Genomic DNA, 55242 nt, shown 5'->3' with positions numbered 1-55242 from the left:
TGTAGACGCGGCCGGTCTTCGGGTGGACCATCAGCGCCTCGGCGTTGCGGGGGCCGTCGGCGTACTTCACGACGTACTGCCGCGCCCGGACCGTCTGGTCCTTCAGCGTCTTCGGCTCGGGGAAGCGGTAGATCCAGACGTGGTCCCAGGAACCGTCGAGGTTGTCGCCGACGTCGCCGACGTAGAGGTCGCCGTCCGGGCCCACCGAGACGGCCTCCATGTCCCGGGGGGTGCCGACGCCGGACAGGGTGAGGGTGGCGACCGTCTTGCCCGTGCGGGAGTCGACCCCGAAGATCCGGGGCTCGTCCTGGTCGTTGTGCGTCCAGTAGATACCCGGGTGCGCGCGGCTGGCCGCGAGACCGCTGGACTCGGTGATCCGGGAGTCCTCGAACGTGAAGTCCCGGTCGGGCCCCTGTCCTTCGGCACGGGCATGACCGGCCGGCAGCAGCGCCAGGGCGGCGGCCGCGCCGAGGGCGCACAGAGCAGATCGCATGGGACCAAGCGTGCCACGGCCCGGCGGCAACCCGCTTGACCTGCACCGGAGCGCCTGTCATGGTCGCGTCCATGCCTACCTTCCCCGCTCCCGACGGCACCCTCCTCGCGTACCACGCGTCCGGTTCCGGCGACCCGCTGATCTGCCTGCCCGGCGGCCCCATGCAGGACTCCGGCTACCTCGGCGACCTGGGCGGGCTCACCGCGCACCGCACCCTGATCCGGCTCGACCCGCGCGGCACCGGCGCGTCCCGCACGCCCGAGGACCCCGCCTCCTACCGCTGCGACCGGCTCGTCGGGGACGTGGAGGCGCTGCGCCTGCACCTCGGCCTGGAGACGGTCGACCTCCTCGGCCACTCGGCGGGCGCGAACCTGGCGGCGCTCTATCTCACCCGCCACCCGCACCGGGTGGCCCGCCTGGTCCTGGTGACGCCGGGCACGGCGGCGGCCGGGATCGACACGGCGCCGGAGGAGCGGCTCGCGGCGGCGCGGCTGCGGGAGGGCGAGCCGTGGTTCCCGGAGGCGTACGCGGCGCTGGAGGAGCTGGCGGCGGGACGCGGCTCGGCCGCGGCCTTCCAGGCGGTCGCCCCCTTCTTCCACGGCACCTGGGACGCGGCGGCCCGGGAGCGGCACGCGGCCTCGGACGCCCGGCGGAACGACGAGGCGGCCGGCGTCCACGGCGGCGAGGGCGCCTACGACCCGGAGGCCACCCGCGCGGCCTTCGCCGCGTTCACCCGGCCCGTCCTGGTCGTCGCCGGCGAGGGCGACGCCAACACCCCGCCGCCGACCGCCGCCGCCTACGCGGCGCTGTTCCCCTCGGCGGAGCGGGCGGTCCTGGAGGGCGGCGGACACTTCCCCTGGCACGACGACGCGGAGTGGTTCGCTGCGGCGGTGGCGGGCTTCCTGAAGTCCTGAGCCCCTCCGGGGAGCCCCGGGCCCCTCCGGGAGGCCCCGCGCCCCGTGGCCCGCATCACGTCGCAGGTCAGGGGCGGGATCCGGAATGATGTGACCATGCGTTTTCTGTTCGTCGGCGACAGCATGACCATCGGACGCCCCGGCGACTGGACCTGGCGGTACCGCATGTGGCGGCACCTGGAGTCGGTGCTGCCCGGCGCGTACGAGATCGTCGGGCCGCGCGACGGGCTGTACGCGCCCGAGGACCCCGAGGGCGGCGCGGAGACCGGCGGCGGCCCGCACGCCTACGCCGACCCGGCCTTCCCGGCCGCCGCGCGGCGCCACCTCGCCGGATGGGGCGAGGGGTGGCTGCACATGGCCCCGGTGATCGGGGAGACCGTCGCCGCGACCCGCGCCGACGTGCTCCTGGTCTCGCTCGGCCTGATCGACCTCGGCTTCTACACCGACAGCGGCCGGACCGAGGAGAACGTCCGCGCCTTCCTGGCCGCCGCCCGCGCCGCCCGTCCGACCGTCCGCGCCGTGCTGCTGCCCGTGATCCCCAACGTCCGCGCCGGCCACGACGCCGCCTTCGCCGCCGAGTGCGCCCGCTTCAACGAGCTGCTCGCGAAGGCGGTCGCCGACCTCGACACCGCGGCCTCGCCGCTGCTGCTCGCGGCCGTCCCGGAGTCGTACGACCTCCGGGACGACACCTACGACGGCACGCACCCGGGTCCGAGCGGCGAGCACAAGCTGGCCGCCGCCTTCGCCGGCGCGATGCACCAGGCGTGGGGGCTCGGCGGGCCCTACCGGGAGCGGTAGCGGCCGCCGAGCCAGACCGCGAGGAAGACCAGCGCCGGACCGATGAGGATCCACTCCGGGCCCAGCAGGACGTTGCCCGTCAGGAGGAGGACGACGAAGAGGACGGTGAGGACGAGCACCGAGGCCGTCGCCCAACCCAGCGCCCTCATCAGGCCGCCCTCGCGGGCGTCCCGCCGGCCGATCGCCTCCGCCGCCCGGGCGTCCTCGGTCCAGTCGGCGCCGCGCAGCTCCTCCCAGGCGGCGCGCAGGGCGGCGACCTCGCGCTCGACCCGGACGTGGTTGTCGTCCACGTAGAAGAGCTGGATGCGGCCGCCGTCGCGCCCGTACGCGTACGAGATGACGCCCGGCGCCCCCTGGGCCATGCCCGCGGCGGGGTTGGGCACCGCGCGGATGTCCTGGATGTCCTCCCAGGCGATCCGGCGGTCCCGCACGAAGCCGCGGACGCGGATGCCCTTGAGGTCGGCCGAGGTCGAGAGCTTCCTCGCCGCGCGGGCGATCCAGCCGACGAAGGCGAGGACGAGGAGGGTGACGAGCCACTTCACCCAGCCGGGTGCGTCCTCCTCGGTGAGCAGCGGGACCAGGGAGAGCGGCAGGCCGACGCCGGCGGCGGCGAGCATCGCCTTCATGCGGCCGGGCTTGATCCCGTAGGTGCGGGGCAGAGCGGAACTCGCGGTCATGGCTTCCCCGTTGCATTGTTGAACGATCCGACGAGATTCAGCGTAGAACCGAACTCGCGCACGGGGGAAGGGACTTGCAGGGGACTCGCGCCGGAACCGCGCCCGGGAAAGACGAAGGCGCGGCGCGCGCCGACGGATCCGCCGACACGCGCCGCGCCTTCGCGCACCGCTCGGGGGCCTACCAGGCGAAGGCCTCCGGGGTCGGGCCGGGGCCCGGGAAGATCTCGTCCAGCTCGGCCAGCAGCTCGTCCGACAGCTCCAGCTCCAGCGCCCGCAGGGCGCCCGCCAGCTGCTCCGGGGTGCGCGGGCCGACGATCGGGCCGGTCACGCCCGGACGGGTGAGCAGCCAGGCGAGACCCACCTCGCCGGGGGCGAGGCCGTGCTTCTCCAGCAGGTCCTCGTAGGCCTGGAACTGCGCGCGCTTCGCCGGGTCCGCGAGCGTCTGCGCCGCGCGGCCCTCGGTGCGGCGCCGGCCCTCGGTCTCCTTCTTCAGGACGCCGCCGAGCAGGCCGCCGTGCAGCGGCGACCAGGGGATGACCCCGAGGCCGTACTCCTGCGCGGCCGGGACGACCTCCATCTCGGCGCGGCGCTCGTAGAGGTTGTAGAGGCACTGCTCGCTGACGAGCCCGACCATGCCGCGCCGGGCGGCGGCCTCGTTCGCCTGGGCGATCTTGTAGCCGGGGAAGTTGGACGAGCCGGCGTAGAGGATCTTGCCCTGTCCGATCAGGACGTCGATCGCCTGCCAGACCTCGTCGAAGGGGGTGGCCCGGTCGACGTGGTGGAACTGGTAGACGTCGATGTAGTCGGTGCCGAGGCGCTTGAGGCTGGCCTCGACGGCACGGCGGATGTTGAGGGCGGAGATCTTGTCGTGGTTCGGCCAGGCCGCGCCGTCGGGCCCCATGTTCCCGTACACCTTGGTGGCGATCACGGTCCGGTCGCGGCGGCCGCCGCCCTGGGCGAACCAGGAGCCGATGATCTCCTCGGTGCGGCCCTTGTCGTCTCCCCAGCCGTAGACGTTGGCCGTACCGAACAATCCACTTTGACGCCACACTCTCAGGACCCTAGCGTCGATCCCCAAGCACCACAGGGGATGGGGAGAGCAAGTGGCACGAGTCCTGGGAGTGGTCCGCCTGTCGAAGGTGTCGGACGAGACCACGTCGCCGGAGCGCCAGCGCCGATCGATTTAACGATGGGCCGACCAGGAAGGACACGTCGTCGTCGGGTGGGTCGAAGACATCGACGTGTCGGGCGGTGTCGAGCCGTGGAAGCGCCCGGAGTTCGGCAAGTGGCTGCCTTCTACGATCGGCAAGGAGGTCAGCTCGATCGAGCACCGGATCGCGCTGGAGGAGTCCCGAGCCGACGAGTACGACATCATCTGCGCGCTGAAGCTCGACCGCCTCTCACGGCGCGTGCTCCACGTGCACACGCTCGTGGAGTGGTGTGAGAAGCACGGCAAGGAGGTCGCCACCGTCGAGGACGGGATCAACCTGAACACGCAGATGGGCAAGCTGCTGTTCAGCCTGATCGCCTCCTTCGCGGAAGGGGAGCTCGAAGCCATCAAGGCCAGGGCGAAGTCCTCGTACAACCACCTGGTGAAGGAGGGCCGCTGGCGTGGCGGCCGTATCCCGTACGGCTACCGGGCGGAGAAGCAGGACACCGGTGACGGCTGGCGGCTGATCCCGGACGACTACGGAACGGACACCGCCGGGACACTGCGCGAGATCGTCCGTCGGCTCATCGAGGGCGAGTCGGCGAACAGCATCGCCCAGTGGCTCAACAAGGACCCGGCCAAGACGCCGACATCGCTCGACGCTCAACTGATCAGGAACGGCAAGCCCTCGAAGGGCGGCCGGTGGACCGCCGCGAACACAGCCAAGGTGGTGCGCTCCCTGAGCATTCTCGGCCAGATGGAGGTGACGGAGGAAGTCGTCATCGACGGCAAGAAGACGAAGCGAACCCGCATCGTCCGTGACGCGGAAGGGCGTCCTCTCCAGCGGGCGGAGCCACTGATCACCCAGGAGGAGTGGGAGCTGGCGAACAAGAAGCTGGACGAGAACACCAGCAAACGCAACGGCAACAGGAAGGGCGGCTCTCCTCTTCTCAGGGTCGCGTTCTGCACCTGCGGTGAGCCCGCGTACCTCGGCCCGGGGCGGAACTGGCCGTACTACCGGTGCGCCTCGCGAACCACGCACAAGCCGTGCCCCACAGGCAGCAAGGGCATCGCAGCGCACGTCCTGGAGGGAGTGGTCGAGGAGGTCTTCCTGCGCGCGGCCGGCGATGTCGAGATCGTGCGGAAGGTCTTCCGCCCGGGTGTGGACTTCACACGGGACATCGAAGAGGTGAACCGCGCTCTGGCAGAACTCCGGGAGGACCGCGAAGCCGGTCTCTACTCCAGCGAGCTGGGCAAACAGGAGTACCGGGAGACGTACAAGCGGCTGGACGCGAGGCGGGAGCAACTCATGGCCCAGCCCACCCGCCCCGACACATGGGAAGAGATCCCGACGGGCGAAACCTACCGGGAACGCTGGGCGAAGCTGTCGACCCAGCACGAGAAGGGCAGGGAACTCCGGGCAGCCGGCATCAAGGCGGTCATCCACGCCGAGAAGATCCCGCCCATGACTGCCGTGCAGGCCATGTCTCCGGAGGGACATGACGGCATGTGGCAGGAGGGGAAGGGCCGCGTGCAGATCCTCATCCCGATGGACTTCAAGCGCCGCGTGCGCGACCTGGCGGCGGTACACAGCGAAAGCTGACCGCCTCGCCGCCTTACGACAGGAGGGCCCCGCCCCGGGCCCTCCTTCGCTCTGTAGGATTTCTGGCAGGTCGCCGCCGTCGCTCCCGACTGCACGAGACCGAGTCCAGGCGCGAAGCCTTGGGCGCCCTGTGAAGGGACTGGCCAGCCGCGGCCGGTCCACCCCCGCGAAGAAAGGGAGGCACATGTCCCGCCGTCCGGCGGGGGTCACTGGCGCACCTGCGTGTGCTTCACAGGAGCGCATATGGGTAGAGGACGCTTCGAGCGACTTCAGCTCGGCCTGTCTCGTACCGAGCCCTTTGCGCCGAAGCTCTCGGACGTTCCGCCACTCGGTGTTCGCCATCCTGGCGAGGGCGGAGACCTCGGCGACCAGTTCCGGCGGAGCGTCCAGCGCTCGCAAGATCTGTTCGACGTCGACCAGGGATGGCCGTGTCCGGCCGTTCTCGATGCGAGACACCTTCGACTGGGACATGTTGCAGCGCGCTGCGAGCCGGTCCCCTGAGAGGCCGGCTCGCTTGCGCAAGTCCCGAAGCAGTGAGGCGAGTTCGATACCGGCCTCGCCGAGCTGCTCAGCTTCGAACGTCACTCCGTCCCGCGCTCCGCGTACTCCAGGAAGGGAACCGACTCGGCAACGGCAATGCGCTGCCACTCGATGAACGGCGCAAGGTCACCCTCGTACAGCTCCCGGCTGATCTGCGTGCCGTCGCCCGCGTAGTGCATCAGGACGACGGTCGAGCGGTCGAACATCCAGAAGTCCTCGACGTCCGGCAACGGGTTGTCTCGCTCGGTCACGTCAAGGATGCGGATGTCCTCCCCGGCGAGCACGTGCGGGGCGTAGTACCGCGAGAACTCGAAGCGCAGGTACTCCGAGAGCGGTCGTGTCAGGACGTGCACTCGCCCCTTGCTCTTGCCCTCCCCTCGCAGCCGCTTCAGGTCTTCCGTGTACGCGGACGAGTAGGCGTGCGGGTCGACGCGCTTGCCCGCCCGGAAGGCTTCGAGCTCTTCCGCCTCCTGCGGTACGAGGTACTGAGGCAGGGTCTCCAGTCGCCACGCTTCCGACCGGAAGCCCCGGAGCATCGCCCGCCACTCGTCACCATCCAAGAGCACGAACGGCCTCCCGGAGAACGCTCTCGGGGATCTCCACGAGCCCTTCCCCCTGCGGGGGAGTAAAGGCGTCGGACACGTCGCCCTGAACCACGATGGAGCCGGAAGCGGTGCGGTAGACGTTCGGGCAGTCGTCCTCTCCACACGTGCCGTTGCCGTTGCCGGTGAGCCGAGTCAGTTCTACGCGTGCCATGCGGAACTCCCTTGACCTGTAGGCCCGGTCGGGCCGCCCGAGACGACCGTACGGGGGCCGCTCGCAGCCGTCCATGCAGGGACGTGACTCATGCGCGTTGTCGCATAAATGGGCGGCTGAGTGGTCGGCCCTTGCTTGGAGTGGGCTCGAAGCAGTTGGCTTGTGCCTCATGAAGTACACGCAGCTCGGACGCACCGGACTCAAGGTCAGTCGACTCGTCCTCGGGACGATGAACTTCGGCCCGCAGACAGACGAACCGACAAGCCACGGCATCCTGGATGCCGCGCTCGACGCAGGTCTGAACTTCGTAGACACCGCCAACGTGTATGGGTGGGGTGAGAACAAGGGCCGCACCGAGGAGATCATCGGGACGTGGTTCGCCCAGGGCGGTGGCCGGCGGGAAAAGACGGTCCTCGCCACGAAGGTCTACGGCTCCATGTCACGTGAGGGCGAGACCTGGCCCAACGAGGACCGGCTGTCGGCCTTGAACATCCGGCGGGCTGTCGACGCCAGCCTCAAGCGGCTCGGTACCGACTACATCGATCTGTACCAGTTCCACCACGTCGACCGTGCCACTCCCTTCGAGGAGATCTGGCAGGCCGTCGACGTGCTGATCCAGCAGGGGAAGATCCTGTACGCGGGCTCCTCGAACTTCCCCGGGTACAAGATCGCCCAGGCCAACGAGACCGCCGCCCGGCGCGGCATGGTCGGCCTGGTCAGTGAGCAGTGCCTGTACAACCTCTACGAGCGGCGCGCGGAGATGGAGGTGATCCCGGCCGCGCAGGACTACGGCCTCGGGGTCATCCCCTGGTCCCCGCTGCACGGCGGCCTGCTCGGCGGCGTCCTGAAGAAGGAGGCCGGGGGTAAGCGGCGTACGGAGGGCCGCGCGGCAGAAACGCTCGCCGACCCGACCGTGCGGGCGAAGTTCCAGACGTACGAGGACCTGCTCGACAAGCACGGCCTGGAGCCCGGCGAAGTCGGGCTGGCATGGCTGCTGACCCGGCCCGGCGTCACCGGCCCGATCGTCGGCCCGCGCACGGTGGAGCAGCTGGAGAGCGCATTGCGCGCCCTGGAGCTGGAGCTGAGTGACGAACTTCTGACTGGTCTGGACGAGATCTTTCCCGGCCCGGGGCCGTCGCCGGAAGCCTTTGCCTGGTGATCGAGTAGCGGCTGGAAGCACGGCCGTCGCCCGCTCCGATGGGGCGGCGGCCACAGTGCCACACAGGCGTCAAAATGCCTGCTTCGCGGTCTCGAAGAAGTTCAGGCCGGCGTCGAGCGCCGTGTCCATGATGCCGTGGCTGGTGGCCTCGTCGGTCTGCGGGCCGAAGTTCATCGTGCCGAGGACGAGGCGGCTGACCTTGAGTCCGGTGCGTCCGAGCTGCGTGTACTCCATGGGTCACCAGCCAACGCCTTGGAGCGCGCTCGAAGCAAGGGGATACCTCGGCGGCGCTACTGGCCGGCCACCGACGCCACCGCGATCATCACGAACATCAGTACGAGCACACCGGCCATGATCCGGTTACGAGTCTTCGGGTCCACCCCCCGAGGTTAACCCGAGCCCTCCGCTCCCCCGCCGCCCCCCTCCAGCCGCCAGGACCCGACCGTCGCGTACCGGGGCTGCTCCCCCGGCACCCCGCTCACCGGCAGGTTCGAGCGGACCAGGGCCAGCTCGCCGACCCGCCAGCGGGTGCCCTCGAAACCGTCGAGGGCGGCGAGGAAGGGAGCGAGCGGCTCGCCCTCGCCGCGGGCGCGGGCGAGCGTGAGGTGGGCCCGGTAGCGGCGGTGCTCCTCCATCGCGACGCCCGCCCGGCGGGCCGCCGCGTCGGCGCGCTCGGCGAGCAGCCGGAGCGCGTCCAGGTCCCCGGCGGCCCCGGTCCACAGCGCGCGCCCGCCGAAGTGACCGCCGCCGTGCAGCCGGAGCGCGAAGGGCGGGGTGCGGCGGGCCGCGCGGGCCAGGCGGGCGCGGAGGTCCGGCAGCAGGGCGTCGTCCACCTCGCCCATGAACGCGAGCGTGAAGTGCCATCCGGGCCGGGAGGTCCAGCGCAGCTCCCCGGCCCCGGGGAGGGCGTGCAGCGCGTCGACGACGGCGCCCAGCTCGGCGACGGCCCCGGCGGGCGGCAGGACGGCGGCGAAAAGCCTCATGGACGCCAGTCTGGCAGCCGATAGCCTCGGCCGGATGGAGACCCACGCGATCACGATCAGGCGGGGCGGGGCGGCGGACGTGCCGGCCGTCCTCGCGATACTCGACAGCGCCGTCGTCTGGCTCAACGGCAGGGGCATCACCGCCCAGTGGGGCACCGAGCCCTTCACCGGCCGCCCGAAGACGGTGGAGCACGTCGGCCAGGTGATGGGCGAGGGGAGCCCGTGGATCGCGGAGGTGGACGGCGTCCCGGCCGGCACCCTCACGCTGACCCCGCACCCCGGCTCGTACGTGCCGCCGGCCGCCGAGCCGGAGCGGTACGTGCGCTACCTCGCCACCGACGGGCGCTTCCACGGCCTCGGGGTGGGCGCCGCGCTCCTCGCCCACGCGGCGGAGGAGACCCGCCGCGCGGGCGTCTCGCTGCTGCGCGTCGACTGCTTCGCCGGCAGCGAGGGCCGCCTGGTGGCCTACTACGAGCGCCAGGGCTTCACCCGCACCGACCCCTTCGCCGTCGGCGACTGGCCGGGCCAGGTCCTGGAGATGCGGGTGTAGCCCCGGGCGCGGTGCGGTCTCAGCCGTGGAAGGTGATGAAGCCGTTGCCGTCGCGGTCGTTCGCGCTCTTGGTGTAGGCGTGCGTGTCCGCGGCGGCGCCGGTGGGCTTGATCAGCCTGACCGTGTCCCGGTCGTTGTTCCAGAGGAAGTTGCAGTTGTTGCGGTAGGCGACGTTGCCGCCGTCGGAGTCGGTGCCCCGGCCGCCGCGCAGCTTCACGTGGTCGCCGGGCTCCAGGTAGTGGTTGTAGGGGAAGACGAAGGTGTTGCCTGCGGCGTCCTTGACCACGTACCCCTTGAGGTTCACGGTGCCGGTGCGGGCGAAGTTCTTGATCGTGACGAACTCGGCCTTGGTGTTGCCGGTGGTGCAGCTGTTGTTGTCGCGGCCCGGGGCGTCGTACTGGACGCCGGCGATCTTCAGGGACGAGGCGTACTCGGCGGCGTGGGCCGGGGTGGCGACGAGGGCGCCGGTCAGCGCGCCGGCGGCGAGGGCCGCGGCTATGACGGGACGGGTGGAGCGCATGCGCAAGGGAACCCCCCTGTGGTACCGGTGATTGACGGCTCAACATACACAGAATCCCCACACCCCGTACCCCGAACGTTCTCTTCCGGCCAGGGAACGCCCGAGGGCGGGCGGGAGCCTCCCGGCTGCCGCCCGCCCTCGCGCGGGGTGGTCCGGGTCAGGCCGCCGCGGCCAGCCGGCGGGGCGCGGCGCGGGGGACGAAGCGCAGGCTGGGGTGGCCGCGGCGCCAGGCCATCGCCACCCTGAGGTTGCCGATCCGGGCCAGGACGAGGCCGATGGCGGCCGCCGCGGCGAGCGAGACCAGACCGCCCGCGGCGAAGCCGGCGCGGGCGCCGTAGGTGTCGGTGACCCAGCCCATGAGCGGGGCGCCGATCGGCGTGCCGCCGGCGAAGACCATCATGTAGAGGCTCATCACCCGGCCCCGCATGACCGGGTCGGTCGCCATCTGGACGGCCGAGTTCGCGGTGATGTTCACCGTGAGGCCGATCATGCCGATCGGCACCAGGAGCAGCGCGAACAGCCAGAACGACGGGGAGAGCGCCGCGGCGACCTCCAGGGCGCCGAAGACGCCCGCGGCGATCACCAGCATCCGCAGCCGGGTCGAGCCGCGGCGGGCCGCGAGCAGGGCGCCCGCGAGGGAGCCGGCCGCCATCAGGGTGTTGAGGAAGCCGTAGGTGCCGGCGCCGACGTGGAAGACCTCCTCGGAGAAGGCGGTCAGCCAGATCGGGAAGTTGAACCCGAAGGTGCCGACGAAGCCGACCAGGACGATCGGCCAGATCAGGTCGGGGCGGCCCGCCACGTACCGCAGGCCCTCACGGAGCTGGCCCTTGCCGCGCGGGGCGCGCTCCACCCGGTGCAGCTCGCTCGTCCGCATCAGCCAGAGGGCGGTGAGCGGCGCCAGGAAGGAGAGGCCGTTGATGAGGAAGGCCCAGCCGCTGCCGACCCCGGCGATCAGCACGCCGGCGACGGCGGGGCCGACGAGCCGGGCGGACTGGAAGTTGGCCGAGTTCAGCGAGACGGCGTTGCGGAGCCGGTCGGGGCCGACCATCTCGGAGACGAAGGACTGCCGGGCCGGGTTGTCGACGACCGTCACCATGCCGAGGAGGAAGGCGATCAGGTAGACGTGCCAGACCTGCACCTGCCCGGAGAGGGTGAGCGCGGCGAGCGCGAGTCCGCAGAGGCCGAGCGCGGCCTGGCTGATCAGCAGCAGGCGCCGTTTCGGGTAGCGGTCGGCGACGACGCCGCCGTACAGGCCGAAGAGGAGCATCGGCAGGAACTGCAGGGCCGTGGTGACGCCGACGGCGGCGGCCGAGCCGGTGAGGCTCAGGACCAGCCAGTCCTGGGTGATCCGGGCCATCCACGTACCGGTGTTGGAGACGATCGCTCCGGTGAAGAACAGCCGGTAGTTCCGGATCGAGAGCGAGGAGAAGGTTCCCTTGCGGGACCCCCCGCCCCGCGGGGTAGTCGTGGGTTTGTGGACGGGGGCGGAGTCTGCTCCGGGTCCCGTGCTCAAAGTGCGTCGCCTCCTTGGCGCTCGGTTCAGAGATGGGCGAGCTTCTCCAGGACGGGAGCGGCCGCGCGCAGTACGGCCCACTCGTCCTCGTCCAGCCCCTCGGCGAGGGCGGCCAGCCAGGCGTTCCGCTTGCGGCGGGCGTCCTCGAGCATGGCCTCGGCCCGCTCGGTCTGGCTGACCACCTTCTGCCGGCGGTCGTCGGGATGCGGCTCCAGCCGGACCAGTCCCTTGGCTTCGAGCAGCGCGACGATGCGGGTCATCGACGGCGGCTGGACGTGTTCCTTGCGGGCCAGCTCACCGGGGGTGGCGGAGCCGCAGAGGGCCAGGGTGCCGAGGACCGAGATCTCGGTCGGGCTCAGCGACTCGTCGACGCGCTGGTGCTTCAGGCGCCGGCTCAGCCGCATGACGGACGAGCGGATCGCGTTCACGGCCGCGACGTCGTCGGTGGTGCCGTGGGACAGATCAGGCATGTATTTAGCCTAACTCATTACTCTCGCTAAAGACCAATGGGATGTGCTCGTGTCGCACACGCCACGCCCTGCACAGCCGCATCCGGGCGCCCCAGGTCACGGGTCGATATCCATGCATCACCCAAATGAGTGAGCTGGATCCGGAAAGTGACGCAGAGGGGCACCGGCAGCCCGACCCTGACGGCATGGGATCGACAGTGCTCAGCCTGCGCATCGACAGTGAGCTGCTCGACCGGCTCAAGCGCCACGCCGCGAAAAGGGGAATGAGCGTCCAGGACTATGTCGTCCGGACGCTCATTCGGGAGGACTTCGACGAGCGGTTCACGACCGCCGTCGAGGAGACGGAGAAGTTCTACGGGCCGGCCGCGGACTCCCCCGCGGCCGGCGCCGGCGATCAGGTGAGGCCCAGCGCCGGCATCGCGTAGTAGAAGACGAAGATCGCCGACACGGCGTACATGGCCACCGGGACCTCACGGCCCCGGCCGGCCGCGAGACGCAGCACGCTGAAGCTGATGAAGCCGATGCCGATGCCGTTCGTGATCGAGTACGTGAACGGCATCATCGTCATGGCCAGGAACGCCGGCACCGCGATGGTGTAGTCGCTCCAGTCGATGTCCTTGACCGACCCGGCCAGGATCAGGAAGCCCACCGCGAGCAGCGCGGGGGTGGCCGCCTGCGACGGCACCATGGTCGCGAGCGGCGTGAGGAACAGCGCCACCGAGAACAGACCGCCCGTGACGACCGAGGCGAGGCCCGTGCGGGCGCCCTCGCCGACGCCCGCCGTGGACTCCACGAAGCAGGTGGTGGCCGACGAGGAGGTCGCGCCGCCGGAGGCGACGGCGAGGCCGTCGACGAGCAGGACCTTGTTGATGCCCGGGAAGTTGCCGTCCTTGTCGATCAGCTTGGCCTCGTCGCCGACGCCGAGGATCGTGCCCATGGCGTCGAAGAAGCAGGACAGCAGGACGGTGAAGACGAAGAGGACGCCGGTGAGGACGCCGACCTTGCCGAAGCCGCCGAAGAGGCTGACCTGGCCGACCAGGCCGAAGTCCGGGGAGGCGACCGGGTTGCCGGGCCACTCCGGGGTGGTCAGGCCCCAGGACGGGACGGTGGCCACCGCGTCGATCACCATGGCGACGATCGTCATCACGACGATCGAGATGAGGATCGCGCCCGGCACCTTGCGGATGATCAGGGCGAGGGTGAGCAGGGTGCCCAGGACGAAGACGAGGACCGGCCAGCCGTTGAGGTGCCCGTCGGAGCCGAGCTGGAGCGGGACGGTGGTGTGCGCGGCGTCGGGGATGCGGGAGACGAAGCCCGAGTCGACGAGGCCGATCAGCATGATGAAGAGGCCGATGCCGATCGCGATGCCCTTGCGCAGGCCGACCGGGACGGCGTTCATGACGCGCTCGCGCAGGCCGGTCGCGACGAGCAGCATCACCACGATGCCGGCGAGGACGACCATGCCCATGGCGTCCGGCCAGGACATCCGGGGCGCGAGCTGGAGGGCGACGACCGTGTTCACGCCGAGGCCGGCGGCGAGCGCGATCGGGACGTTGCCGATGACGCCCATGAGGAGGGTCGAGAAGGCCGCCGTCAGCACGGTGGCGGTGACGAGCTGGCCCCCGTCGAGCTGGTGCCCGTACATGTCCTTGGCGCTGCCGAGGATGATCGGGTTCAGCACGATGATGTAGGCCATCGCGAAGAAGGTGGCGAAACCGCCGCGGACCTCGCGGGAGACGGTGGAGCCGCGCTCGGAGATCCGGAAGTAGCGGTCGAGGGCCGAGGCGGGGGGCCGGGGCCCCTGCGGCTCGGGGGCAGGGGCCTTGGCGGCGGCCGTGGTGCTCATGGGTGGGTTCCTCTTCGGGAAAGTCCTGAAGTCCTGATTGGCGGTTCATACGAAGGAAACCCGCCATAGGCAAACCGTTTCAGTATGAACACATGAACGAGGAGCAGTCCATCTCCGCGCGTAGACCGCCTCCCCGCCGCCCCCGGGAGGCGGCCCCCGGGGGCCGCCTAGACTGAGCCGCATGGCGAAGTGGACACCGAAGCACGAGGCACCCGAGCCCCTGGAGGGGCCCGTCGTCGGCACGATCACCGGCGGCACGATCCTCTGGTTCGTCCTCTTCCTCGTCCAGCTCCCCTTCTACGGCTGGTTCGACGACCGGGACCTCACCTGGTGGGTGTGGACCTGCCTGGCCGGCGCCGGCCTCGGCCTGATCGGCATCTGGTACGTCCGCAAGCGCGACGCGGCCATCAAGCGGCACCGCGCGGCGCAGGAGGCGGACGGCACCGCCGCCCCGTAGCCCCGGGCCCCGTAGCTCCCACGGCCCCGGAGGACCACGGGACGGCGGCCCCTCGGGACCGGAGGACGGCCCGTGGGACCACAGGACGATTCCGCTCCTCCCCCGGTCGGATCTTCGCCCTTCTCGGCAGGTGAACGGCCGGTTCCGGTCGTACCGTCGGAACCATGACTCAGCGGGCGAAGATCGGCACGGACGGCGGCGGGGACCCGGGCGGCCCGGTGGGGACCGAACCGCCCGTCGTCCACCGCCCCGCCGGCCTCACCGCCGCCGAGGTCGCCGAGCGGGTCGCCCGCGGCGAGGTCAACGACGTCCCCGTCCGCAGCTCCCGCTCCACCACCGACATCGTCCGGGCCAACGTCTTCACCCGCTTCAATGCGATCATCGGCGTCCTGTGGGTGATCATGCTGATCGTCGCCCCGATCCAGGACAGCCTCTTCGGCTTCGTGATCGTCGCCAACACCGGCATCGGCATCATCCAGGAGCTCCGCGCCAAGAAGACCCTCGACGGGCTCGCCGTCATCGGCGAGGCGAAACCCACCGTCCGGCGCGACGGCCGCGCCGCCGGGATCTCCACCTCCGAGATCGTCCTCGGCGACCTCATCGAGCTCGGCCCCGGCGACAAGGTCGTCGTCGACGGCGTCGTCGCCGAGGCCGACAGCATGGAGATCGACGAGTCGCTCCTCACCGGCGAGGCCGACCCGGTCGTCAAGCGCCCCGGCGACCCCGTCATGTCCGGCTCCTTCGTCGTCGCCGGCGGCGGCGCCTTCACCGCCACCAAGGTCGGCCGGGAGGCCTACGCGGCCCAGCTCGCCGAGGAGGCCTCCCGCTTCACGCTCGTCCACTCCGAGCTGCGCTCCGGCATCTCCACGATCCTCAAGTACGTGACGTGGATGATGGTCCCGACCGCGATCGGCCTGATCATCAGCCAGCTCGTCGTCAAGGACAACGACCTCAAGAACTCCATCGCACGGACCGTCGGCGGCATCGTCCCGATGATCCCCGAGGGCCTCGTCCTGCTCACCTCCGTCGCCTTCGCGATCGGCGTCATCCGGCTCGGCCGCAAGCAGTGCCTGGTGCAGGAGCTGCCCGCGATCGAGGGCCTGGCCCGGGTCGACGTCGTCTGCCTCGACAAGACCGGCACCCTCACCGAGGGCGGCATGGACGTCACCGGGGTCCGCCTCCTGAACGGCGCGGACGAGGGGTACGTCGCCAAGGTGCTCGGCGCCCTCGGCGAGTCCGACCCGCGCCCCAACGCGTCCCTCCAGGCCGTCATCGACGCCTACCCCGACGCCGAGGACTGGCGCTGCACCGAGTCCCTCCCCTTCTCCTCCGCCCGCAAGTACAGCGGCGCCTCCTTCAGCGAGGGCGACGGCGAGGACTCCACCTGGCTGCTCGGCGCCCCCGACGTCCTCCTCCCGTCCGGCGACCCGTCCCTCGCCGAGATCGACCACCTCAACGAGCAGGGCCTGCGGGTCCTCCTGCTCGCCCGCACCGTCCACGAACTCGACTCCCCCCACGTCGCGCAGGACGCCCGGGCGACCGCCCTCGTCGTCCTCGAACAGCGGCTGCGGCCCGACGCGGCCGACACCCTCGCCTACTTCGCCGACCAGAACGTCGCCGCCAAGGTCATCTCCGGCGACAACGCGGTCTCCGTCGGCGCCGTCGCCGGCAAGCTCGGCCTGCCCGGCGCGGCGAACACCGTCGACGCCCGTACGCTCCCCGCCGACCGCGAGGAGATGGCGAAGGTCCTCGACGAGAACGCCGTCTTCGGCCGGGTCACCCCGCAGCAGAAGCGCGACATGGTCGCCGCCCTCCAGTCCGCCGGCCACACCGTCGCCATGACCGGCGACGGCGTCAACGACGTCCTCGCCCTCAAGGACGCCGACATCGGCGTCTCCATGGGCTCCGGATCCGAGGCGACCCGGGCCGTCGCCCAGATCGTCCTCCTGAACAACTCCTTCGCGACCCTCCCCTCGGTGGTCGCCGAAGGACGCCGGGTCATCGGCAACATCACCCGGGTGGCGACCCTCTTCCTCACCAAGACGGTCTACTCGGTGCTGCTCGCCATCCTGGTCGTGGTCTCCCAGATCGAGTACCCCTTCCTGCCGAGGCACCTGACGCTGCTGTCCACCCTGACCATCGGCGTCCCCGCCTTCTTCCTGGCCCTCGCGCCCAACAAGGAACGGGCCAAGCCGCACTTCGTCCGGCGGGTCATGCGGTACGCGATCCCCGGCGGCGTCGTCGCGGCGGCCGCCACCTTCACCACGTACCTCCTCGCCCGCCACCACTACACGGGCGCCGACGCCCTCGGGGCCGAGACCAGCGCCGCGACCCTGACCCTCTTCCTGGTCTCCATGTGGGTCCTCGCGATCATCGCCCGGCCCTACACCCTGTGGCGGCTCGCCCTGGTCGCCGCGATGGGCGGCGCCTTCCTCCTCGTCCTCGTCGTCCCCTGGCTCCAGGACTTCTTCGCCCTCAAGCTCGTCGGCACCACCATGCCGTGGGCGGCCGTCGCCGTCGCCGCGGCCGGCGCGGCCGTCCTGGAGGTCGCCTGGCGCTGGGTGGACCGCCGCTTCCCGGCGTAGCGGCGCCGCGCCGGGAGCAGCCCCGCTAGTCGAACCAGCGGTCGCGGGCCAGTTCCTCCGTGCGGGTGGGGTCCTCCAGGAGGGCGGCCACCTCGAAGCGGCGGGGCCACTGGGCGGTGGCCCAGGCCAGGGCGGCGGCCACGCCTTCGAGGGTGGCCGCGTGGAGGACTCCGTCGGGGGTGCGGCGCCAGTCGAGCTCCGTGCCGGCCGCGAGGAGCTCCTCGTGCTCCACGTAGGTGGCGGGGGTGGCGGGGCCGAGGAGGGCGTGGACGGAGGCCGGGACCTCGTGCACCTCGCCCTCCGTGGTGACCTCCGCCTCGACCGTCTCGCTCAGCCGGCGCACCTGGAGGAGGTCCGCCAGGTCCGCGGCGCGGGACGGCGAGACCGGCAGCAGCGGGAGGCCCGCCGTCAGGGGGAGGAGGTCGGGGGCGTCGGCCACCAGGGCCTCCGCCGCGTCGACGACGACCAGCTCGCCGTCGACCACCGCGCGCAGCTCGTCGGGGAGGGTGACCTGGTCGGGGTCGAGGTCGGCCAGGGCCGTGTAGAGGGCGTGGAGCTGCGCGGCCGAGACGGGGCGGGACGGGTCGGCCAGGCGGGAGAGGAGCTCCGCCGCGCCGCCCGGCTCGTCGAGCAGCGCCGCGACCGAGGTGCGGACGCCGAGCGCGCGCAGGACCTGCTCGTCCTCGAAGCCGGTCGCGTCGGCGGGGTCGTACAGGCCGGCGAGGAGCGGGTCGGTGCCGGAGGCGCGGAGCCCCGCGGGGCGGCGCCCGTCGAGGACGGGGTGGTCGCGCAGCCACCAGGCCGTGTAGGAGCGGACCGTCTCCGTCGTGCCGTCCGGGAGGAGGACCCGCACGGGCTGGATCAGGGCGTCCCGCAGCGGCGGCCGCGCCAGCAGGGCCAGCGCCCGCGGCCAGGCGTCGTCGTCGACCAGGTCCAGGTCCCGCACCGCCACGATCTCCGTGGCGACCGGCGGCACCACGGCCTCCGGCAGCCGGTCCAGGACGTCCTCGCACCAGACGTCGACCGCGTCCAGGAGGCCCGCGTCGTCCGGCTCCGGGTAGTCGCCCTCCCGGGGCTCCAGGTCGTCGGGGTCGAGGACCAGGTCGGCGGCGCGGACGAGCGCGAAGTTCGCGAGGACGCCGCAGGCGGCGAGCGGCGCCTCGCCCCAGCGGTCGGCCAGCTCGGCGTCCACGAAGGCGAGCTCGTCCTCGCGCATGACGGCGGCGAACGCCGATCCGGGCAGCACCAGTTCGCCCGCGGGGGCCAGTTCCCCGTCCTCGTCGGGCAGGGCGAGCGCGGCGAGCCACGGCTCGTCGCCGGGCTCCAGGGCCGCGTCGCGCACGAGACCGAGGACCGTCTCGGCGAGCTCGTCCGCGTCCGGCGTCCGCTCGTCCTCGTCCCAGATCTCGCCCGCGTCCAGGGAGCCCGCCACCGCGGCCCGCACCTGAGGCGTGGTCAGGACGGCGCGGGGCGTGGCCGGGAGGGCGCCCAGCTTCTCCAGGAGCGGGTGCGCGGCCTCCGCGTGCGCCACCTTCAGGCCGAGCCGCGCCAGCTCCGGCGGGGTGCCCTCCTGCGGCAGGAGGACCTGCCGGGGGCCGATCACCGTCCGGCCCGAGTCCAGCGGCACCGGCAGGCCGGTCAGCCGGTCCGGGTCGACGCCCGCGAGGGAGTCGTACAGCCGCCGCCACCAGCCCGGCGTCCGCTCCACGCCCGCGAGCCGGTCCACCGCCTCCGTCAGCGGCACCCGGCCCACGCCGAGCGTGCGCAGCTCGGGGCGGCGCTCCAGGCCCGCCGGCAGCAGCGCGGGGAAGACCTCGGCGAGGACGGCGACCGTCTCGGCGCCGGCGCCCTCGACCACCTCCGCCTCGATCGGGCGCAGCACCCGCACGTCCTCGGAGGGGAGGGCCGGGGCGAGGAAGGGGACCCGCGGCAGGCGGTCGAGGATCGCCTCCCGCAGCGCCCCGTCGAGGTGCCCCTTGCCCAGGGGGCCCGGCACGAGGTCGAGCGAGGCGGTGGTCACCGGCTCCCAGCCGGCGAGGAGTTCGGCGTACGCGTCGGCGGCCCGCTGCACCAGGAAGTCCGTGAGCGGCCCCGGGGCCGCGTGCCGGCGGGCGGTGTCCAGCGGCAGCGAGGCGATGAGCAGGGCGGGCAGGCCGAGGGGTTCGTCGGTGGGCGTCGGGGCGTGCACGACGGGCGCGGTGCGGGGGTAGCGGGGGGCGCCGGCGTCGTCGACCGGTACGGCCCAGGTGACCGACCAGTGCGGGCGCAGCCGCTCCTCGACCGGGCGGTCCGCGAGGAGGCCGGCGTCGAGCGGGCCGGTGCGGGTGACGGTCCGCCAGCGGTGCGGGCCCTCGGCGGCGGAGTCCTCGACGCGGACGTACCCGTCGGCCTCGGAGCGGGTCAGCGTGCGTACCCCTTCCGGGGTCTCCACGACGATCTCGGAGAGACCCGGAAGAGTGAGCAGCAGCGCGTCGTCGACGGAGGAGAGGAGCCGGTCGGCGAGGTCGTGGGCGGCGGCGTCGCGCAGCGGGAGGACGACGACCGTGTCGTACCCGTCGGGCGCCGTGCCCTCGGCGGGCAGCGGCAGCCTCAGGAGGGGGACGTGGCCGTCCCTGCGGCGCAGTTCGTCGCCGAGGCCCGGGAGGTGGCGGGCCACGTCCGCGGCGAGCTCGCGGGCCTCCGCGAGGGACCAGCGGACGCCGCCGTGCCGGCCCAGGACGGCGGGCTCGTCGGAGACGGCGAGGACGGCGGCGAAGCCGACGCCGAAGCGGCCGACGGCCGTGGCCGTGTCGCTCGCCGTCCGCTTCGCGGAGGCGCGGAGCGTGGACAGCGACTCGACTCCGGTCGCGTCCAGCGGGGCGCCGGTGTTGGCGGCGGCCAGCACGGCGGGGCTGTCCGCGTCGGCGGGGCGCAAGGTGAGGCGGAGGCGGCCGGGGACGCCGGTGCGGGCGGCGGCGTCGGCGGCGTTCTGGGCCAGTTCGACGACGAGGCGGTCGCGGTACCCGCCGAGCGCGAGGTCCTCCTCGGCGTTCGCGTCCTCGCGGAAGCGGGCGGGGGAGGCGGTCCAGGCGTCCAGGACGCCTCTGCGGAGACGGGCGGTGCCGAAGGGGTCGCTTCCGTCGGTCGTCGTCCGGACGGTGACGCTCACGTGAGACTCCACTCTGCTGGGCCGTTCCTTCGGTACCGCGCCCGAAGTTACCGCGCCGCGAGCGGTTTCCACGCGGCGGGCGCGACGCCCCCGCGGAGGTGGCCGGAACCCCTCGGTGCGGGCCCGCGCCCGGCCGCGCCGGGCCGGTGCGGGCGCCGGTCCCGCGGCCGTGCGGGCGGGGCGTCAGGAGTGGCCGAGGTCTTCCGAGGCGGGGTCGGGGGCGGGGACCGAGCCGGAGTCGGAGGCCGGGCGGAGGGGGAAGGGGTCGACGGCCGTGGAGTCGAGGACCGGCTCGGCGGGACGCGGCGGGGTGGGCATGACCGCCGCCTCCGAGTGCCCGCCGCAGCCGTACGCGAGGGAGACCACGCGTCCGTCGGCCGGGGACAGTTCGTTGGCGCAGAGGCCGAAGGACTGGCTGAGGGAGCCGGCCAGGGGGACCAGGAAGGCGCAGGACTGGCAGGTCGCCGGGGCCGCCTGGGCCATCGGCGTGCGGGGGCCGAAGGACTCGTCCCAGCGGTCGGCGGCGATCCGCAGGCCGTACCGGGAGAGGACGCGGGCCCGGCCCATGCCGAGCTCGTCCGCGACGGCCGCGATCGTGCCGCGCGCCGGCACCCGGTCGGTGATCTCGGCGTCCTCCGTGTCGAGCTGGTCCACCAGCTCGGCGGAGAGCGCGGAGTTCGGCGGCGGCGCGTCCTCGCCGGTGTAGCCGGGCTCCAGGCGCGGGTCGTCCTGCTCGGTGGGCAGGAGGTCGCCGGGGCCGAGGTCGCCGGGGCGCAGCCGCTCGCTCCACGGCACCCACTCGGGGGCGAGGAGGGCGTCGGAGCCGGGCAGCAGGACGGTTTCGTCAAGCGTGACGTTCTTGGCCCGGGAGGCGCGGGTGACCGTGACGGCCCAGCGCCATCCGCGGTAGCCGGGCTCCTTGCACGCGAAGTAGTGCGTGACGACCCGGTCGCCCTCCGCGACGACACCGGAGTGTTCGCCGACGACGCCGGGGGCGGCGGCCTCCTCGGCGGCCTCCCGCGCGAGGTCCACGGCCTCGGCGCAGAGGCGGTCGGGGGCCGGGGTACGCGGGGTACGCGGGGCACGGTCTCGCGTCGTCGCAGCACTCACTGGTATCGCTTCTCTCCTACGCCGTCTCACGGGTGCGCCGGCCGAGGTCCGGGAGCGAGGCTCCGGGAGCGGGGCGGGCGGAGCGGACCTGAGGGCCGCATCGACGTCCGCACCCGACCGGTCTCACACGTCTCGGGCACACCTATCGTCATCCATTCTGCGGGATGCCGAAGGGGCGCGCGGTCGAGAGGAACCGCCGGTGGCGCGCTACGCACGCTACCCCGTTCGCGGGCCTGGGCCCACCTGCGCGCCCCAAGTGACCCGGATCGGGCCCCGGAGCGCCGCCGCTCCCGCCCCCTTCCGGCGTGTCCCGCCGCCTTCCGGGGGCCCCGGAACCCCCGACTCGTCCGCCCCGCACCCGCCCGCCGTCCTGCCGTCCCCCGCCCGCCCCCTTCCCGTCCCCCGCCCGCCCCCGCCCGGCTCCGTCCTCCCCGTCCGACACCCCGGAGGGCCGCGGTCCCGGTTCGGGCGGGGGGTGGGTGGGGCACTATGAGGTGGTGGCAGCCGCACGGTCCTCCGGTCGATCCGACGACCGTCCCGGACCGCTCCGCCGAGCGGGCGGGGCGGTGGGGCGTGCGCTCCACCTGCCGTTCACGGGGACCGCGCGGGGGATCCGGCGGGCGACGCACGCCCACGGGGCGGGCGAGTCGGGGCTCGGGAAGCTGATCGAGCTGCACGCGGTCAACGGCGCCGGGGACGTGATGATCACCGTGGCGCTCGCGTCGACCGTGTTCTTCTCCGTGCCGACCGACGAGGCCCGCGGGCGCGTCGCGCTCTACCTCGCCATCACCATGCTTCCCTTCACCCTCCTCGCGCCCGTCATCGGGCCGGTCCTCGACCGGCTGCCGCACGGACGGCGGGCGGCGATGGCGGCGGCGATGCTCACCCGGGCGGTGCTGGCCGTGCTGATGTCGGGCGCGGTCGCGACCGGCGGGATCGAGCTGTACCCGGCGGCGCTCGGCGTGCTCGTGGCGTCGAAGGCGTACGGGGTGGTGCGCAGCGCCGTGGTGCCCCGGCTGCTGCCACCGGGCTTCTCCCTGGTGAAGGCGAACTCGCGGGTGACGCTCGCCGGGCTGCTCGCCACCGGCATCGCCGCCCCGATCGGGGCGGGGCTCCAGCTGATCGGACCGCGCTGGCCGCTGTACGGGGCGTGCGCGCTCTTCCTGCTCGGCACGTACTGGGCGGTGCGGATGCCGCACAAGGTGGACTCCGCGAAGGGCGAGCGGCGGGCACACCTGCTGACGCACGGCGAGAAGAAGCCGAGTCTGCGGACGGTGGGGCCCGCGGTGCTCCACGGCCTCCAGGCGAACGCGGCGCAGCGGATGCTCTCCGGGTTCCTGATCTTCTTCCTCGCGTTCCTGCTGCGCGAGCATCCGCTGTCGGGCCAGTCGGCGGCGGTGTCGCTCGGGATCGTCGGCGTGGCGGCGGGGGTGGGGAACGCCTGCGGGACGGCCGCGGGCTCGCTGCTGCGGGACCGGGGACACCGGCCGGAGGTGATCATCGCCACGATGATCACGACGGTCCTGGCGGCGGCGATCTGCGCCGCCGTCTTCTTCGGCGGGGTGATGGTCGCCGTGCTGGGCGCGGTCGCGGGGCTGACGCAGGCCCTGTCGAAGCTGTCCCTCGACGCGCTGATCCAGCGGGACGTGCCGGAGCTCGTCCGGACCTCGGCCTTCGCCCGGTCCGAGACCGCGCTCCAGATGGCGTGGGTGGTGGGCGGCGCGCTCGGGATCGCGATGCCGCTGAACGGGACGGTGGGGATGGCCGTGGCCTCCGGCTTCCTGGCGATCGGCGCCCTGCTCGCCGTACGGGGACTGCTGTCGTCGCGCGGGCCGGGCACCTCCGACCGGCCGCACCGCGCGAAGGTCGCCTGACCCCCGGGCGCGCGGTCCCGGGCGCGGCACGCCGTACCCCCGCGTGGCAGCGGCGCGGCGGCCCGATAGCCTTCGGCTCATGACCGTTGCGTTCTTCTCCGGCTCGCGCCGCCGGGCCGCTGCCGCCCTCGGGGCCGTCTCCGCCGGGCTCCTCGTCCTCACCGCCTGCGAAAAGCCGACTCCGATCGCGACCGTCACGGTCGGGACCGAATCGATCAACTCCGAGGCGGCCTGCTACAACGACGGCGACCCCATCAAGGAGTCGGACGTCCAGAAGTGCCTCAACAAGAAGGCCGAGAAGTCGATCACCGTCGCCATGGACGACAAGGTCCGCTTCGGCGTGGACCCGGAGATCGCCGACAACGGCTGGACCATCTTCCTGGGCGGCCAGCAGGCCGAGCCGGAGCCGTACAAGAAGACCTACCGGACCATCCCGGCCAGCGCCTTCTTCTCCAGCCAGACCGGCGAGGCCACCGACGAGACGCAGGTGACGATCGTCGAGAACACCGGCAAGACGCTCACCGGCATCTGGCACTTCAAGCTGAAGAAGGAATCCTGATCCTCCGGTGCACCGCCGGATCCTGATCGTGACGGCCGTGGCGGCGGAGGCGGACTCCGTCGCCGGCGGTCTCGCGACGCCCGCCCTCCCGGGCGGGGAGCTTCCCGTGCCGGGCGGCCTCGCGCTGCGCCGGCACCACGCGCCGGACCGCACCGTCGACGTCCTCGTGGGCGGCGTGGGGCCCGCGGCGGCCGCCGCCGCGACCGGCGCCGTGCTGACCCGCGGCGCGCTCGCCGGCGAGCCGTACGGGCTCGTCGTCTCCGCCGGGATCGCCGGCGGCTTCCCCGGCCGCGCCCCGCTCGGCTCGCTCGTCGTCGCCGACGCGATCGTCGCCGCCGACCTGGGCGCCGACACCCCCGAGGGGTTCCTGCCCGTCGAGGAGCTGGGCTTCGGCCGCTCCCTGCACCGCGTGCCGCCCGCCCTCACCGGACCCGCCGCCGCCGCCCTCGCGGCCGCCGGGCTCCCGCACACCACCGGGGTCGTGCTGACCGTCTCCACCGTGACCGGCGGTGCCGCCCGCGCCGGGGAGCTCGCCGCCCGCCACCCGGGGGCCGCCGCCGAGGCGATGGAGGGCTTCGGGGTCGCCGAGGCCGCCGCCGCGCACGGCGTCGCCGTCCTGGAACTGCGGGCCGTGTCGAACGCCGTCGGACCCCGCGACCGCGCCGCCTGGCGCATCGGTGACGCCCTGGGCGCCCTGCGCCGGGCCGTGACCGCACTCGAAACCACCCTGTCGGAGGTCCGGCCGTGCAGCTGAAGATCGCCTACTCGCCCTGCCCGAACGACACCTTCGTCTTCGACGCCTGGGCCCACGGACGGGTACCCGGCGCGCCCCGCCTCGACGTCACCTTCGCCGACATCGACGTCACCAACGGCTGGGCCGAGAGCGGCACCGACGGCCACGACGTCCTCAAGGTCTCGTACGCCGTCCTGCCGTGGATCCTCGACGAGTACGCGCTGCTGCCCTGCGGCGGCGCCCTCGGCCGGGGCTGCGGCCCGCTCGTGCTGACCCGGGACGCCGGGACCGGCGCCGACCTCGCCGGGAAGACGGTGGCGGTGCCGAGCGAGCGCTCGACCGCCTACCTGCTCTTCCGGCTGTGGGCGGCGGAGACCGTGCCGGGCGGCGTCGGCGAGGTCGTCGTGATGCCGTTCCACGAGATCATGCCCGCCGTGCGCGACGGCAAGGTCGACGCGGGGCTCGTCATCCACGAGGCCCGCTTCACCTACACCGCGTACGGGCTGCACTGCCTCGCCGACATGGGCGAGCACTGGGAGTCCACCACCGGGCTGCCGATCCCGCTCGGCGCGATCGTCGCCCGCCGCTCGCTCGGCGAGGAGACGCTGCGGCTGCTCGCCGACTCCGCCCGGCGCTCGGTGCGGATGGCGTGGGACGACCCGGCCGCCTCGCGGCCCTACGTCATGGAGCACGCGCAGGAGATGGACCCGAAGGTCGCCGACCAGCACATCGGGCTGTACGTGAACGAGTTCACCGCCGACCTCGGCGAGGACGGCTACGCGGCGGTCCGGGGGCTGCTCACCCGTGCCGCGGCCGAGGGGCTGGTGCCGCCCCTCGGCCCGCGCGCGCTGTCGTTCCCGTGAGGACCGCCCCGGGAAGCGCGCGGGCCCCCGGGGGGATCCCCGGGGGCCCGCGCGACCGTGTCCGGTCAGACGTCCAGCTGGTCCGCGACCGCCCGCAGCAGGCCCGCGATCTTCTTGCCGGCCGCCTTGTCGGGGTACCGGCCGCGCTCCAGCATCGGCGTGATGTTCTCCAGGAGCGTCGTCAGGTCCTGCACGATCGACGCCAGCTCGTCGGGCTTGCGGCGCTGCGCCGCCGCCACCGACGGCGTCGGGTCGAGAATCGTCACCGAGAGAGCCTGGTCACCCCGCTGGCCGGCGACGACGCCGAACTCCACCCGCTGGCCCGGCTTCAGTGCGTCGACCCCGGCAGGGAGCACCGACGAGTGCACGAAGACGTCACCGCCGTCGTCGCGGGAGAGAAAGCCGAAGCCCTTCTCGCTGTTGAACCATTTGACCTTGCCGGTAGGCACGTCTGTCCTCAGTCCTCGTCGACTCGTCGGGGTAGCAAAAACAGCGGGTCGAAGCGGCCCGCCGACCCCCAAGGCTAGCGGCCGGGGAGCCGGTGACAAGACGCCGCCGAAGTGTTCCTGTGGCCAGGGAACTACCCTGACCTGATGCGCAGTGAAACCCCCGCAGGAGCGGTGAGCGATTCCGTGGACGACTCCGCCCCGGGCGACGGACTCGTGAAGGCCGGCGTCGTCGTCTTCGCCGTCGGCGCGCTCGCCACGCTGGTCACGGTGGCCCCGCTCTTCCTCGGGACCGACCCCTTCCCGACCGTCGCCTACCTCGTGTCGATGCTGATGGGCGTCGGCTTCGCCCTCGCCGCCGCGGGGGTGCTCCGCTCCGTCGCGGCCCAGCGCCGGCAGGCCCGGAGCGGCTCCGCCGGCTAGCCGGGACGGCGTCAGGAGACGTACGACTCCCACCAGGCGCGGAAGTCCGTCAGGTCCTCCAGGACCACGTCGGCACCGGCGGCGCGCAGCTCCTCGGGGGCGCACGGACCGGTCGCGACGGCCACCGACAGGGCGCCGGCGGCCTTCGCGCCGCGCACGTCGCCGACGTGGTCGCCGACGTACACCGTGGCGCCGTGGGCCCGCAGCGCCTCCGCCTTGGCCTCGGCGAAGAGGCGGCCGACGACCGCGCCCGGCTCGATGCCGAGGTGGGCGAAGTGGCGCTGGGCGTCGGGGGCGTTCTTGGCGGTGACGACGACCGTCCGGCCGCCGGCCTCGCGGACCGCGTCGAGGGCGTCCCGGGCGCCCGGCATGGGCACGGTCGGCTCGATCGCGTACGCGGGGTAGAGGGCGCGGTAGCGGGCGGTCATCTCGGTGACCTGCGCGGCGGGCACCCAGTGGGCCATCTCCTGCTCCAGCGGCGGGCCGAGGCGGGTGACGACGAGGTCGGCGTCGACGGCGACGCCGTACTTCTCCGAGAAGGCCACGAAGGCCGCCCGAATGCCGGGACGGGTGTCGAGGAGGGTCAGGTCGAGGTCGAACCCGACGGTCAGCGGGGCCACGGAGGTGTTCGTCGTCATGGGGGACATTGTGCCCGGGTGTTCGAAAACGGCGGCTGCCGAGACCGGGGCCCGCCCCGCCGGACCCCCCTCCCGCCCGAAGGGTCCCCCGGCCGCCGCCCGCCGTGCCGGGCGCGCCCCGGGACCGCCCGTCAGGGACGGCGGGAGTGGTGCAGCAGGTAGAGGGCCGAGAGCAGGGCGGCGGCCCGGAGGGTCCAGGGCCAGGTCTCGGAGAGGGCCGCGTGCAGGGCGCCCGCCGGGACCGGCTCGCCCCAGCGGCCCTGGAGACGGCCCCACAGCCAGGCGACGCCGCCCGCCGCCGCGAGGCCCGGCAGGACGAAGACGGCCCGCTTCACCTGGCCCGGGGTCAGCCGGCGGGAGCCGTACGCGATGAGCCAGCCGGCGGCGAGCGCGAGCAGCCAGCCGAACGCCGCGCCGGCGACCAGCAGCACCGCCGCCAGCAGCAGGAACGGACGGGCGACGCCGCGGCGCGCCCGGACCGGCCCCTCCCCCGCCGCCTCCTCCGGCGCCGGCTCCGCCTCGGGACGGCGCCGGCGCAGCAGCCGGGCCAGGCGGCGGGCGCGGCCCGCGGGGGCGGCCGGCTCCCCCGGCTCCTCCTCCGCGGGCGCCTCGGGCTCCGGCGGGCGGAAGAGCTCCGGCGCCTCCACGCCGCCCACGAAGCCCGGCACGATCATGTCCGTGCCGTCCGGCCCGCCCGGGCCCTCCGGCCCGTCCGGACCGCCGTGCCACCAGCCCCGGGGGTGCGGGACCGGGGCGGCGGCCGCCCCCTCGGACGGCGGCGCGTGCGGGGAACGGGACGGGGACGCGGAGGGGGACGGGGGCGGGGACGCGGAGGACGGGGAGGACCCGGAAGGGGACGGCGGAGCGGCCGGATCCGGGTCCGCCCACCACTCCGGCTCCCGGCTCCTCGGCGGCGCGTCCGACGCCCGCGTCACGACCTCGTCCGGGGTGCCCAGGTCGCCGAGGATCCCCCGGACGGCCCTGGGGGACTCCTCGCCACGGGTGGCGCGGCGGCGGTCGATCTCGTCGCGCAGACCCGCGACGAGCGCGCTGCGCTCGCCCGGCGGGAGCTGCCGCTGCTGGGCCAGGTCGCCGACCTCGCTCAGGTAGTCGAAGACCATCCGGTCGCTCTCGATGCCCACGCCGCCCCTCCACCGTCCGGCCGAACGCCGTCCCGGTCCTGACGGTAGCGCCTGCGCAGCGGATAACGTGGGGCGGATGGGGATCGGCGAGCTGGACCGGGAGGCGCACGTGCCCGAGGGACGTCCGAGTGGGACCGCGGGAAGCCCGCGCACGCTGGCCGAGGCGCTGCGGGCGCGCGGCGACGACGGGCTGGCGGCGCTGCTGCGGGCCCGCCCCGACCTGCTCGGCCCGGTGCCGAACGACGTGACGCAGCTGGCGACCCGGGCCGGGACGCGGGCGTCCGTGGTGCGGGCGCTCGAACGGCTCGACCGGTTCTCGCTCCAGGTGGCGGAGACGCTGGCGGTGGCGCCGGACCCGGCGCCGTACCCCGTCCTGCTCGGCCTGCTCGGCGGCGGCGACCCGGAGGCCCCGGAGGCCGCACGGTCCCCCGAGGTCGCCGAGGCGCTGCCCCGCGCGGTGGCGCTGCTGCGCGAGCAGGCCCTGGTGTGGGGCGAGGACGACCGGCTGCGACTGGTGCGGACCGCCCGCGAACTGCTGTCGCCGTCACCGCAGCACCCCTCCCCCACCGGACTCGGGCCGACCGTCGCGGAGGCCACGGCGGGCATGTCGCCGGGGCGGCTCCAGGAGATCGTGGCGGCGGCCGGGCTGCCGTCCACGCACGACCCGGTGTCGGCGGTCGCCGCGCTGACGGCCCTCTTCACCGACCGGGAGCGGATGGCGGCCCTGCTCGACACGGCGCCGCCGGAGGCGCTGTCCGTCCTCGACCGGCTCGTGTGGGGCCCGCCGTACGGCGAGGTGACCGCGAAGCCGACGCCTCCGGTGGGATGGCTGCGCGACCGGGGCCTGCTGCTGCCCGTGTCGCCGCGCACGATGGTCCTGCCGCGCGAGGTCGCGCTGCACCTGCGGGGCGGGCGGGCGCACCGGACGCCGGAGCCGCACGCGCCCCGGCTCGAGGTGGCGCGCGAGTACCGCCCCGAAGCGGTCGACGGCGCCGCCGCCGGACAGGCCTACGCGGCGCTCGCGACCGTCGAGGAGCTGCTGAAGTCGTGGGACCACGGCGGCCCTGCGGTGCTGCGGGCGGGCGGCCTGTCCGTGCGCGACCTGAAGCGGACCGCGACGGCCCTGGACGTGCCCGAGCCGGTGGCCGCCTTCTGGCTGGAACTGGCGTACGGGGCGGGGCTGCTGGCCTCGGACGGCGAGGCGGACGAGCGGTACGCGCCGACGCCCGCCTACGACGACTGGCTCGACCGGCCGCCGGCCGAACGCTGGGCCCGGCTGGTCACCGCCTGGCTCACGGCGACCCGCACCCCCGGCCTGGTCGGCGGCCAGGACGCGAAGGGGCGGACGCTGTCCGCGCTCGGCCCGGACCTGGACCGCGCGGCGGCCCCCGAGGTCCGCCACCGGGTCCTCGGCCTGCTGGCGACCCTGCCCCCGGGCGCCGCGGCCGACCCCGAGACCCTGCTGGGGCGGCTCCGCTGGGAGCGGCCGACGCGGGGCGCCTCCTCCGCGCCCCGGGCGGGCGGGCCCCCGGCCCCCGCCGCGGGCCCGGCCGACGGCACCGACCCCGGCGCCGCCGGACCCTGGGCCTCGGAGACGCGGACCGCCGCGGCCCCCCGGCCCGCCGCCCCCCGGCCCCCCGCCGAGCTGCGGGAGCGCCTGGCCCGGTGGGCGCTCGGCGACGCCGAGCTCCTGGGCGTCACCGGCCGCGGAGCGCTGTCCACGCACGCCCGGGCCCTGCTCAACCTGCCGCTCGCGAAGGCCGCGGAACCGTCAGCCGAGGGCGGCGGGGTGGAGCCGGAGGTCGCGGCGGAGCGCGCCGCGGAACTCCTCGAACCGCTGCTCCCGCGGGCCGTCGACCACGTCCTGCTCCAGGCCGACCTGACCGCGGTCGCCCCCGGGCCGCTGCTGCGCCCGCTGGCCGACGCGCTCGCGGTCCTGGCGGACGTGGAGTCGAAGGGTGGCGCGACCGTCTACCGCTTCACGCCCGGTTCGGTGCGACGGGCGCTCGACACCGGCCGCTCCGCCTCCGACCTGCACGCCTTCCTCGCCGCGCACGCGCGCACCCCGGTGCCGCAGCCGCTCGCCTACCTCATCGACGACGTGGCGAGGAAGCACGGGCACCTGCGGATCGGCGCCGCGTCCGCGTACGTCCGCTGCGACGACGACGCGCTGCTCGGCGAGATCATGGCCGACCGCCGGTCGGCCGTGCTGCGGCTGCGCCGCCTCGCGCCGACGGTGCTCGCCGCGCAGACGGACCCGGCGTCGCTCCTCGAAGGGCTGCGGTCGATGGGGTACGCGCCGGCCGCCGAGTCGGCGGGGGGCGACGTCCTGATCACCCGGACCGACACCCACCGCACCCCGCCGCGCACGGCCCCGGCGCCGGTCCCCGACGGACCGCCGGCCCCGGACGCCACCCTGCTCACGGCGGCGGTGCGGGCGATCCGGGCCGGCGACCGCGCGGCGACGGCGGTGCGGAAGGAGCCCGCGGTCCCGGTCACCGCGGGCGGACTGCCGCGCACCTCGGCCGCCGAGACCCTGGCGACCGTGCAGGCGGCGGCGATGACGGGCTCGGCGGTGTGGATCGGCTACGTGAACGCGGAGGGCGCGGCGAGCCAGCGGGTCATCGCCCCGGTGCGGGTCGAGGGCGGTTTCGTGACCGGCTACGACCACACGGCCGACGAGGTCAGGACCTATCCGCTGCACCGGATCACGGGCGTGGCCGAGCTGGCGGACGACGACGCCTGACGGCGGGGCGCCGTGCGGGGCCCGTCACGGCCAGGAGGGGTCCTTCGTCTTCCTGGACGAGTCCGCCGGCGCCGGCCCCGGCGCACCCCTGCCCCACCGCCGGCGCGGCTCCCCGTCGGTCGCCTCCTGACCAGGCACGGGCGGGTCGGGGCGGGGTAGAGTGGGACGTTTCCCTCGCCACCGCCCGCGGAGGTATGTGTGTCCTGCCTGATCGTCCAGAGCGACAAGACGCTGCTGCTGGAGGTCGACCACGAACTCGCCGAGGCCTGCCGGCGGGCCATCGCGCCCTTCGCCGAGCTGGAGCGGGCACCCGAGCACATCCACACGTACCGGGTGACGCCGCTCGGCCTGTGGAACGCCCGGGCCGCCGGCCACGACGCCGAGCAGGTCGTGGACGCGCTCGTGGAGTACTCCCGCTACCCCGTGCCGCACGCGCTGCTCGTCGACATCGCCGAGACCATGGACCGCTACGGGCGGCTCACCCTCTCCAAGCACCCCGCGCACGGCCTGGTGCTGACCACCACCGACCGGCCCGTCCTGGAGGAGATCCTCCGGTCGAAGCGGGTCCAGCCGCTCGTCGGCGCCCGGCTCGACCCCGACACGGTCGTCGTCCACCCCTCCGAGCGCGGCCAGATCAAGCAGACGCTGCTGAAGCTGGGCTGGCCCGCCGAGGACCTCGCCGGGTACGTCGACGGCGAGGCCCATCCGATCGACCTCGCCGAGGACGGCTGGAGCCTGCGGGCGTACCAGCGGCAGGCCGTCGAGGGCTTCTGGCACGGCGGCTCCGGCGTCGTCGTGCTGCCCTGCGGCGCCGGGAAGACGCTGGTCGGAGCGGGGGCGATGGCGAAGGCGAAGGCGACGACGCTGATCCTCGTCACCAACACCGTCTCCGCCCGCCAGTGGAAGAACGAGCTGGTCAAGCGGACCTCCCTGACCGAGGACGAGATCGGCGAGTACTCCGGCACCAAGAAGGAGATCCGGCCGGTCACCATCGCCACCTACCAGGTCCTCACGACCCGGCGGAAGGGCGTCTACCCGCACCTGGAGCTCTTCGACTCCCGCGACTGGGGCCTGATCGTCTACGACGAGGTGCACCTGCTGCCCGCGCCGGTCTTCAAGTTCACCGCCGACCTCCAGGCGCGCCGGCGGCTCGGCCTGACCGCGACCCTGGTGCGCGAGGACGGCAAGGAGGCGGACGTCTTCTCGCTGATCGGCCCCAAGCGCTTCGACGCCCCGTGGAAGGAGATCGAGGCGCAGGGGTACATCGCGCCCGCCGACTGCGTCGAGGTGCGGGTCAACCTCACCGAGTCGGAGCGGCTCGCCTACGCGACGGCCGAGGCGGAGGAGAAGTACCGCTTCTGCGCGACGACGGCGACGAAGCGGCGGGTGACGGAGGCCCTGGTGCGGAAGTTCGCCGGCCAGCAGATCCTCGTCATCGGGCAGTACATCGACCAGCTCGACGAGCTCGGCGCGCACCTCGACGCCCCGGTCATCAAGGGCGAGACGTCGAACAAGGAGCGGGAGCGGCTCTTCGACGCCTTCCGCAACGGCGAGATCAACGTCCTCGTCGTCTCCAAGGTCGCCAACTTCTCCATCGACCTGCCGGAGGCGACCGTCGCCATCCAGGTCTCCGGCACCTTCGGCTCCCGCCAGGAGGAGGCGCAGCGCCTCGGCCGCGTCCTGCGTCCGAAGGCCGACGGCCACCAGGCGCACTTCTACTCGGTCGTCGCCCGCGACACCATCGACCAGGACTTCGCCGCGCACCGGCAGCGCTTCCTGGCCGAGCAGGGGTACGCCTACCGGATCCTCGACGCGGACGAGCTGCTGGGCTCCTGACCGGGGCGGTCCGGCGGCCCCGGCCCCTCCCCCGCGGGCCTCAGTCCATCAGGGCCAGGACCGGGCCGGCGAACGCCAGGGCGTACTCGGCGGCGACGAGGGCGCGGCGGGGGACGACGAGGGCCGCCACGCCCGCCGGGTGGGCGAGGCCCACGGCCCAGAAGCCGGCGGCCACGAGCATCCCGCCGGAGCCGTCTCCCGAGACCGCGTCGTCGAGGGTGACCACCGCCGTCGCCACCGCGCAGACGGCGGCGAGGAGGAGACCGACGCCCGCGAGGACGCGCAGCGCGGTGCGGGAGGAGGCGGTGCGGGAGGAGGCGGTGCGGGAAGGGGCGGTGCGGGAGGAGGCGGTGCGGCCGGGGGCGTCCTGCGTCGTCATGGCCCGATCCCATCAGCCGGCCGGCGCCGCGCGCATGCGCGCGGGTACTCGGTCCGCGGCGGGCGCGTACTCAGTCGGGGGCCGGTGCGTACACGGGGCGGGGGTTCCTGACGCCCGCCTCCTCCGGGCCGTGGTCGCCGAGGAGGACGACGCCGACGGCGGCGGAGCCGAAGGCCCGCAGGGCCGCCACCAGGCGGGCCGGACGGGGGCGGGGAACGGTGGTCACGAGGGTGAAGGTCGTCGCGCTCATGACTCCATTCTGGAATCCGGACATTAAAGACACATCGGCCTGGGGGTGGAACCGGGCTCACCCTTGCGGCGGATCCCTCCCCCTACGGGAAACCGATTCGCCCGGTCCCCCCGCCCCCCGTTAGAATCACCGGCTCCCCCGCCTCCCGTCCCCGTACGTGAGCGCGCCGCCGCCCGGTCGGAAACCGGCGGCCACATCGATGTGTCCGTGTGTCCGTGTGTCCGTTCATCCGCGTACCGACCGGAGGCCCCACCGTGTCCGCAGCCGTGCCCACCGACGATCCGCTCGTACGCGAGCGGGCCCACCTGACCTCCTCCCGCGCCGCCCTGCGCGCGATGCGCGAGGAGGTGGAGGCGCTGGACATCAAGGACGTCACCGCGAACTGGGTCAACTCGATCGTGCTGGAACGGCAGATCGAGGACCGCATCAAGGCGCTCGCCGACCTCGCCCACACCCCGCTCTTCTTCGGCCGGCTCGACTACCTGCCGCCCGCCCAGCAGGGGCAGCGCTTCTACATCGGCCGCCGGCACGTCCACGACGCGCACGGCGACCCCATGGTCATCGACTGGCGCGCGCCCGTCTCGCAGCCGTACTACCAGGCGTCGAGGAAGGACCCGCGGGACGTGGGGCTGCGCCGCCGCTTCGGCTACACCGGCGGCGAGCTCACCGCCTACGAGGACGAGCGCCTCGCCGACCCCGCCGAGCCGGAGCGCACCAGCCGGCTGCTCCAGGCCGAGATCGAGCGGCCGCGCGTGGGCCCCATGCGGGACATCGTGGCCACCATCCAGCCGGAGCAGGACGAGATCGTCCGCTCCGACCTGTCCGGCACGCTGTGCGTGCAGGGAGGACCCGGCACCGGCAAGACCGCCGTCGGCCTCCACCGCGTCGCCTACCTGCTCTACGCCCACCGGGAGCGGCTGGCCCGCACCGGCACCCTCGTCATCGGGCCGAACCGCTCCTTCCTCCAGTACATCGAGCAGGTGCTGCCCGCGCTGGGCGAGCTGGAGGTGAAGCAGGCGACCGTGGACGACCTCGTCGCCCACGTGGAGGTGCGCGGCACGGACGAGGCGGCGACGGCGGTCGTGAAGGGCGACGCCCGGATGGCGGAGGTCCTGCGGCGGGCCGTCCGCTCGCACGTGACGCTGCCGACGGAGCCGCTGATGGTGGTGCGCGGCTCGCGCCGCTGGCGCGTCCCCGCGTACGAACTGGAGGAGATCGTCCGGGAGCTGACGGAGCGTGACATCCGCTACGGGGCCGCCCGCGAGGCGCTGCCGCAGCGGATCGCGCACGCCGTCCTGGTGCGGATGGAGCAGGCCGGCGAGGCCCCCGACGACCGGGTGCAGAACGCGGTGGCCCGCAACCCGGCCGTGAAGGCCGTCGTGAAGGAGTGCTGGCCGCCGGTCGAGCCGGCGAAGCTGGTGCTGCGGCTGCTGGGCGACCCGGAGTTCCTGGCGGAGCACGCGGCGGGCCTGCTGAGCGACGAGGAGCAGAAGCTGCTGCTGTGGACGAAGCCCGCCCGCAGCGTGCGGACCGCGAAGTGGTCGGCGGCGGACGCCGTGCTCATCGACGAGGCGACGGACCTGGTCGAGCGGACCCACTCGCTCGGGCACGTGGTCCTCGACGAGGCGCAGGACCTGTCCCCCATGCAGTACCGGGCCGTCGGCCGGCGCTGCACCACCGGCTCGGCGACGGTCCTCGGCGACCTCGCGCAGGGCACCACGCCCTGGGCCACCCGGAGCTGGGAGGCCGCCCTGGAGCACCTCGGCAAACCGGAGGCGCGCGTCGAGGAGCTGACGGCCGGCTTCCGCGTGCCGAGCGAGGTCATCGCGTACGCCTCCCGGCTGCTGCCGCACATGGCGCCCGGGCTCGCCCCCGTGGAGTCGGTGCGGGAGAACCCCGGCGCCTTCGAGATCCGGCGGGCGGACGGTCCCTCCGACGCGGCGGTGGTCGCGGCCTGCGCGGACGCGCTCGCGCACGAGGGCTCCATCGGCCTGATCGCCGCCGACGCGCGGATCGCCCCGCTGGCGGCGGCCCTGGAGGCGGCGGGGATGCCCTGCCTCTCCCCCGGCGAGGAGACGACCGCCGCGTCGCGCCTGACGCTCGTGCCGGCGACGCTCGCGAAGGGCCTGGAGTACGACCACGTGGTCCTGGACGAGCCGGCGGCCGTCGTCGACGGCGAACCGGACGAGCGGACCGGCCTGCGCCGCCTCTACGTGGCGCTGACCCGTGCCGTCTCCGGCCTGACGATCGTCCACGCGGCCCCGCTGCCGGAGCAGCTGGAGCCGGTGGCGGCGCGGGGCTGAGCGGTCCCGGTCAGTCGGTGGCGATGCCCCGCGCGGCGAAGATCTCCGCCGCGCCCTCCACCGCGAGCACGCCGTCCTCCACGAAGGTGACCTCGCGGAGGCGGGGCAGCAGGTCGAGGTCGTCGAGCGACCGCACGTCGAAGAGGCCGTCCTCGCCGTCCCAGGCCGGGGCGCAGTGGCGGAAGACGTCCGCCCCGGCGTCGAAGCACAGCTCCTCGACGCCGGCGAGCAGCCCGGCCGGGATCTCCAGCGCCTCGAAGTACTCCCGGGACTCCGGCAGCACCTCTTCGGCGAGGCCGTTCTCCAGGACGTGGGAGGCGGGGTCGGCGATGCCCCGCGCGGCCATGCGCGCGCCCAGGTCGTAGACCGGGAGCAACGTCCCCGCGGTGTACATGAGCTCCTCGATGACGAGCAGCTTGAGGTTGAAGTCGTGGAACCGAGTCATGGGGACAGGGGTACCACGGCGGTACGACGGCCCCGCCCCCGGCCGTCCCGTCACGCGAGGTCGGCCAGGGCCTCGGTCCAGGTGCGGCGGGCGACCGCCGCGAGGACGGGGTTCGGCACGGCGGCGGTGCCGGGACCGTCCCCGCCGCCGTAGTGGTGGTCGGTGACCAGGCCCCAGCACAGGGCCCAGCCGCGGCCGCGCGCCCAGGTGGCGTCGTCGACGCGGGAGGCGGCCCGGAAGCGGGGGCGGGTGGCGGCGGTGAGGAGGGTCCAGCCGGGCATCAGGTCGACGGCGGGGTCGCCGGTGCCGAGGCCGCCGAAGTCGATGACGGCGCTGAGCCGCCCGTCGCGGGTGAGGAGGTTCCCCGGCAGCAGGTCGCCGTGGATCCAGACCGGATCGCGGTCCCACGCGGGGAGCGCCAGGACCCTTTCCCAGGCGTCGAGCGCGGCCCGCTCGTCGAGCAGCCCGGCGGCGGCGAGCGCGGCGACGGCTCCGGGCAGGGCGCCGCCCTCCCAGTCGGTGACGGAGCCGCCCCGGAAGGACCGGGGGCCGCCGGTGGTGTCGGCCGCCCGCAGGGCGACCCCGAACCGTCCCAGCTCCTCTGCGGCGTGCGCGAGGTCGGCGACGGGCGAGGCCCAGGCGTCGGCGCCGTCCAGCCAGGCGTACACCCCCCACGCCCGCCCGAACCCCTCCCCCGGGACCCCGGCGCCGACGGGCACCGGCACGGGCAGCGGCAGTCCGGGCGCGAGCCGGGGCAGCCACCGCTGCTCCTTCTCCGCCTGCCCGTCCGCCCACTGTGCCCTCGGCAGCCGCACGACCAGCTCGTCGCCGAGCCGGAACATCGCGTTGTCCGTCCCGGCCGAGTCCACCCTCCGCACGCCGAGTCCGGCCCACCGGGGGAACTGCGCCCCGACGAGCCGCCGCACGAGCCCTTCGTCGATTCCGTCCGCCATACGCGGAGGCTAACGACCGGGCCCGGGCCCCCGCACCACGATTTCGGGGCGCGGCGGCCCGGCGGGTGTTACGCGTCGACCGCCTCGCGCCAGGTGCGGACCGCGTCCGCCGAGACCGGCGCGGTCCAGCCCTGGGGGCGGGCGGCGCCGCCGATGTGGAAGGCGGTGAGGCCGGCGGCGCGCAGCCGGGGGAGGTGGTCGAGGCGGAGGCCGCCGCCGACGAGGATCTGGGGCTCGTAGCCGGGCTCGCCGGCGCGGGCGGCCTCGGCCTCCAGGACCGGGAGGCCGGCGTCCACTCCGGCGGCGGCGCCCGCGGTGAGGTAGGTGTCGAGGCCGGGGAGGTCGGCGAGGCGCTTGCGGAGCCCGTCGCGGTCGGCGGCGCGGTCGATGGCGCGGTGGAAGGTCCAGCGGGCGCCGTCGAGGACGGCGATGAGGCGCTCGACGGCGACCAGGTCGGGCTCGCCCGAGGGGGCGAGGAAGCCGAGGACGAACTCGTCGGCGCCGGCCGCGCGGAGCTCGGTGGCCCGGCCGACCAGGGCGTCGAGGTCCGCGGCGTCTCCGGCGGCGAAGCCGTCCGCCAGGCGGAGCATCACGCGGAGCGGGATGTCGACCGCGCGGCGGATGGCCGTGAAGCCGGCCGTCGACGGGGTGAGGCCGTCCGCCGCCATGTCGGTGACGAGTTCGAGGCGGTCGGCGCCCCCGGTCTGGGCGGCGACCGCGTCCTGCTCGTCGAGGGCGATCACCTCCAGGACAGCACGGTTGCTCATTGCGCCCATTCCTCCATGAATGACGGCTACAGGTCTAGTCCAATGACCAGACTAGCCGTGCGAGTGACCTCCCGCACCGTGCTCGGGCGTCTCCGACGGCGTCGCCGCGGGGGCCGGGGCCGCCTCCGGCGCACCGGCCCGCACGGTGAAGGCGGCCGTGCGGACCTCGCCCTCGTGCCGGAAGTCCAGGAAGAGGCGGTACGTGCCGGCGCTCGGCGCGGTCGCGGTGAAGGAGACGTCGGGGCCGGGGCCGCCCTCGTCGGGGTGGACGTGGAGGTAGGCGAGGTCGCCCTGACGGAGGGCGACCAGGTGGCCGTACGCGCCGAGGTAGGGCTCCAGGTCGGTGACCGGCCGGCCGTCCTTCGAGACGGTGAGGCGCAGCTCACCGGCCTTGCCGGGGTCGAGGGTGCCGCCGAGGCGGACCTGGTAGCCGTCGACCGTGGCGGTGGGGGCGGCGGCGGGCAGCGGCCGCGGGGCGTAGGCGCCGGGGACGCCGAGGTCGGCGCCGAGGGTGAGGGCCCCGGCGCCCTTCGCGGCGGGCTTGAAGTCGGCGAAGGCCTTGTAGCCGCCGGCGGCCGGCAGATCGGCCTCGACGGTCCAGGTGCCGTCGGCCGCCTTCTCGGGGTGGAGGTGGCGGAAGACCGTCAGGTCGCGCGAGGCGACGATGAAGTGGAGCTCCTTGCCGTGCTCGGTGGTGAAGGCGGTGACCTTCTTCCCGGCGGAGTCCTCGATGGCGAACCTCAGGGTGCTGCGGCCCACGGGCGGGGCGGGGGTCTCCAGGGCGAGGGTGTAGCCGCCCTGGGAGACCTGGAGGCCGCCGGGGAGCTCCGCGCCGGCGCCGGCGGGGGCCTCCTCGTGGCCGGCGTGGCCGGCGTGGCCGTCGGCGGCGTCGGGGGCGGCGGCGTGCTCGCCGTGCTCCGCCTTCGCCGGCTCGTCCACCGGCCCGACGCCCTTGCCGACCCCGTACGCGGTGCCGAAGGTCGCGGCGAGCGCGGCGGCGAAGGCGGTGATCTTCACTCCGGTGTTCATGGCTGCTCTCCCAGATGCGGGTGCGGGTGTGGACGGGGCGGCCGTGGGGCCGGTGTTCTCGTTCCCTGCACTTCACCATACCCCTGGGGGGTATCAAGTCAAGCCGGACCGACGCTTGCGCCGGATACCGCCGGGGGGTATACATGAATCCATGCCGACGATACCCCCCGAGGGTATCCGGTCCGCCTACACGATGGAGGACGACATGGGTTCCTGCTGCACCCCCGACAACAGCTGCTCGACCGGCACCACCACCGCGGTCGCCGTCGCCGACGCCACCGCCACCGTCTACGCGGTCTCCGGCATGACCTGCGGCCACTGCCGGACCGCGATCACCCAGGCGGTCGGCGCGCTGGAGGGCGTCCTCTCCGTGGACGTCGACGTCGCCGGCGGCCTGGTGACCGTCACCACGGACGGCGCGCCCGACGACGCCGCCGTCGCCGCGGCGATCGACGACGCGGGCTACGAGCTCACCGGCCGCGCCTGACCGAACAGGCCGCCGGGGCCCGTCCCGCGCCCCCGCCCGGGCCCCGGCCCCCGCCCGCACTCCCGAGGAGCAGGAAATGACCACGACGACCCCCGGCACCGCCCAGGTCGAGCTCGCCATCGGCGGCATGACCTGCGCCTCGTGCGCGGCCCGGATCGAGAAGAAGCTCAACCGCATGGACGGGGTCGAGGCCACCGTCAACTACGCCACCGAGAAGGCGAAGGTCACCTTCGCCGCCGACATCCCGGTCGCCGACCTGATCGCGACCGTCGAGGCCACCGGCTACACCGCCGAGGAGCCCGCGCCGCCGCGGACCGAAGCCCCCGGGGCCGGCGGCCCCACCGACGAGGAGAGGGCGGACGAGGAGCTGCGGCCGCTGAAGCAGCGCCTGGTCACCGCCGTCTCGCTCGCCGTCCCGGTCATCGCGATGGCGATGGTCCCGGCGCTCCAGATCGAGTACTGGCAGTGGCTGAGCCTCACGCTCGCCGCGCCGGTCGTCGTCTACGCCGCCTGGCCCTTCCACCGGGCCGCCTGGACCAACGCGAAGCACGGCGCGGCCACCATGGACACGCTGATCTCGGTCGGCACGATCGCCGCGTTCCTGTGGTCCCTGTGGGCGCTCTTCTTCGGCACCGCCGGCGCCCCGGGCATGACGCACCCCTTCGAGTTCACCATCGCCCGCACCGACGGCGCCGGGAACATCTACCTGGAGGCCGCCGCCGGCGTCACCGCCTTCATCCTGGCGGGCCGCTACTTCGAGGCCCGCTCGAAGCGGAAGGCCGGCGCCGCGCTCAAGGCGCTGATGCAGCTGGGCGCCAAGGAGGTCACCGTCCTGAGGGACGGGCGCGAGGTCACCGTCCCGACCGCCGAACTCCAGGTCGGGATGCGCTTCCTGGTCCGCCCGGGCGAGAAGATCGCCACCGACGGCACCGTGGTGGAGGGCTCCTCCGCCGTCGACGCCTCCATGCTCACCGGCGAGTCCGTGCCGGTCGAGGTCTCCGCCGGCGACTCCGTCACCGGCGCCACCCTGAACGCCGGCGGCCGCCTGGTCGTGGAGGCCACCCGCGTCGGCGCCGACACCCAGCTCGCCCGGATGGCGAAGCTGGTCGAGGACGCGCAGAACGGCAAGGCCGCCGCCCAGCGGCTCGCCGACCGGATCTCGGCCGTCTTCGTCCCGATCGTCATCGCGCTCTCGCTCGGCACCCTCGGCTTCTGGCTCGGCACCGGCCAGGGCCTGACCGCCGCCTTCACCGCCGCCGTCGCCGTCCTGATCATCGCCTGCCCGTGCGCCCTGGGCCTGGCCACCCCGACCGCCCTCATGGTCGGCACCGGCCGCGGCGCGCAGCTCGGCATCCTGATCAAGGGCCCCGAGGTCCTGGAGACCACCCGCAAGGTCGACACCATCGTCCTGGACAAGACCGGCACCGTCACCACCGGCCGGATGACCCTCCTCAAGGTCCACACCGCCGCCGGGACGGACGAGACCGACGTGCTGCGCCTGGCCGGCGCCCTGGAGCACTCCTCCGAGCACCCGATCGCCCAGGCCGTCGCCACCGGTGCCGCGGCGAGGGCCGGCACCCTGCCCACCCCCGAGGACTTCGCCAACATCCCCGGTCTCGGCGTCCAGGGCCTCGTCGAGGGGCACGCCGTCCTCGTCGGCCGCGAGAAGCTCCTGGAGGAGTGGGCGATGTCCCTCCCGGCGAGCCTGAAGGCCGCGAAGGACGCGGCGGAGAAGGGCGGCCGGACGGCCATCGCGGTCGCCTGGGACGGGGAGGCCCGCGCGGTCCTGGAGGTCGCCGACGCGGTCAAGGAGACCAGCGCGGAGGCGATCCGCCGGCTCAAGGCCCTCGGGCTCACCCCGATCCTGCTGACCGGCGACAACAAGGCGGTCGCGGAGGCCGTCGCCGCCGAGGTCGGCATCGGCGAGGTCATCGCCGAGGTCATGCCGCAGGACAAGGTGGACGTCGTCAAGAGGCTCCAGGCCGAGGGCCGTTCGGTCGCCATGGTGGGCGACGGCGTCAACGACGCGGCCGCGCTCGCCCAGGCCGACCTGGGCCTGGCGATGGGCACCGGCACGGACGCCGCCATCGAGGCCGGCGACCTGACCCTGGTCCGGGGCGACCTGCGGGCGGCGGCGGACGCCATCCGGCTCTCCCGCCGGACGCTCGGCACCATCCGGTCCAACCTCTTCTGGGCCTTCGCCTACAACGTGGCGGCCCTGCCGCTCGCCGCGGCCGGACTGCTCAACCCGATGATCGCCGGCGCCGCGATGGCCTTCTCCTCGGTCTTCGTGGTCGGCAACAGCCTGCGGCTGCGCGGCTTCCAGGCCGCGGACAGGTGACCTCCCCCGCTCTGCCGACTCCTCTCCACCCAGAGCTCGTGCACGGCGAGGGCGCAGAGGGCCCGGGCGTCGGCGCGGTTGGGGCGGGCCGGCCGGCGCGCCAGGAGGCGGGCGACGCGGTCGGCACGGGCGGCCGCGACGGGAACGGGGGCGTCGTGCCGGCGGGGGCGGGTCAGACGTGGAGGTGCGGGGGGAAGCCGGTCCAGCGGAGGGGGGCCGGGAGGTGGGCCGTGTCGTTGAAGACGAGGAGGCCCGGCGGCCGGCCCGGCGCGTAACGGATCACCGTCAGCGCCGCGTTCGCGTGGTCGACGCCCATCCACCGCCACGCCGGCGCCCCCAGCGCCCCCCGCACCAGCCACCCCACGAGGAAGTTGTGCGTGACGACCAGCTCGTGGCGCGGCTCGTCCCCGGCGACGGGTCCCGTGAAGCGCGCGACGGCCTCCGCCGCCAGCTCCGCGCCCGGGACGCGTTCCTCCTCCTTCGGGAACCGGCCGAGGAAGCCGAGCATCGGGTCGGCGACGTCGGCCGGCAGCTCCTCCCGGGAGGGCCGGTACGGGACGTAGTCGCCGGCCTCCTCGGCGACGCGCACCGGGACGCCGTCGAGCCGCTCGCCGATCAGCCGGGCCGTCTCCGCCGCGCGGGCGAGCGGCCCGTGGTGGACCGCCGTCAGCGGCACGCCGCGGAGCCGCTCGCCGAGGAGCGCGGCCTGCCGGCGGCCCGCCTCCGTCAGTCCGGTCTCGTCGGGCGTGGCCTCCGCGTGCCGGGTGAGATAGAGGTAGCGGTCGGCCGTGCCGGGCATGCGGGTGCACCTTGTCCGTCGGGTACGGGGTCCTGTGGGGGACGCCCGCGGACCCCCGGCCGGTTGCGGGCCCCGCCGACGGGCGCGGGCGGCCGGACGACCCGACCGCCCCCGGGTGCGTGCAACCGGGCGTGCGACCGGACGCCGTACGGGTGGACTCGGCCCCGCTCCCGCCCGGCGCCGCGGCACCGCGCGGGCTCCCGGTGCTGATCTGGCAGCGCCCGCACCCTCCCCCACCCCGAGAAGGCGCTCCCCCATGCGACGACGCGTCCCCCACCGCCGGCTCCTCGCCACCGCCCTGCTCCTCGCGGCGGCCGCCCTCGCCCCGGCCGCCCTGCCCGCGGCGGCCGCCCCCGCGCCCGTGCCGGTCCGGCACGGCGGCGAGGCCTGCCGGGACGGCGACGGGCTCCCGCCCGCCACCTCCGCCCGGCTCGACGCCACGGTCGAGAAGGTCCGCCGCGAGGCCGGCATCCCCGGCCTGGTCGTCGGCGTCTGGATGCCGGGCGAGGGGTGCTACGTCCGGGCCACCGGCGTCGCGGACAAGCGGACCGGGAGGCCGATGTCCACCGGCGGGTACGTCCGGATCGGCAGCGAGACGAAGACCTTCACCGTCACCGCGCTGCTCCAGCTCGTCGACGAGGGCAGGGTCGGGCTCGACGACCCGATCGACGACTACGTCCGGGGCGTCCCGAACGGGCACCGGATCACGCTCCGGCAGCTCGCCGGGATGCGCAGCGGGCTGTTCCCGTACACCTCGGACCCCGGCTTCACCCAGGACCTGCTGAGCGCGCCGAAGCGGCCGTTCAACCCGTGGGAGGTCCTCTCGTACGGCTACCGGCACGCCAACACCTTCGAGCCGGGCGCCGCCTTCCAGTACTCCAACTCCAACCTCGTGCTGCTCGGCCTGGTCGTCGAGAAGGTCACCGGCCGGCGCCTCGCCGACGTCCTGCGCGAGCGCGTCGCCGGACCGGCGGGGCTGCGCCACACCTTCCTGCCCGAGGGCGCCGAGTTCCCTCGCCCGCACCCCCGCGGCTACACCGACCAGACCCTGACCGGCGCCGAGGCCGACGCGACGGACTGGAACCCCAGCTGGGCGTGGGCGGCCGGCGGGATGATCTCGGACCTGGAGGACCTGCGGCGCTGGGCCCCGGTCCTGGCCACCGGCAAGCTCCTCAGCCCCGGGACGCAGGCGCAGCGCCTGAAGACCCTCCCGACGGGCTTCCCCGGCACCGGCTACGGCCTCGGCATCCTGGACACCAACGGCTGGATCGGCCACAACGGCTCCCTGCCCGGGTACGAGACGGTCACCGTCTACCTGCCGTCGCGGAAGGCCACCCTCGTCCTGATGCTCAACACGGACTCCCTCAGCGGCGGCCAGGAGCCGTCGACGCTGGTGGCGCGGGCCGTCACGGAGGTCATCACCCCGGAGAACGTCTACGCGGGCTCGGTCACCCCCCGCCGCTGACGACGCCCCCGGAGGCGCACCCGGCGGTCGTCCGGTCCGGGACGCCGGAGGGGCTGGACTTCCTGCCGGTCTGCGCGGGACGGGGTCCCGTGCCTACGATCGGGTCATGAGCACTGACGGTTCCCACTGGTCCATCGGGTCCCGGGACTCGTTCCTGTCCATCGGATCGGTCGGCTCGACGCTGTCGATCGGCTCCGTGGGCTCGTTCCTGTCCATCGGATCGGTCGGCTCCGCCGCCTCCGTCCTCTCGGTCGGCTCCTGGGCGAGCCTCGGCTCGATCCTCTCGGCGGAGTCCCAGTGGTCGGCCCTGTCCTGGCGCTCCCGCGGCGGCCTGCTGGCCGCCGGCGCCGCGCTGACGACCGCCGCCGCGCTGCTGGCCCTGGCCGCCCGCCGCGACTGACGCCCCGCCCAGGCCTCCGGCACGGGGCGTCCGGTCACGGGTGGCCGGTGGAGGAACTCCCCCCGCACGCCCGCCTGTTGCCGACACGTGCCCATGATCCCCGCACGGTTCCGGCCCTCCGCTCGGACGACCTCGGCTGACCCGTTTGCGGCACGACGGCTTCTCCGTCCGAGACGGCGCCGGGACCGGAACGGGGCTTTGCCCGCCGAACCGTTCCGTTCATACACTGGACGCCCCTCCCCCATCCCGAGGACGTACCGCCATGGCCGCCGGCAAGGACGACCTCGACGCGTACGGGATCCCGGTCGTCCCGGCCCCCGCCGGCGCCGCTTCCCGCAAGCGGCGGGCGATCGTCGACGCGGCGCTGACCGAATTCCTCGCGGAGGGGTACTCGGCGGCGTCGATGGACGCCGTCACCGCCCGGTCCGGGGTGTCGAAGGCGACGGTCTACAAGCACTTCGGCAGCAAGGAGCGCCTGTTCCTCGCCGTCATCGGCGACGTGCTGCGGAAGACCTGCGCCGACCTGGAACCGGCCGGCCAGGCCATCGCCGCCGCGCCCGACCTCCGGTCCGCGCTGGTGCGGCTGACCACCGACCGGGCGCGGATCCTGCTGCGGCCGGACGTCATGGCGCTGCGGCGGCTCGTCATCGGCGAGATCGACCGCTTCCCGCAGCTCGGGCGGCTCTGGTGCCGGGTCGGCCACGACGTGGACGACGGTCCGCTCGTCGAGGCCCTCACCGCGCTCGACGCGCGCGGCGACCTCGCCGTGCCGGACCCGAAGCTGGCGGCGCGGCAGCTGGTCGCGGCGACGGTCGGGGTGCCGCAGCTCGTCCGCACCTTCTCGCCCGAGGCCGAGATCGACGAGGCCGAGCTGGAGCGGGTCATCGGCTCGGGAGTGGACCTGTTCCTGGCGCGGTACGCCACCGGCGCCTGACCACCGCCCAGGCCGGCAGGGCCGCCGGCCGCACCCCGGTGCCGGCGAGAGCCGCCGGCGGCGCCCCGGAGGGGCTGCCGCGGCCTCACACCACCAGGCCCACCGCCAGGACCGCGATCAGGGCGCTCGACGCCAGGCCCGTGAGGAGCCGGGCGCGGGCGCCCGCCAGGGCGTGGCCGAGGAGGGTGCCGGTGGCCGCCAGGAGGAGCTGCCAGCTCGCCGAGGCGGCGAAGGCCGCGGCGACGAAGACCGCCGAGTCGGCCGGGCCCGCCGTGGCGTGGCCGCCGAGGACCAGGGCCGTGAAGTAGAGGACCGTCATCGGGTTCAGGACCGTGATGCCGAGGAAGGTCCAGAAGGCGCGGTGCGGGGCCGCCACCGGCCGTTCCTCCGCCGGGTTCCCGGCGCGGTGGGCCCGCAGCGCGGTACGGGCCGAGGCCGCCGCGAGGGCCAGCAGGACGAGCGCGGACGCCCAGCGCAGGGGCGTCGCCACCGGCGCGAGGAGCGGGACCAGGGCGGCTCCGCCGGCGACCGCGACCAGGGCGTACACCCCGTCCGCCGTCGCGATGCCGAGCGCCGCGCCCGCCCCCGTGCGCCACGGGCTGCGGGCCGCGACCGCCACCAGGTGGGCGCCGACGGCGCCGACCGGGATCGCGATGCCGTAGCCGGCCAGCAGACCGGCCACCACCGCGGCCGTCACGCGGCGGCGGGGGCCGCACCTCCGGGGGCGGGCGGCGTCTGCTGTCGGTGGTAGGCCGAGCCGTCCTTCGTCCGGGCGAGGAAGCCGCCGACGACGAGGTACCGGCGGAGCGCCGCGTGGTCGTCGTGGACCGTCTTCAGCGCCGCGTCGACCTCGGGCTCGCGGTAGACCCGGCCGAAGTCGAAGAGGGTCTCGGTCAGGTGGGCCAGGAGCGCCTCGCGGCGGGCCGGCCGGCGCGGGATCGCCAGGAGGCGCCCGTCGGCGGAGAAGAGGTCCGCCACGGGGCGCGGGGAGGGATGACTGCTCATGGGGGGAAGGGTGGCGGCCCGGCTCCCCGCCCCGCAAAGGGTTTTCGGCGCGCCGGCGGTCCCGGGGGTTCCGGCGCGGCGGCGGTCACCGGAACATGACGTTCACCGCGTCCTGGAAGGTCGGGAGGATCGGCGGCATGCCCGTCTCCTGGAAGATCGGGCGGGCCTTCACCGCGAAGGCGAGGAAGTCCTCCTCCGACTCCCAGAAGTCCACCACCCGCCAGCCGCCGGACCCGTCCGGGCCCGCCGCGTGCGCGAGGAAGCCCTGCGGCGGCCACCACTCGGCCTCCCCCAGCCGCCGCGTCGCGGACTCGTACTGCTCCTGGGTGCCGCCGGGGATCTCGACGGTGACGATGACGGCCATGCTGCTGCTCCCGGGGGTGCGGGGGTGGGGTCCCGCCCAGCACACCCCCGGCTCCGGCGCCCCGCACCGCGACGGGGCCCGAACGGGCGAGGCTCCGGAGGGCGGGGCACCGGGGCCGGAGGGCGGGCGGCCCTTTCGGGACGGGGGCGGCGGCCTCGGGACGGGGGGCGGCCGGCGGCTCAGGCGGAGACCTTCTCGCCCTGCGGCGCGGGGGCGGCGGCCTCGGCCGCCACGGCCTTGTCGCCCTTCATCACCAGGAGGGTGACCACGCCGCCGACGGCGGCGATCACCGCGGCGCCGACGAAGGCGGCCGAGAAGCCCTCGGTCAGCTCGGGCAGGTCGCCCAGGCGGTCGGCGCCCTGCGACATGGCGACCGCGGTGAGGGCCGCGAGGCCGAGCGCGGAGCCGACGTTGTAGGTGGTGTTGACGATGCCGGAGGCGAGGCCGGCCTGCTCCTGCGGGGCGCCGGACATCGCGGCGATCATCGCCGGGATGTAGGCGAGGGACATGCCGAGCGCGGCGACCAGCGAGGCCGGCAGGACGTCGACGAGGAAGGTGCCGGTGGGCTCGACTGCGGCGAGCCAGACCAGGCCGGCCGCGAGGACCAGCAGACCGCCGCCGATCAGCGGCTTGGCGCCGACCTTCGTCATCAGGCGGGAGGTGACGGCCGTCATGAAGATCATGAGGAGCACGGTCATCGGGAGGAGCGCGGCGCCGGAGGCGAAGGCCCCGTAGCCGAGGACCTGCTGGAGGTAGAGGTTGAGGAAGTACCACATCGGGATCCACGCGGCGCCGAGCAGCGTCATCGCCAGGTTGGCCGAGCCGAGGCGCGGGACCCGCCAGACGCCGAGCGGCATGAGGGGCTCGCGGACGGACTTCTGGATCACGAGGAAGAGGACGAGCAGCGCGGCGGCGCCCACCAGCTGGAGGATCGTCGCGGTGGAGCCCCGGCCGGCCTCGGGGGCGCGGACGACGGCGAAGACGGCGAGCGCGAGGCCGGCGGTGACGGCGACGGCGCCGAGGACGTCGACGGAGCCGCGGCGGGACCCGACGTCCGGGAGCAGCTTGGTGGCGGCGAGGGTGGCCAGGCCGATCGGGATGTAGATGGCGAAGACCCACTGCCAGGCGGCCCACTCGGTGAAGACGCCGCCGAGGAAGACGCCCGCGGTGCCGCCGGCCGGGGCCGCGGCGCCGTACAGCGCCATCGCCTTGCCGAGCTCCTTCGGGTCGTGCGTGAAGAGCATCATCAGGAGGGTCATCGCGGAGGGCGCGATGAGCGCGCCGCCGACGCCCTGCACGGCACGGCCGGCGATCTCGACCCAGGCGGTCTGCGCGGCGGCGGCGAGCACCGAGCCGGCGATCATCACGGCCCAGCCGGTGACGAAGATCTTCCGGGCTCCGACGAGGTCGGAGAGGCGTCCGCCGAGGAGCAGCAGGCCGCCGAAGACGATCACGTAGGCGTTGAAGACCCACTGGAGCTCGCCCTGGCCGAAGCCCAGGTCCTTCTGCATCTCGGGGAGGGCGACCCCGATGATCGAGGTGTCCATGATGACCATGAACTGGGCGGTGGCGAGCACGAGAAGTGCCCACCAGCGCCGGGGGTTGACGTGTGACATCGCACTGCCCTTCACTCGCGGCCGACCGGTGGACCGGGCCGTTCACATACCCCTGGGGGGTACCTTCGCGGAGCACCGTAGCATACCCATGGGGGGTATGTAAGAGTGAGATGGGGGCGCGCTTCCGCCACGGCCGCGGCACCCCGGACGGGCACAATGCGCCCATGACCGCAACCGAGGAAGCCGCCCCGCGCGACCAGCACCAGGACCTCCTCCGGCGCTGGAACGCCACCCTGCTCGCCGCCCGCGCCGGCCACGACGGCCCGGACCCCGCCCCGTACGGCCTCGACCTCCTGGACCGCTGGGCCGAACCGCAGCGGCGGTACCACACCACCGCCCACCTGCGGGCGGTCCTCGACCGGATCGACGAGCTCGCCGACCAGGGCGGCGAGGGCGGGGAGCTCGAACTCGTCCGCCTCGCCGCCTGGTTCCACGACGCCGTCTACCGACCCGACCGCTCCGAGAACGAGGAGCGCTCCGCCTCCCTCGCCGAACGCGCCCTGACCGAAGCCGGGCTGACCCCGCACGAGGTGGCGGAGGTGGCCCGCCTGGTCCGCCTCACCGTCACCCACGACCCCGAACCCGGCGACCTCAACGGCGAGACCCTCTGCGACGCCGACCTCGCGATCCTCGCGACCGACCCCGATACCTACCGGGGGTACACGGCGGCGGTCCGCGAGGAGTACGGCTTCGTCCCCGACGACGCCTTCCGCGACGGCCGCGCCGCCGTCCTCCGCCAGCTCCTCGGCCTCCCCCGGCTCTTCCGCACGCCGTACGGCGCGGCGGCCTGGGAGGAGAGGGCCCGGACCAACATCGACGCGGAGCTGTCGGCCCTCACCGCCCCGGACCACCCCTCCACCGCCCCGGACCACCCCTCCGCCACCGCGTGAACCCCCGCCGCGCGGCGAGGCCCCCGGCCCCCGGCCCCCGGGAAACCTCCGCCGCGCCGCGGACCCCCCTCGCCCCCGGAACTCCCCCGCCCCCGGAACTCCCCTGGCCATCGGGGCTTCTCCGCCCCTCGGAACTCCCCTCAAGAAACCGGTACTTGGCCCTCCCCACCCTTTGTTAGCCTCCGCCAGGCGTGCCGGTGATCATCCGCGCACGCGCCGACAGGGGAGGGACACGTGTTCATGCAGAGGTCCGGAAGGACGAGATCCGCCGGGGGGCGGCCGCGAGCGGGGTGGGGCGCGGCGGCGGCCGTCGCCGCGCTGGCCGCCTCGGTCGTCACGGCCGTGCCCGGAGCCGCACACGCCGCGGACGGCCTGCCCCCGCGGCAGCCGCTCACCGGCGACCTCCAGACCGCCTTCAAGGCCTGCGCCACCGGCGGGGAGCCGGCGTACGTCCCGACGGTCCCCGTCGTCACGGCCGTGCTGCACGACCCGGAGGAGGACGACGGACCCGCCGAGGGCAACACGGTGGCCGGCGACTTCGAGGCCTGGTGGACCGACGCCTCGGGGACCGAGCAGCGCCGCACCCACTCCTCGTACCCGGCCCCGTCGGGAACCGTCCAGCGCTGGCAGCTCCCGCCGGACGTGCCGGCGGACACCGTCGTCTCGTGGCACGTCCGCGCGAACGACGGCACCGCGGCCTCCGCGTGGAGCTCCGAGGGGACGGGCGCCGCCTGCCGCTTCGTGATCGACCAGGCGAACCCGGAGAAGCCGGCGGTCGCCTCGGACGACTACCCGGCGGAGCGGTACAGCGACGGGGTCGGCCGGTACGGCTCCTTCGTCGTCGACTCCCCCTCCCCCGACGTCGTCGCCTACCAGTACAACTTCATCGGCGGCCCCCAGCTGACCGCCCTGCCCGCCGAACCCGGCGGCCCCGCGACCCTCCGCTTCCTGCCGCAGAAGAACGGCCCCGACTACCTGAGCGTCTGGGCGGTCGACCGGGCGGGCCGGCGCAGCACGACCACCACGCACCACTTCTTCGTGAACGCGGGCCGCGCGCCGGTCGCCCACTGGAAGCTGGCCGACCCCGCCGGGTCCGCGCACGCCGCCGCCGAGACCGGCGCGGCCGCCCGGGCCGGCTCCGGAGTCGTCTTCGGCGGCCCGGCGCCCGCCGGCACCACCCTCGCCTCCACGGCCGCGCTCGACGGGAGCCGCCACGGCTTCCTCACCACGGACGCCCCGGCCGTCGACACCCGCGGCACCTTCGCCGTCAGCGCCTGGGTCCGCCCCGCGCGGACCGACCGCACCATGACGGTCGCCGGGCAGGACACCGCCGACGGCGCCGCCTTCACCCTCGGCCTGCGCGCCAGGAGCTCCGGCCCCGTCTGGTCCTTCGCCCTGGGCGGCGCCCGGGTGTCGGGCGGCGCGCCCGAGACCGGCGAGTGGGCCCACCTGCTGGGGCTCTACGACTCCGAGACCGGCACCGCCCGGCTGTACGTGAACGGACGCGAGACGGGCACGCCCGTCCAGGCCTCGCCCGCCGCCTCCACCGGCGCCTTCCAGCTCGGACGGGCGCACCGCGGGTCCGGCTACGGGCAGCGCTGGCAGGGCGACCTCGGGGACGTCCGGGTCCACGACCGCGTCGTCGTGGCGGCCGAGGCGGCCCGGCTCGCCCACCGGCAGCCGAAGCGGCTCGGCCGGTGGTCCCTGGAGACCGCCGCGGACGGCACCAGCCCGGACGCGTACGGCGGCGCCCCGCTGCGGCTCGGCGGCGGGGCCTCGGTCCACCGGGGCCCGGACGGCTCCTGCGTCCCGGACCTCGACCCCGAGTGCCCGGTCGTGCCGTACGCCCTCGTCGGGGACGGTCACCTGTCCCTGGACGGCGCGTCCGGCCACGCCGTCGCCGACGGACCGGTGGTGGACACCTCCGACAGCTTCACCCTCGGCGTGGTGGCCCGCCTCGCGGACCGCGCGCCGGCCGGCCCGATGACCGTCCTGTCCCTGCCCGGACGGCACGCCGACGCCTTCCAGGTGCGCTACGACCCGGCCGGAGGGGCCTGGCAGCTCGTGGTCACCGAGCGGGACGAGGCCGGCGCCCCCGAGCGGATCGTCTCGCGCGCCGTCCCCGCCGACGGCGGCGAGGGCGACGGCCACCGCCTGGCCGTCGTCTACGACGACGCGAACGACACGGTGACGCTGTACCTCGACGGCTACGCCGAGGCCGGGACCACCGCGACCCTCCCCCGCTCCTGGCGCGCCACCGGCCCCCTGCAGGTCGGCCGCGGCCTCGTCGCCGGCGCGCCCGGCGCGTACCTGCGCGGCGACGTGGACGAGATCCAGGCGTACGCCGGCGCGCTGAGCCCCCAGGACGTCACCCGGCTCGGCTGGGGCGGCCAGCCCTGCCTCTGCTGAGCGACCGCCCCGCACCGGACCGCCCGCCCCCCTTCCGGGGGCGGGCGGTCCCTCGTGGTCCACGTCCCGGGGCCCACGTCCCGAGGTCCACATCCCTGGCTCGGCATCCCGGGCCCACGTTCCGAGGTCCGCATCCCGAGGTCCGCATCCCGGGGCCCACGTCCCGGGGTCCACATCCCGAGACGCCCCCGGAAAAGGGAATGACAGGAACGAACGGCAGGTTGACCCCTGTCATGCCGTCTCCCTCAGCCGACCCCGCCGACCCCGCCGCCGGACACTCCCCCGAGCACCCCGCCGCCCCCGCCGCCGAGCCCTCCTCCGGGCCCGCGCCCGCCTCCCCCGCCGCTCCCCGGATGCCCCTGGCCGTCTACATCCTCGGCCTCTCCGTCTTCGCGCTCGGCACGAGCGAGTTCATGCTCTCCGGGCTGCTCCAGCCCATCGCTACGGACATGGGCGTCTCCATCCCGCAGGCCGGGCTCCTCATCTCGGCCTTCGCCATCGGCATGGTCGTCGGCGCCCCGCTGCTCGCCGTCGCGACCCTCCGCCTCCCCCGGAAGACCACCCTGGTCGCGCTGATCACCGTCTTCGGCCTCGGCCAGATAGCCGGCGCCCTCGCCCCGAACTACGGGATCCTCTTCGCCTCCCGCGTGGTCAGCGCGCTCGCCTGCGCCGGCTTCTGGGCCGTCGGCGCGGCCGTCGCCATCGCGATGGTCCCGCAGGGCTCCCGGGCCCGGGCCATGGCCGTCATGATCGGCGGCCTCTCCATCGCCAACGTCCTCGGCGTCCCCGCCGGCGCCTTCCTCGGCGAGCACCTCGGCTGGCGCGCGGCCTTCTGGGCCGTCGGCGCCGCCTCCGCGATCGCCCTCGTCGGCGTCCTGACCCGCATCCCGCACCTCCCGCTCCCCGAGACGAAGCCCCGCCTCGCGAAGGAGCTCACGATCTACCGGGACCGCCAGGTCCTCCTCTCGATCGTGATCACCGCGCTCGCCGCCGGCGGCGTCTTCTGCGCCTTCTCCTACCTGGCGCCGCTCCTCACCGAGGTCTCGGGCCTCGACGAGGGATGGGTCTCCGGCGTCCTCGCGCTCTTCGGCATCGGCGCCCTCGTCGGCACCACGATCGGCGGCCGGGTCGCCGACGCCCACCTCTTCGGCGTCCTCCTCAGCGGCATCACCGCCTCCACCGTCTTCCTCGTGGCCCTGGCCCTCCTCGCCACCGGCCCGGTGGCGACGATCCTCCTGGCCTTCCTCCTCGGCGTCTCCGCCTTCTACACGGCGCCCGCCCTCAACGCCCGCATGTTCAACGTCGCGGGCGCCGCCCCGACCCTCGCCGGCGCCACCACCACCGCGGCCTTCAACCTGGGCAACACCGGCGGCCCCTGGCTCGGCGGCACCGTCATCGACGCCGGCCTCGGCTACGTCTCGCCCGCCTGGGCCGGCGCCGCCATGACCCTCCTGGGCCTCGCCGCGGTCGTGCTCTCCCTCCGCCTCACCCGCACGGGGAGGTCCCGCGTGGTGGCCGGCGCCGGAGCGGCCGGCGCCGGAGCTCCCCGCACCACCGCGCCGGAGCCCGCGGCCGGCCGCTGACGCGGCCCGCGGCTATCCCTCCGCCGCCCGTCCCTTCGGGCGGCGGAGGCCCGCCGCCGTGAGGCGGCGGAGGAGTTCCTTGGAGCCGACGGGGACGGCTCCGGCCGCGACGGCGGCCTCGTGCCAGTCGGACGGGATGTCGTAGTGGTCGCGGTCGAAGCCGCGCGCCGGGACGCCGAGGGCGGCGGCGAAGGCGTGCAGCTCCTCGAAGGAGGCGTCGCTGACCAGGTGGGACCACATGCGGCCGTGGCCCGGCCAGGTCGGCGGGTCGATGTAGAGGGTCACGGGCGCGGCCCCGTACCGGCGGGTCCCGCGCCCCGGTGGCCCGCCGCCCGTGCCGTGCGGCCCGCGGCGCCCGTCACGTCAGGCCGCCCACGCGGGCCACCACCACGCCCTGCTCGGCGCAGACCCAGTGGGGGTCCGGGCCCAGTTCCGGTTCGACGTCGAGGGCGTGGGGGTCGCCGGAGGGGCAGACGGGGCAGAGGGGCCAGCGGCCGTACTGCTCCAGGAGGGCGTCCTGGACGTCCTGGGCGACCAGGCCGGCGACGTACTCGACGCCCTCGGGCCACTGCTCGACCCACCAGCGGCGGTGCGCCACCGCCTCCTCCACCATCGACACGACCTGGGCGGCGGCCACGTCACGGGCCGCGAGGTCGGCCAGCACCAGTGCGCGAGCGGCGTGCAGCGCCTGCTCCACGGGGTCGATGTCGTCCATGGGGTCATTGTCCCCCGGCGGCCGGGGGAGGACGAAGGTCCCCTCCTGACGCGGGCCTTACGGGCCCTTGTCCCGACGCCCCGGTGAAAGTATCTTTCAGATGTGACCCATGACGTGAAGGAAACTTTCAGCGGGGAGGCGCCCCCCGCGCCGGCCGCGCTCGCCGCCAAGGTGCGGACCCTCGCCCCCTCCATGACCCGCTCCATGCAGCGGGTCGCCGAGGCCGTCGCCGGGGACCCCGCCGGCTGCGCCGCCCTCACGGTCACCGGCCTCGCCGAACTGACCGGCACCAGCGAGGCCACCGTCGTCCGCACCGCCCGCCTCCTGGGCTACCCCGGCTACCGCGACCTGCGGCTCGCCCTCGCGGGGCTCGCCGCCCAGCAGCAGTCGGGACGGGCCCCTTCCGTCACCGCCGACATCGCCGTCGACGACCCGGTCGCCGACGTGGTCGCCAAGCTCGCCCACGACGAGCGGCAGACCCTCGCCGACACCGCCGCCGCGCTCGACACCGTCCAGCTCGGCGCCGTCGCCGCCGCCTGCGCCACCGCCCGCCGCATCGACGTGTACGGCGTCGGCGCCTCCGGCCTGGTCGCCCAGGACCTCGTGCAGAAGCTGCTGCGGATCGGGCTCGTCGCCCACGCCCACAGCGACCCGCACCTGGCGGTCACCAACGCCGTGCAGCTCCGCTCCGGCGACGTGGCCCTCGCCATCACCCACTCCGGCTCGACCGGCGACGTCATAGAACCGCTCCGGGTGGCCTTCGAGCACGGCGCCACCACGGTCGCGATCACCGGTCGCCCGGACGGGCCGGTCAGCCAGTACGCCGACCACGTGCTGACCACGTCCACCGCCCGCGAGAGCGAGCTGAGACCGGCCGCCATGTCGTCCCGGACCAGCCAGCTCCTGGTCGTGGACTGCCTGTTCACCTGTGTCACCCAGCGTACGTACGAGACCGCGGCCCCTGCCCTCGCGGCCTCGTACGAAGCCCTCGCCCACCGTCACTCCCCGCGCACCCGCTGACCCCGGAACGCAGAAGGAAAGCAGCCGCCCCGTGTCCACCACGTACTCCGAACTCCGCGCCCAGCTGGCCTCCCTCACCACCGAGGCCTTCCGTCCCGAACTGGCCGAGATCGACCGGCTGTCCACGCTGGAGATCGCCCGCACCATGAACGGCGAGGACCGGTCCGTCCCCGCCGCCGTGGCCCGGCGGCTGCCCGAGATCGCCGCCGCCATCGACGCCACCGCCGAGCGGATGGCCCGCGGCGGACGGCTGATCTACCTGGGCGCCGGCACCGCCGGCCGGCTCGGCGTCCTCGACGCCAGCGAGTGCCCGCCCACCTTCAACACCGACCCCTCGCAGGTCGTCGGCCTGATCGCGGGCGGCCCCTCCGCCATGGTCCAGGCCGTCGAGGGCGCCGAGGACTCCAAGGAGCTCGCCGCGGCCGACCTGGACGCCCTCGGCGTCGGCCCCGACGACACCGTCGTCGGCATCTCCGCCTCCGGCCGCACCCCGTACGCCATCGGCGCCGTCGAGCACGCCCGCGCCGCCGGGGCGCTCACCATCGGCCTGTCCTGC

The 55242-nt window shown here is 74.5% G+C and carries 54 protein-coding genes and 2 pseudogenes (2 of these 56 only partly in view); 26 read left to right on the top strand and 30 right to left on the bottom strand.

Going from position 1 to position 55242, the window contains the following annotated elements; translation table 11 throughout:
• A protein-coding gene (locus IE287_RS00545; protein WP_189846858.1) for a WD40 repeat domain-containing protein crosses the window boundary here: on the bottom strand, positions 1–493 show its beginning. It extends 509 nt beyond the left edge of the window; the window shows 493 of its 1002 coding nt (coding positions 1–493); its start codon is at positions 491–493; its stop codon lies off the left edge, out of view.
• A gap of 71 nt (positions 494–564) precedes the next feature.
• Here IE287_RS00545 and IE287_RS00540 point away from each other — a divergent pair, with 71 nt between their 5' ends.
• Both IE287_RS00540 and IE287_RS00535 read left to right on the top strand, forming a co-directional pair.
• Positions 565–1407 (top strand): alpha/beta fold hydrolase, encoded by an 843-nt coding sequence (locus IE287_RS00540; RefSeq protein ID WP_189846857.1) that lies wholly within the window; start codon positions 565–567, stop codon positions 1405–1407.
• Between the two features lie 96 nt (positions 1408–1503).
• Positions 1504–2205 (top strand): GDSL-type esterase/lipase family protein, encoded by a 702-nt coding sequence (locus IE287_RS00535; RefSeq protein ID WP_189846856.1) that lies wholly within the window; start codon positions 1504–1506, stop codon positions 2203–2205.
• On the opposite strand, the gene IE287_RS00530 is transcribed toward IE287_RS00535, so the two are convergent.
• Both IE287_RS00530 and IE287_RS00525 read right to left on the bottom strand, forming a co-directional pair.
• On the bottom strand, positions 2190–2882 hold the full coding sequence (locus IE287_RS00530) for a PH domain-containing protein (protein ID WP_189846855.1): 693 nt from the start codon (positions 2880–2882) through the stop codon (positions 2190–2192). The genes IE287_RS00535 and IE287_RS00530 overlap by 16 nt on opposite strands.
• A 178-nt stretch (positions 2883–3060) precedes the next feature.
• Positions 3061–3969: an aldo/keto reductase gene (locus IE287_RS00525; RefSeq protein WP_373307785.1), complete on the bottom strand. Its 909-nt coding sequence runs from the start codon at positions 3967–3969 to the stop codon at positions 3061–3063.
• Positions 3970–4123: 154 nt separating this feature from the next.
• On the opposite strand from IE287_RS00525, the gene IE287_RS00520 reads away from it, so the two are divergent.
• The gene (locus IE287_RS00520; RefSeq protein ID WP_229883204.1) at positions 4124–5635 is read left to right on the top strand and encodes a recombinase family protein; all 1512 of its coding nucleotides are present in this window, start codon (positions 4124–4126) and stop codon (positions 5633–5635) included.
• Positions 5636–6007: 372 nt separating this feature from the next.
• Here the strand turns inward: IE287_RS00520 and IE287_RS38235 are convergent.
• The 3 genes and pseudogenes from IE287_RS38235 to IE287_RS00505 all read right to left on the bottom strand — a co-directional run.
• A pseudogene (locus tag IE287_RS38235) lies at positions 6008–6220 on the bottom strand (helix-turn-helix domain-containing protein); the annotation flags it as partial.
• Positions 6217–6741: a DUF6879 family protein gene (locus IE287_RS00510; RefSeq protein ID WP_189846853.1), complete on the bottom strand. Its 525-nt coding sequence runs from the start codon at positions 6739–6741 to the stop codon at positions 6217–6219. The gene IE287_RS00510 and the pseudogene IE287_RS38235, both read right to left, overlap by 4 nt.
• Positions 6725–6931, bottom strand: a complete 207-nt coding sequence (locus IE287_RS00505) for a hypothetical protein (RefSeq protein ID WP_189846852.1) — start codon at positions 6929–6931, stop codon at positions 6725–6727. Before IE287_RS00505 ends, IE287_RS00510 begins: the two co-directional genes overlap by 17 nt.
• Before the next feature lie 169 nt (positions 6932–7100).
• On the opposite strand from IE287_RS00505, the gene IE287_RS00500 reads away from it, so the two are divergent.
• Positions 7101–8090, top strand: coding sequence for an aldo/keto reductase (locus tag IE287_RS00500; protein WP_189846851.1), 990 nt, complete (start codon positions 7101–7103; stop codon positions 8088–8090).
• Positions 8091–8174: 84 nt separating this feature from the next.
• Here the strand turns inward: IE287_RS00500 and IE287_RS00495 are convergent.
• A pseudogene (locus IE287_RS00495) lies at positions 8175–8324 on the bottom strand (aldo/keto reductase); the annotation flags it as partial.
• 155 nt (positions 8325–8479) lie between these two features.
• A complete protein-coding gene (gene thpR / locus IE287_RS00490) occupies positions 8480–9073 on the bottom strand; it encodes an RNA 2',3'-cyclic phosphodiesterase (RefSeq protein ID WP_189846850.1) in 594 nt (197 codons plus the stop codon).
• A gap of 34 nt (positions 9074–9107) precedes the next feature.
• Between thpR and IE287_RS00485 the strand changes: the two genes are divergently transcribed.
• Positions 9108–9623 carry a GNAT family N-acetyltransferase gene (locus IE287_RS00485; protein WP_189846849.1) on the top strand — a complete coding sequence of 172 codons (516 nt, stop codon included), beginning with the start codon at positions 9108–9110 and terminating at the stop codon, positions 9621–9623.
• A gap of 19 nt (positions 9624–9642) precedes the next feature.
• Here the strand turns inward: IE287_RS00485 and IE287_RS00480 are convergent, their stop codons facing one another.
• The 3 genes from IE287_RS00480 to IE287_RS00470 form a co-directional block, all read right to left on the bottom strand.
• Complete coding sequence (locus tag IE287_RS00480; protein WP_189846848.1) at positions 9643–10143, bottom strand: lamin tail domain-containing protein; 501 nt, start codon at positions 10141–10143, stop codon at positions 9643–9645.
• Positions 10144–10300: 157 nt separating this feature from the next.
• The gene (locus IE287_RS00475) at positions 10301–11656 is read right to left on the bottom strand and encodes an MFS transporter (RefSeq protein WP_189846847.1); all 1356 of its coding nucleotides are present in this window, start codon (positions 11654–11656) and stop codon (positions 10301–10303) included.
• 26 nt (positions 11657–11682) lie between these two features.
• Entirely contained in the window at positions 11683–12126 is a 444-nt protein-coding gene (locus tag IE287_RS00470; RefSeq protein WP_189846846.1) for a MarR family winged helix-turn-helix transcriptional regulator, read from the bottom strand.
• A gap of 185 nt (positions 12127–12311) precedes the next feature.
• Here IE287_RS00470 and IE287_RS00465 point away from each other — a divergent pair, with 185 nt between their 5' ends.
• Positions 12312–12551: a ribbon-helix-helix protein, CopG family gene (locus tag IE287_RS00465; RefSeq protein WP_189846845.1), complete on the top strand. Its 240-nt coding sequence runs from the start codon at positions 12312–12314 to the stop codon at positions 12549–12551.
• Here IE287_RS00465 and IE287_RS00460 read toward each other — a convergent pair.
• The gene (locus IE287_RS00460) at positions 12521–13972 is read right to left on the bottom strand and encodes an NCS2 family permease (protein WP_189846844.1); all 1452 of its coding nucleotides are present in this window, start codon (positions 13970–13972) and stop codon (positions 12521–12523) included. The two genes, IE287_RS00465 and IE287_RS00460, sit on opposite strands and share 31 nt — an antisense overlap.
• Positions 13973–14153: 181 nt before the next feature.
• Here IE287_RS00460 and IE287_RS00455 point away from each other — a divergent pair, with 181 nt between their 5' ends.
• Together IE287_RS00455 and IE287_RS00450 are read left to right on the top strand one after the other, a co-directional pair.
• Positions 14154–14429 (top strand): DUF2530 domain-containing protein, encoded by a 276-nt coding sequence (locus IE287_RS00455; protein WP_189846843.1) that lies wholly within the window; start codon positions 14154–14156, stop codon positions 14427–14429.
• 164 nt (positions 14430–14593) lie between these two features.
• Positions 14594–17014, top strand: coding sequence for an HAD-IC family P-type ATPase (locus tag IE287_RS00450; protein WP_189846842.1), 2421 nt, complete (start codon positions 14594–14596; stop codon positions 17012–17014).
• Between the two features lie 25 nt (positions 17015–17039).
• Here the strand turns inward: IE287_RS00450 and IE287_RS00445 are convergent, their stop codons facing one another.
• Positions 17040–20174, bottom strand: coding sequence for a sacsin N-terminal ATP-binding-like domain-containing protein (locus IE287_RS00445; RefSeq protein WP_189846841.1), 3135 nt, complete (start codon positions 20172–20174; stop codon positions 17040–17042).
• A gap of 171 nt (positions 20175–20345) precedes the next feature.
• Complete coding sequence (locus tag IE287_RS00440) at positions 20346–21272, bottom strand: DUF3027 domain-containing protein (protein ID WP_189846840.1); 927 nt, start codon at positions 21270–21272, stop codon at positions 20346–20348.
• A 497-nt stretch (positions 21273–21769) separates the two neighbouring features.
• Here IE287_RS00440 and IE287_RS00435 point away from each other — a divergent pair, with 497 nt between their 5' ends.
• The 4 genes from IE287_RS00435 (at position 21770) to IE287_RS00420 (ending at position 25301) form a co-directional block, all read left to right on the top strand.
• Positions 21770–23146, top strand: coding sequence for an MFS transporter (locus IE287_RS00435; RefSeq protein ID WP_189846839.1), 1377 nt, complete (start codon positions 21770–21772; stop codon positions 23144–23146).
• A gap of 79 nt (positions 23147–23225) precedes the next feature.
• Positions 23226–23705: a DUF2771 domain-containing protein gene (locus IE287_RS00430; protein WP_189846838.1), complete on the top strand. Its 480-nt coding sequence runs from the start codon at positions 23226–23228 to the stop codon at positions 23703–23705.
• A 7-nt stretch (positions 23706–23712) separates the two neighbouring features.
• Positions 23713–24459, top strand: coding sequence for a futalosine hydrolase (locus IE287_RS00425; RefSeq protein ID WP_229883203.1), 747 nt, complete (start codon positions 23713–23715; stop codon positions 24457–24459).
• Complete coding sequence (locus IE287_RS00420; RefSeq protein WP_189846837.1) at positions 24450–25301, top strand: 1,4-dihydroxy-6-naphtoate synthase; 852 nt, start codon at positions 24450–24452, stop codon at positions 25299–25301. The genes IE287_RS00425 and IE287_RS00420 overlap by 10 nt, the downstream gene beginning before the upstream one ends.
• 65 nt (positions 25302–25366) lie before the next feature.
• On the opposite strand, the gene IE287_RS39270 is transcribed toward IE287_RS00420, so the two are convergent.
• Entirely contained in the window at positions 25367–25750 is a 384-nt protein-coding gene (locus IE287_RS39270; RefSeq protein ID WP_189846836.1) for a cold-shock protein, read from the bottom strand.
• A 144-nt stretch (positions 25751–25894) separates the two neighbouring features.
• On the opposite strand from IE287_RS39270, the gene IE287_RS00410 reads away from it, so the two are divergent.
• On the top strand, positions 25895–26170 hold the full coding sequence (locus tag IE287_RS00410; RefSeq protein ID WP_189846835.1) for a hypothetical protein: 276 nt from the start codon (positions 25895–25897) through the stop codon (positions 26168–26170).
• 11 nt (positions 26171–26181) lie between these two features.
• Here the strand turns inward: IE287_RS00410 and IE287_RS00405 are convergent, their stop codons facing one another.
• Both IE287_RS00405 and IE287_RS00400 read right to left on the bottom strand, forming a co-directional pair.
• Entirely contained in the window at positions 26182–26817 is a 636-nt protein-coding gene (locus IE287_RS00405) for an HAD family hydrolase (RefSeq protein WP_189846834.1), read from the bottom strand.
• A 122-nt stretch (positions 26818–26939) separates the two neighbouring features.
• A complete protein-coding gene (locus IE287_RS00400) occupies positions 26940–27950 on the bottom strand; it encodes a hypothetical protein (RefSeq protein WP_189846833.1) in 1011 nt (336 codons plus the stop codon).
• A gap of 76 nt (positions 27951–28026) precedes the next feature.
• Between IE287_RS00400 and IE287_RS00395 the strand changes: the two genes are divergently transcribed.
• Positions 28027–30696, top strand: a complete 2670-nt coding sequence (locus tag IE287_RS00395) for a helicase C-terminal domain-containing protein (RefSeq protein ID WP_189846832.1) — start codon at positions 28027–28029, stop codon at positions 30694–30696.
• Positions 30697–30894: 198 nt separating this feature from the next.
• Positions 30895–32532: a DNA repair helicase XPB gene (locus tag IE287_RS00390; protein ID WP_189846831.1), complete on the top strand. Its 1638-nt coding sequence runs from the start codon at positions 30895–30897 to the stop codon at positions 32530–32532.
• Between the two features lie 40 nt (positions 32533–32572).
• Here the strand turns inward: IE287_RS00390 and IE287_RS00385 are convergent, their stop codons facing one another.
• Entirely contained in the window at positions 32573–32911 is a 339-nt protein-coding gene (locus IE287_RS00385) for a hypothetical protein (protein ID WP_189846830.1), read from the bottom strand.
• A 70-nt stretch (positions 32912–32981) separates the two neighbouring features.
• Entirely contained in the window at positions 32982–33161 is a 180-nt protein-coding gene (locus IE287_RS00380) for a hypothetical protein (RefSeq protein WP_189846829.1), read from the bottom strand.
• A 254-nt stretch (positions 33162–33415) separates the two neighbouring features.
• Between IE287_RS00380 and IE287_RS00375 the strand changes: the two genes are divergently transcribed.
• Positions 33416–35464, top strand: a complete 2049-nt coding sequence (locus tag IE287_RS00375) for a HelD family protein (RefSeq protein ID WP_229883202.1) — start codon at positions 33416–33418, stop codon at positions 35462–35464.
• 10 nt (positions 35465–35474) lie between these two features.
• Here IE287_RS00375 and IE287_RS00370 read toward each other — a convergent pair whose 3' ends face one another.
• From IE287_RS00370 to IE287_RS00355, 4 genes are all read right to left on the bottom strand, one after another.
• A complete protein-coding gene (locus tag IE287_RS00370; protein ID WP_189846828.1) occupies positions 35475–35909 on the bottom strand; it encodes a DUF6892 domain-containing protein in 435 nt (144 codons plus the stop codon).
• Between the two features lie 50 nt (positions 35910–35959).
• Positions 35960–36862 (bottom strand): aminoglycoside phosphotransferase family protein, encoded by a 903-nt coding sequence (locus tag IE287_RS00365; protein WP_189846827.1) that lies wholly within the window; start codon positions 36860–36862, stop codon positions 35960–35962.
• Positions 36863–36930: 68 nt separating this feature from the next.
• Positions 36931–37629, bottom strand: a complete 699-nt coding sequence (locus tag IE287_RS00360; RefSeq protein ID WP_189846826.1) for a copper homeostasis protein CutC — start codon at positions 37627–37629, stop codon at positions 36931–36933.
• Positions 37630–37680: 51 nt separating this feature from the next.
• Positions 37681–38658, bottom strand: a complete 978-nt coding sequence (locus IE287_RS00355; RefSeq protein ID WP_189846825.1) for a DUF8832 domain-containing protein — start codon at positions 38656–38658, stop codon at positions 37681–37683.
• Between the two features lie 205 nt (positions 38659–38863).
• On the opposite strand from IE287_RS00355, the gene IE287_RS00350 reads away from it, so the two are divergent.
• Both IE287_RS00350 and IE287_RS00345 read left to right on the top strand, forming a co-directional pair.
• Positions 38864–39145 (top strand): heavy-metal-associated domain-containing protein, encoded by a 282-nt coding sequence (locus IE287_RS00350; protein ID WP_189847245.1) that lies wholly within the window; start codon positions 38864–38866, stop codon positions 39143–39145.
• Positions 39146–39221: 76 nt separating this feature from the next.
• Positions 39222–41486 (top strand): heavy metal translocating P-type ATPase, encoded by a 2265-nt coding sequence (locus IE287_RS00345; protein ID WP_189846824.1) that lies wholly within the window; start codon positions 39222–39224, stop codon positions 41484–41486.
• A 172-nt stretch (positions 41487–41658) separates the two neighbouring features.
• Here IE287_RS00345 and IE287_RS00340 read toward each other — a convergent pair whose 3' ends face one another.
• Positions 41659–42285, bottom strand: coding sequence for a histidine phosphatase family protein (locus IE287_RS00340; protein ID WP_189846823.1), 627 nt, complete (start codon positions 42283–42285; stop codon positions 41659–41661).
• A 256-nt stretch (positions 42286–42541) separates the two neighbouring features.
• Here IE287_RS00340 and IE287_RS00335 point away from each other — a divergent pair, with 256 nt between their 5' ends.
• The 3 genes from IE287_RS00335 (at position 42542) to IE287_RS00325 (ending at position 45084) form a co-directional block, all read left to right on the top strand.
• Positions 42542–43750: a serine hydrolase domain-containing protein gene (locus tag IE287_RS00335; protein ID WP_189846822.1), complete on the top strand. Its 1209-nt coding sequence runs from the start codon at positions 42542–42544 to the stop codon at positions 43748–43750.
• A gap of 106 nt (positions 43751–43856) precedes the next feature.
• A complete protein-coding gene (locus tag IE287_RS00330; protein ID WP_189846821.1) occupies positions 43857–44150 on the top strand; it encodes a hypothetical protein in 294 nt (97 codons plus the stop codon).
• Between the two features lie 262 nt (positions 44151–44412).
• Positions 44413–45084: a TetR/AcrR family transcriptional regulator gene (locus IE287_RS00325; protein WP_189846820.1), complete on the top strand. Its 672-nt coding sequence runs from the start codon at positions 44413–44415 to the stop codon at positions 45082–45084.
• Between the two features lie 85 nt (positions 45085–45169).
• On the opposite strand, the gene IE287_RS00320 is transcribed toward IE287_RS00325, so the two are convergent.
• The 4 genes from IE287_RS00320 to IE287_RS00305 all read right to left on the bottom strand — a co-directional run bounded on the left by IE287_RS00320 (position 45170) and on the right by IE287_RS00305 (position 48069).
• Entirely contained in the window at positions 45170–45781 is a 612-nt protein-coding gene (locus IE287_RS00320; RefSeq protein WP_189846819.1) for a LysE family transporter, read from the bottom strand.
• Positions 45778–46089: a DUF2087 domain-containing protein gene (locus IE287_RS00315; RefSeq protein WP_189846818.1), complete on the bottom strand. Its 312-nt coding sequence runs from the start codon at positions 46087–46089 to the stop codon at positions 45778–45780. The genes IE287_RS00320 and IE287_RS00315 overlap by 4 nt, the downstream gene beginning before the upstream one ends.
• Positions 46090–46174: 85 nt before the next feature.
• Entirely contained in the window at positions 46175–46453 is a 279-nt protein-coding gene (locus IE287_RS00310) for a hypothetical protein (protein WP_189846817.1), read from the bottom strand.
• 179 nt (positions 46454–46632) lie between these two features.
• Positions 46633–48069 carry an MFS transporter gene (locus IE287_RS00305; RefSeq protein WP_189846816.1) on the bottom strand — a complete coding sequence of 479 codons (1437 nt, stop codon included), beginning with the start codon at positions 48067–48069 and terminating at the stop codon, positions 46633–46635.
• 164 nt (positions 48070–48233) lie between these two features.
• Here IE287_RS00305 and IE287_RS00300 point away from each other — a divergent pair, with 164 nt between their 5' ends.
• The 3 genes from IE287_RS00300 (at position 48234) to IE287_RS00290 (ending at position 52951) form a co-directional block, all read left to right on the top strand.
• The gene (locus tag IE287_RS00300; protein ID WP_229883201.1) at positions 48234–48959 is read left to right on the top strand and encodes an HD domain-containing protein; all 726 of its coding nucleotides are present in this window, start codon (positions 48234–48236) and stop codon (positions 48957–48959) included.
• Positions 48960–49199: 240 nt separating this feature from the next.
• Positions 49200–51368, top strand: coding sequence for a LamG domain-containing protein (locus IE287_RS00295; RefSeq protein WP_189846814.1), 2169 nt, complete (start codon positions 49200–49202; stop codon positions 51366–51368).
• Positions 51369–51721: 353 nt separating this feature from the next.
• Complete coding sequence (locus IE287_RS00290) at positions 51722–52951, top strand: Cmx/CmrA family chloramphenicol efflux MFS transporter (protein ID WP_189847244.1); 1230 nt, start codon at positions 51722–51724, stop codon at positions 52949–52951.
• Positions 52952–52963: 12 nt separating this feature from the next.
• Here IE287_RS00290 and IE287_RS00285 read toward each other — a convergent pair whose 3' ends face one another.
• Together IE287_RS00285 and IE287_RS00280 are read right to left on the bottom strand one after the other, a co-directional pair.
• Positions 52964–53236, bottom strand: coding sequence for a DUF4031 domain-containing protein (locus IE287_RS00285; protein ID WP_189846813.1), 273 nt, complete (start codon positions 53234–53236; stop codon positions 52964–52966).
• 73 nt (positions 53237–53309) lie between these two features.
• Positions 53310–53666 (bottom strand): DUF8819 family protein, encoded by a 357-nt coding sequence (locus tag IE287_RS00280; protein WP_189846812.1) that lies wholly within the window; start codon positions 53664–53666, stop codon positions 53310–53312.
• Positions 53667–53768: 102 nt separating this feature from the next.
• Between IE287_RS00280 and IE287_RS00275 the strand changes: the two genes are divergently transcribed.
• Together IE287_RS00275 and murQ are read left to right on the top strand one after the other, a co-directional pair.
• A complete protein-coding gene (locus tag IE287_RS00275; RefSeq protein ID WP_189846811.1) occupies positions 53769–54686 on the top strand; it encodes a MurR/RpiR family transcriptional regulator in 918 nt (305 codons plus the stop codon).
• 31 nt (positions 54687–54717) lie between these two features.
• Positions 54718–55242, top strand: the 5' portion of a protein-coding gene (murQ, locus tag IE287_RS00270; protein ID WP_189846810.1) for an N-acetylmuramic acid 6-phosphate etherase. It continues 402 nt past the right edge of the window; the window shows 525 of its 927 coding nt (coding positions 1–525); it begins with the start codon at positions 54718–54720; its stop codon lies off the right edge, out of view.

Source organism: Streptomyces omiyaensis (genome assembly GCF_014650895.1).
In the GTDB taxonomy this organism is placed as follows: Bacteria; Actinomycetota; Actinomycetes; order Streptomycetales; family Streptomycetaceae; genus Streptomyces; species Streptomyces omiyaensis.
The sequence above is the reverse complement of the archived record's forward strand: the minus strand, read 5'-3'. Positions and strand labels throughout refer to the sequence as shown.

Bases quoted from the DNA above. Each gene is read 5' to 3' on its own strand.
- IE287_RS00295 (WP_189846814.1), top strand. From the start codon at position 49,200: ATGCAGAGGTCCGGAAGGACGAGATCCGCCGGGGGGCGGCCGCGAGCG.
- IE287_RS00315 (WP_189846818.1), bottom strand. From the start codon at position 46,089: ATGAGCAGTCATCCCTCCCCGCGCCCCGTGGCGGACCTCTTCTCCGCC.
- IE287_RS00355 (WP_189846825.1), bottom strand. From the start codon at position 38,658: ATGAACACCGGAGTGAAGATCACCGCCTTCGCCGCCGCGCTCGCCGCG.
- IE287_RS00365 (WP_189846827.1), bottom strand. From the start codon at position 36,862: ATGGCGGACGGAATCGACGAAGGGCTCGTGCGGCGGCTCGTCGGGGCG.
- IE287_RS00290 (WP_189847244.1), top strand. From the start codon at position 51,722: ATGCCCCTGGCCGTCTACATCCTCGGCCTCTCCGTCTTCGCGCTCGGC.
- IE287_RS00335 (WP_189846822.1), top strand. From the start codon at position 42,542: ATGCGACGACGCGTCCCCCACCGCCGGCTCCTCGCCACCGCCCTGCTC.
- IE287_RS00325 (WP_189846820.1), top strand. From the start codon at position 44,413: ATGGCCGCCGGCAAGGACGACCTCGACGCGTACGGGATCCCGGTCGTC.
- IE287_RS00480 (WP_189846848.1), bottom strand. From the start codon at position 10,143: ATGCGCTCCACCCGTCCCGTCATAGCCGCGGCCCTCGCCGCCGGCGCG.
- IE287_RS00465 (WP_189846845.1), top strand. From the start codon at position 12,312: ATGGGATCGACAGTGCTCAGCCTGCGCATCGACAGTGAGCTGCTCGAC.
- IE287_RS00405 (WP_189846834.1), bottom strand. From the start codon at position 26,817: ATGTCCCCCATGACGACGAACACCTCCGTGGCCCCGCTGACCGTCGGG.
- IE287_RS00380 (WP_189846829.1), bottom strand. From the start codon at position 33,161: ATGAGCGCGACGACCTTCACCCTCGTGACCACCGTTCCCCGCCCCCGT.
- IE287_RS00350 (WP_189847245.1), top strand. From the start codon at position 38,864: ATGGGTTCCTGCTGCACCCCCGACAACAGCTGCTCGACCGGCACCACC.
- IE287_RS00360 (WP_189846826.1), bottom strand. From the start codon at position 37,629: ATGAGCAACCGTGCTGTCCTGGAGGTGATCGCCCTCGACGAGCAGGAC.
- IE287_RS00455 (WP_189846843.1), top strand. From the start codon at position 14,154: ATGGCGAAGTGGACACCGAAGCACGAGGCACCCGAGCCCCTGGAGGGG.
- IE287_RS00535 (WP_189846856.1), top strand. From the start codon at position 1,504: ATGCGTTTTCTGTTCGTCGGCGACAGCATGACCATCGGACGCCCCGGC.
- IE287_RS00305 (WP_189846816.1), bottom strand. From the start codon at position 48,069: ATGTCACACGTCAACCCCCGGCGCTGGTGGGCACTTCTCGTGCTCGCC.
- IE287_RS00370 (WP_189846828.1), bottom strand. From the start codon at position 35,909: ATGACTCGGTTCCACGACTTCAACCTCAAGCTGCTCGTCATCGAGGAG.
- IE287_RS00310 (WP_189846817.1), bottom strand. From the start codon at position 46,453: ATGGCCGTCATCGTCACCGTCGAGATCCCCGGCGGCACCCAGGAGCAG.
- IE287_RS00500 (WP_189846851.1), top strand. From the start codon at position 7,101: ATGAAGTACACGCAGCTCGGACGCACCGGACTCAAGGTCAGTCGACTC.
- IE287_RS00300 (WP_229883201.1), top strand. From the start codon at position 48,234: ATGACCGCAACCGAGGAAGCCGCCCCGCGCGACCAGCACCAGGACCTC.
- IE287_RS00485 (WP_189846849.1), top strand. From the start codon at position 9,108: ATGGAGACCCACGCGATCACGATCAGGCGGGGCGGGGCGGCGGACGTG.
- IE287_RS00330 (WP_189846821.1), top strand. From the start codon at position 43,857: ATGAGCACTGACGGTTCCCACTGGTCCATCGGGTCCCGGGACTCGTTC.
- IE287_RS00385 (WP_189846830.1), bottom strand. From the start codon at position 32,911: ATGACGACGCAGGACGCCCCCGGCCGCACCGCCTCCTCCCGCACCGCC.
- IE287_RS00460 (WP_189846844.1), bottom strand. From the start codon at position 13,972: ATGAGCACCACGGCCGCCGCCAAGGCCCCTGCCCCCGAGCCGCAGGGG.
- IE287_RS00340 (WP_189846823.1), bottom strand. From the start codon at position 42,285: ATGCCCGGCACGGCCGACCGCTACCTCTATCTCACCCGGCACGCGGAG.
- IE287_RS00530 (WP_189846855.1), bottom strand. From the start codon at position 2,882: ATGACCGCGAGTTCCGCTCTGCCCCGCACCTACGGGATCAAGCCCGGC.
- IE287_RS00395 (WP_189846832.1), top strand. From the start codon at position 28,027: ATGGGGATCGGCGAGCTGGACCGGGAGGCGCACGTGCCCGAGGGACGT.
- IE287_RS00430 (WP_189846838.1), top strand. From the start codon at position 23,226: ATGACCGTTGCGTTCTTCTCCGGCTCGCGCCGCCGGGCCGCTGCCGCC.
- thpR (WP_189846850.1), bottom strand. From the start codon at position 9,073: ATGAGGCTTTTCGCCGCCGTCCTGCCGCCCGCCGGGGCCGTCGCCGAG.
- IE287_RS00410 (WP_189846835.1), top strand. From the start codon at position 25,895: ATGCGCAGTGAAACCCCCGCAGGAGCGGTGAGCGATTCCGTGGACGAC.
- IE287_RS00280 (WP_189846812.1), bottom strand. From the start codon at position 53,666: ATGGACGACATCGACCCCGTGGAGCAGGCGCTGCACGCCGCTCGCGCA.
- IE287_RS00345 (WP_189846824.1), top strand. From the start codon at position 39,222: ATGACCACGACGACCCCCGGCACCGCCCAGGTCGAGCTCGCCATCGGC.
- IE287_RS00540 (WP_189846857.1), top strand. From the start codon at position 565: ATGCCTACCTTCCCCGCTCCCGACGGCACCCTCCTCGCGTACCACGCG.
- IE287_RS00470 (WP_189846846.1), bottom strand. From the start codon at position 12,126: ATGCCTGATCTGTCCCACGGCACCACCGACGACGTCGCGGCCGTGAAC.
- IE287_RS00450 (WP_189846842.1), top strand. From the start codon at position 14,594: ATGACTCAGCGGGCGAAGATCGGCACGGACGGCGGCGGGGACCCGGGC.
- IE287_RS00505 (WP_189846852.1), bottom strand. From the start codon at position 6,931: ATGGCACGCGTAGAACTGACTCGGCTCACCGGCAACGGCAACGGCACG.